This is a genomic window from Paenibacillus sp. SJS-P3, assembly GCF_056711585.1.
Genome location: NZ_CM160043.1, coordinates 2469587 through 2527257 on the forward strand (window position 1 = coordinate 2469587; position 57671 = coordinate 2527257).

The window sequence follows — 57671 nt, forward strand, 5'->3', positions numbered from 1 at the left end:
CCGCCATACGATTTCGTTTCTCTCCATCGATGACCGCAGCCGGGTCCTGTCGACGGATGAGACGGGTACGATCATCAAAACATGGAGGCACACGATGACCGTGCAAGCCGGTTCGTCGGGTACAACAGCCGTTTTTCAAGATGAGCTTCATTTCAGAAATGGCCTTCTGACTTGGCCTACCTATATCGGCGTGTATTTGTTTTTCGTCTTCAGACATGCGCGCATGCGGCAGCTGATCCGCAGCGGGAGGCTGAATGAACTCTCCTCTTCCCGCGGTTAGAAATGGCGTTGCTTCCACCCGCTCAGCTTGGCGAGAGCCTCCACGAAGAAATAATCGCCGTAGATCAGGCCGACCCGGATGTTCTCGCCATTCGGCTTATGTCCGGTCCCATCCCGTAAAATCGCTTCGTTCGTCGAATCGAACGAAGCGTAGTTCCGTGCCAAGGAATCCAGGATGCGGATGGAAGCCTGCTTGTACAAGCCGGCATTCGCGGCAGGAACGAGCGCGGCGATCTCGAGCAGGCCGGATGCCGCGCAAGCCGCTGCCGAAGTGTCTCTAGGCTGCTCTTCATCTTGGCCGGTGCGGAAATCCCATAACGGAACGTCATCCTCCTCCAGCGAGGCGATGAAATAATGAGCCACGCGCTGTGCGGCATGCAAATACCGTTCGCAGCCGGTATGCCGGTACACATTGGCCAAGCCGTACAGCGTCCATGCCTGACCGCGGCTCCATGCGGACTCGGAGGAATGCCCTTGTCCGCCGAGCGCCTCGAGGAAAGCTCCCGACTCCGGATCAAAGGACACGATATGCCTGACGGAGCCGTCCTCGCGTATGAAATGCTCCAGCACCGTGTCCGCATGAGCGGCAGCGACATGACGGAAGCGCGGATCACCAAGCTCCTCCGACGCCCAGAGCAGCAGCGACAAGTTCATGCAGGAGTCGATGATGGCCCATCCCGTCTTGTCTTGATTCCAGGCCCGCAGAAACCGGCCGGCCGGGTTGAACCGTCCCGCCAGGAAATTCGCGGCGGCCAGTCCCCTGCGGCGCCCGTCGGGATCGCCCGTCAGCTTATACTTGGCAACGGCGGTAGGAAGGAACTGAAAGCCGACATCATGATGCAGATTCGACTCCTGGACCATGCACCGTTCGATTTTCTCATCCCAATTCCAGGCCTGATCCCGAAACTTCCCGTCCCCGGTCATCCCGTACATGATCCAGAGAATGCCCGGCCAAAAGCCGGATGTCCACCAGTCAAGCCGCTTGTCGTCGTACATTCCGTCAACGGCGGCATGAGGCGACCTCTCCCCGATCCTCTCCAGCATGAGATGAGCTTTCGCCTCGACATCACGCCAGATGTTGACTAGATCCAATGCAACCAATGGAACCGACCTCTCTTCTGCCGGGGAGGATTCAGCCTTTGACAGATCCGTTCGTAAGCCCCGAAATAAACGATTTGTTGGTAAAGAAATAGACGATCAGGATCGGCAGCATCGACAGCATCGAGCCGGCCAGCATCAAGTTCCATTCCGCGGCCGCGTTGGCGGAATACTTGAGCGCCACGACGCCGACCGTGAGCGGCTGCTTGTCCGGCTGCGTCATCGTGAAGATAAGCGGCAGCACATACTGGTTCCATGACTCCCGGAACGAAAACAGCCCGACGACTCCCAAGCCCGGACCGAGCAGCGGCAAAATGATCCGCCAGTAGATGCCGAAGAAACCGGCTCCGTCGATCGTAGCCGCTTCGTCCAGATCTTTCGGAATGGAATGGACGAACCGCTCCAGCAGGAAGATATTGAACGATAAATGAGTGCCTACGAATATAAGCACGACGCTCCATAGCGACTTGTGCATATGGATGTCCTTCATCAGGTCGTAGAGCGGACGGAATGTGATCGCCCCGATCGTGATGAACATCGTGGCGGCCAGCAGAAATAGAATCGCTTTGCGGCCGGGGAAATGCCTGCGTGCAAGCGCATAGGCGCCCATGGAGCATACGAGCAGATTGAGAGCCGTCGAGGTGACGGACAGGAAGACGCTGTTCCACGTATAGCGGGAAAAATTCGCCCTCTGCCAGGCTTCCGCGTAATTGCCCCATCTCCAGTCCGCCGGAAGTATGCTCGCGCTTCCCAGCAGCTCGTTGTTCGTCTTGAAGGAACCGAACCCGGTGAACAGGACCGGATACAACACACAGACAAGGACGGCGATCAAGAACAGCCAGACAACGGCCCACCCGGTCAACGAGCCGAGCTTCAGAGGCCGCCTAGCTTCTTGTCGCGTCGCAGTGGCGCTATTCATGCGTCAGCCTCCTCAATGGACCTTGCTTGATTGGCGGGACCCGTACAGATAGAGTCCCGTAATGATTCCTACAATGACTGCGGATACGAATCCCGCCGCTGCGCCATAGCCATACTGCTGGACGACCGCCTCCCCCTCCGATACCGGGAAGAACAGCCGGAACAAATACAGATACATGACCTCGGTCTTGCCTGCAGGCCCGCCGGCTGTCAGCACCATGATGCTTTCGTAGCTTTTGAGCGTGTTCACAATCGCCAGCATGACGATGATTTGCATGACCGGCCCGAGCAGCGGGATCGTGATGTGGACGAATTGCTGCCTTTTGTTCGCGCCGTCGATGGACGCGCTCTCGTACAGGTCGTTCGGTATGCCTTGCAGTCCGGCCAGGAACAACACCATATAATTGCCGACGGCTCCCCATATCGCGACCATGATGACGGTAACCATCGAGTATTTGACGCCCAGCCACTCGATCGGCGACTGGATGAGGCCGAGCTGCAGCAGCATGTTGTTCACGATTCCGTTATAGGAGTTGAACATCAAGTAGAAGACGAGGGAGATGACCGCGGTGCTGATGATCGTCGGCATGAAGATGACAGCCCGGAACATATTGCGGCCGATGATGCGATGATTCAAGATGAATGCGAGCAGCAGCGCGAGCGGGAGGGTAACGACGAGCTTGCCCACGGTGAAGATCAAGGTGTTGACGACGGAATCCCAGTACTGGGTATCCCGGGTAAATAAACGGACAAAGTTCTCCAGCCCGATATATCGCGCAGGCGTAAATCCGTCGTAATCGTAGAACATATACTTGAACGCCCAGCCAAGCGGATAGATGGCGAAGACAGCCAGCATCGCGACGCATGGGAAGACCATCAGATAAGGGCCGGCATAATAGCTCCATTTCTTTTTACCAGGCACGCAGCCCAACTCCTTTCCCGGCGGACGAACGAGAGGACAGGCTGCTCCCGGATTGACGGGATGCCGCCTGCCGTCTTCGGCCGCCTATTCCTCCAGATCGTCACTTCTTCAGCTGGCTGGCTGGATCCCAATCCGGAATGACGATTCGTTTCGTTCCTCCTGCCTGGTCTTCCTTGTCGAGGCTGTCATTGTAGCGCTTGTTCAAGTCCGCGATGGCCTTGTCGATGGGCTGGAACCCGAGGATCGATTCCGCGATCACGTTCTGCCAGGCTTTTCCTTCCACATTCAGGGCGAGATACGGCGGCCACATGACATCCTCTTTAGGCGCGAATTCCTGGAAGTTTTTCAGCTCCGGAGCTTTGGCCTTGCTGATGACGCTCGGCACGACGCTTACCCCTTTGCCCTGCTCGTAATAAGGAACGAGAACCTCGTCGCTGTACAGGAATTTCATCACTTCCCAGGTTTCTTTCTTGTGCTTGCTTTGGGAAGACATATAGAGCCAGGATGCGCCGCCGTTGATATAGTTGGCTCCCTTCGGCGCTCCGCCGTCCATGGTCGGCACCTGGGCCACTCCCCAATTGATCTGGGTCGGGAACTGCGACTTATAGACGCCAGGCTCGGCCGACAGGGAGAAATACATGCCGATTTTGCCCGCCGCGAACTGGTTGCGGAGAGGATCGATATCGAGGGATTCGAAGCCGGGCATCATGCTCTTGCTGTCGACGATCTTTTTGAGAGCTTCCACATAGGGCTTCAACGATTCGAACGTATACTTTCCCGTGCGCCAATCGTAAATATCCTTGCCGTCGAGACGAACCATAGGCAGCAAGCCGCGCTCGAAGGCGGACGACGGCGTTTTCATATTGATCGCGAATCCATAAGCTCCGTCCGCTTTTCCAGCCTCCGTTATTTTGCGGGCGTCATCGACCAGCTCGTCGAGCGATCGGGGAGCTTCCTTGATTCCCGCTTTGTCGAACAAGTCCTTGTTGTAGATGAGGCGCCATGTCGTCCCGTAGTTCGGCAAGCTGTACGTCTTGCCGTCGAGGAAGTTTTGCCGATCCATCTTCAACAGATCGCCGAAGCGCGCTTTCTCGTCGTCGCCGATGTAGCTGTCCAGCGGTTCGATCGCTTTCATCTTGATCAGATCCTCGAATTTAAGCTTCATCTTGGCATTCATGATGTCCGGCGCTTCTTCGGCCTGAATGGCCGTCTGCACCGCTTGTTCATAATTGTCCGTCATGATCTGGTATTCCACTTCGATATTGCTTTTGTTGATCTCGTTGAACTGCTTGATCTTTTCCTGCATCAGATCCGCATCATGCCGGGCATTGGTCCAGAAGGTGACTTTCACCTTCTCCTTCGGCGTGCTGGCAGCGCTTCCATTTGAAGCCGAGGAAGACGGAGCCGTCTCCTCTCCGTTGTTGCTGCTGCATCCGGCCATGACGGCGGACGATAAGGCTCCGAACAGAAGCAGCGACATGTAGCCCTTTCGTTTGGTCAATGGAATGATCCCTCCAGGGTAGAAGTGAGTGGCGATGTTGATACAAGAAAAGTGTATCAAGCTCCGATGGAAGGATTAAGGGTGGCAAATCTCTTAAAGAGGAGGGAAAATTCTACACTTGGCCCCCATTCGGCGCTGCTAGCCGGTCGCGGTATTCGGAGGGCGTCATGCCTGTCTTTCGTTTGAACATTTCGCGGAAATACTTTTTGTCGAAGTACCCGAGCCGCTCGGCGATTTCACTGACCGGCTGATTGGGGTTGTCGAGCCACTCCTTGGCCTTCGATATTTTGCGATCCGTCACATACTCCACGAAGGAGACGCCTGTGTCCTTCTTGAATACGCTGCTCAAGTAGTTCGGACTGACATCCGCCTCCTCCGCGACTTCCCGCAGAGAAAGAGGCATCAGCAGCCGTTCTTCGATGATCGCCTTCGCCAGATCGGCGATGGATCGGGATCCTGCCCGCATGGATGCTCCATTCTGCTCCGTCAGCTGCTGGATCCATTTTTGAATATGGAGCTGCAGGTCATCCAGAACCATGTTCTGGCAGGCATCGAACCAGCTGGACGCGATCCGCTCCATTCCTTGCTCGGCCCAATCGATGGCGGTCAGGCTGCTTTGTAGGTCGACGAGCAGCTGGATGCAGGAGATCCGGATCGCCTGGGGCGTCCACCCTTCTTGCCGGAAGGAGGCGAAAAAAACGTCCGCCGCTTCGCCGACGGCTTCCGGCTGTCCCTTTTTCACGAGAGAAAGCAGGCGGCCGGCGGCTTCCGCGGGATAGGAGATCCAAGTTTTGCTGGCGGGAAACACATCCTCGCAATGCACGATCCGGTTGGGACCGAAAAAGGAGGTATGCTCGATCGCTTCGCTTGCTTGCCGGTAAGCTTCCGGCAGATTGCCAAGCTCCGGGCATGCCGAGCTTACTCCGATCGACACGGTCAGCTTCGAGTGGAGATGGACAGCCTCCCGGCAGCGTTCGGCCAGCACTAACAGCTCGTTCTTGATTTCCTTTTCCGGCTTGGCTGGATCGCAGTTCACCAACACCGCCAGCTTGCCCCACTCCGTATAAAAAGGAAGTCCGTCGATGCCCTCGGAAAGGCAATCTCCGATGATATTTTCGACGATGAACCGTGCCAATTCGATTTCCGCAACGGGCAGCTTGGAAATATCGGAGAACCGGTCGATGGTCAAGACAAGCAGGCCGAATCCGGATGCGCGCAGGGGAAGCTCCGCAAACTGCCATTTCTCCTTCAGCCGATGCTCGTCATGGCTGCCGAACAGCATCATCTCGGTCAAATATTGCTGTCTTAGAGCAGGAAGACTACGCTTGACCGTCTGCTGAAACTTCAGCTTCTGCTCCTCTTCCCGCTGCTCTTGGCGCAGATCCTCAAGGACGTCCGCGATGAGCTCGGACAATTGCCGGATATCTACGGGCTTCAGCACGTAGCTCGATGCTCCAAGCGCAACCGCTTTCCGAGCGTACTCGAACTCCTCGTATCCGCTCAGGACGATGAAGCGGATCGGACGCTCCTCTCCCCGAAGACGCTCCATCAGTTCGATTCCGCTCATATTCGGCATTCTGATATCGGTGATGACCAGATCGGCAGGAGCGGCCGCATGCTTCCCGATCGCTTCCTTGCCGTCCAGCGCCGTATCCACGTTCAGGACGCCAAGCTGCGCCCATGCGATATGCCTGCGCATGCCTTGCACGACGCTCTCCTTGTCATCCACGAGCAGCACTCTCAAGTCCACTCCTCCTTCCCATCGATGGGGTTGATCGGGATGATGATTTCAATGACGGTTCCTGCAGCATTCGCGCTCTTCATCCTGAATTCTGCCCGGTCGCCGTAGCAGGTCTTCAAGCGCTCCTTGATATTCCGGATCGCGTATCCTCCGTCGGAGACCGGCTCGCCCGATCCGGAATCGTCTAGCCGGTTGATCCGCTCCAGAAGGTCTGCGCTCATCCCGCTCCCATTATCTTCTACGCGCAAGACAGCCGTATCGGGATGCCGCCATTCGCCCGCGACCTTGATGAAGCTGTCCTTGTATTCATTTCGTTGGAAGGCATGCAGGATGCTGTTCTCCACTAGGGGCTGAATAATGATCTTCGGGACCGTGCATTCCGTCAGCCGGGGATCCAGCGCCACTTCGTAGGAGAACTGCTTTTGATATTGGTAGTGGACAAGCTTCAGGTACTGCTCGGCATGCTCGAATTCCTTCGCCAGCGTCGTCATCTCTTCCCCTTTGTTGAGACTCAGCCGGAAAAATCGCGACAAGGACAAAATCATTTCGCTGGCGGACTTGTCCTCGACCTCGAGCAGCTTCCAGTACAGCTCATCAAGGGTGTTGTAGAGAAAATGGGGGTTGATCTGCGCCTGCAAGGCGCGCATCTCCGCTCTCTGCTTCGCCTCCGTCTCCTCCACGACCTGATGCAGCAGCTGCTGGATCTGGTGGAGCATGTCGTCGAACCTGCTGCCGAGAACCCCGATCTCATCCTGGCTGCTGGATGAAAAGCGGACGTTCAGGTCCCCTTGCTTGACGCGGTTCATCAGCTTCATGAGCTTGCGCAGCGGCCTGGTGATCAGACGCACGAACCATCGGTTGAGGAGAAACGACGTGACGAGCAGGATGGCGGTCAAAATGACGGTGAAGTATTTGATATAACTGATCTTCTCGAACAAGCGGTCCTTCGGCTGCACCACCACGGCTTCCCAGCCTGTGAACGGAATGCTGCGGTGGTTGACCAGCAGCGAGGCGTTGTCGACCTTCGCGTCGAAGCGGGATGGCTGCTCTCTTATCCGATCCAGAGGAACGGCGTTCAGGAACGACTGCATGACCGGCGTCGACGACGAAGCCAGGACAGGCTGTCCGGAACGGTCGACGATCATGGAGAAGCCGCTCGGAACGAGCTTGATGCTCTGGAGGTTCTTCACATATTTCTCGGCGGTAAGCGTAATGGCTAAGTAGGCATTCTCGTCCTGCCCGCTGAAATCGCCGACAGGGCGCGTCACCAGCGTGATGACGTCGCCTGTGCCCTCGAACATCGGATCTTCGCGGCTATACACCCATTTGTTCGTAGGAGAGCTCCGGATCGCCTCGTAATAGGGGGTCTCGAGGAAGGAGACGTTCTTCTTCTCGTAGGGGATGCCTTCGTAGAACTCTCCCTTGGGCGTATACATATAGATCGTCCGAATGCTGCTGGAATTGACGCGCATGCGGGAGAACAGCGAGAACATCTCGTTGAACAGGACCGCATACGAGACATCGGACTTGTTCTGGCTCCAGTCCATCACCCTTTTCATCGACTCGCTCGCATTCATGACGTACAGCTTGTCGCTTACGTTCTTCAGTTCGTTGTTCATATACCCGCTCAATTGCGTGACGGTCTGATCCGCCGCGTTGTACGCATAATCCTCCAATATTCTTGAAGCCTGGTAATAGGAGAACGTGCCCGTAATCGGCACGGCCAGGAAGATGACGATCGAAGTCAAGAGATAGAGCTTGCGCTCGAGCGTAAAAGGGCGAAATCCGGCGGGCAGCCCGAAAAATCCGTTCATCCGGGTATTCTTCCGTCCGCCACAGGTCAGGCTTTGCCGAGAAAGCGCCAGAAATTCTGATGGAACAGGTCGTTCAGATCCCTTTCGATCTCCTGCTCGCTGAGAGTCCAGCCGCTGTCTTGCAGCCGTTCGTATTTATCGGCCATAACGTTCCCGATGATCGTTCTGGAATATCCCCATTTGTAGATCAGCTGCTCAAGCACCCGGCAATCCGAATGCTGGGGGATGACAGAAGTGCCCAGCAGCTCGATCCGCATCCGGGTCATCTCCTCCACCATGGAGTCGATATGGAGGAACCACCAGCATCCGAATATCATCAGGTTTCTGAATTTGCGGGCCAGCACGGCAAGCTCATGCTGATTTTCCCGTGCGAGCATCGTGACGAGAAACTTCTGGCGGGGATATTTCCGGCATAACGCCTCCACAGCTCCGCTGTCGGAACGCATGCTCATGTCGCCGGCCGACTGCAGCTGCGGATTCACCCGTCTGCGGACACCGATCATGAGCGCGAACGGAATGCCCTTGTCCGTGCAGACCGGGATCATCGCTTCATCGATCATCCGGCTGCGATGATCCTCGGCAGGATAAGCGAAATCGCCCGGCATGGATACAGCCAGATACAGCGCGCTCATCCGGTCCACCCATTCCGACAGGAAACGTCTGGTCTCCTCTTTGGTCCGCTCCGTCCATTTCTCCTGCACGTCATAATCGAGACTGCGCAGCTGGATCACCGCATTCGGCCAATCATTGAGCAGAGTGTCTACCCGAAGGGCGGCCAGGAAGCGGTCATCCTCGGCGCCCTTTCCGGCAAGCCACACCTCCCGTTCGACCGGGTCGAACGGATCGTTGGTCATGACGATCTTGCTGATGCCGGCAATCCGCATGACGATGTCCGTCTGCTCACTCGCCGTCCGGTCCGCGAAGGCTTGCCTATACTCGTCCAGATTGCGGGAAGCGACCGGGAGGCCAAGCTCATGCAGGACAGAAACGACTCCGCTGGCGGCTTCGCTTACGGGCGAATGATCGACGAACAGATGCTGCCATATAAAGTCGGCCTGCTCTTTCTTGGACTTGGACCAGAATGCGTCGTAGTCTTCATCCGACCAGCGGAACGATTCCGAGATCAGGTAATGATAGATCAACAGCTCGTCGATACCCCATAACAGCAGTTCCCCGAATTGAGGTGCGTATAGATGCGTGTGCATGTCCGTTACCGGCATCGTTCGGGCCAGCCGCATGACGGTGGCGCGCACGGAGGAAGCTTGCTGCTGAGATGCAGTCGTCATCGTGGTCGCTCTCCTTTAAATTAGAAATCTCTCGCATTATGGCCAGTGTATCATTGCAAGCGCTTGCCCGGCATGTTCTTCATTGGCTTGCTCGGCTCATCATTTATACCTGATTGGTGTCATGAGACGGAAACTATGCTACGTTAATAGGAAACTCTCCACATAAGGAGCCGTCCAAAAATGACGCTGAGCGAGCAATTCCAGCTTCCTATTGAAGCGCTTCATAATACTTCGAGAATACCTGCAACCTTCCATTCCCATCTGGATTACGAAATCTATTATTTCCACAGCGGCAAATGCACCTATCTGATCGGAGACAAAATCATTGATCTGGAGCCCGGGGATCTGATTCTTCTCAACGGCACGACGCTGCATTATCCGAAAGTGGATCCGCAGGTCGACTACGTCCGGACGATCATCCACTTCAATCCTTCGTTTGCCGGCCAGCTGCTGCGGCCTCCATTCATACAGAGCGACATTCTGAAGACGTTCGAAGAGAGCGACAACATCCGTCTCTCGCTGGAGCGATCCGATCAGGAAAGGCTGGAGCCGCTGCTGCAGCGGCTCTGCCTGCTCTATGCCGCCAGCGATAAGCTCTCGCATGACCGGTTTCTCGTTTCCTTCACCGAGCTGCTGCTGCTCATCCATGAAATTTCCTTGAAGCCGCAAGCAGAAGGCTCCTTTTCTTCCTCGGCCAAGCAAGCCAATGCGCAGCGGGTCATCTCGTATATCGAGGCGAACTTCGCGGAAGACATCACGCTGGACGGCATGGCCGCGGAGCTGCATGTGAACAAGCACTATTTGGCGAAGCTGTTCAAGGAAGTGACGGGCATCACCCCGTTCCACTATTTGTACCAACGACGTGTAAATGAAGCCAAGGTGCTGTTCGCCTTGGACGGGGAGCGGCCGGTCACCGATATCGCCTACCGGGTCGGCTTCAAGCATGGATCCCACTTCAGCAAGACGTTCAAGAAATACACGGGCATGTCTCCCGATCTGTACCGGAAGGGGATCCGCCCCGATTATTGATGGCAATCTACTTCATAGGGAAGAGAGCCGCGTCTCTATGGACTGATTCTATATTTCTTCGTTCCATCTAGTTATATGGTCCAGGTCAACCTTTTCTATCGCGAATATAGTTGAGTTGAAGACAATCTGCAACGGAGGGATCCTGTGCCTTATTGGAACAACAAGTATGGCAAGCATCGGATTATGATGAAGAAGGAAGAGCTTGCCAAGCATTTGCCGCCTACGGCAATTGCCACGAAAGAATCCGTCCGGCGAATGGCAAAACGGCATGGTTCGGTTTATTTGAAGCCCATCCTCGGTACAGGAGGCTTCGGCATCTTCAAGCTGTCCACGGAAAACGGCAAGTTCCGGCTTCAAAACGGCACGCGAAGCCGCCTATTCGGACAGTACGAAAAAGCTTATGCCGCATTCGCTTCCGCGTCGCAAAAAAAACGGTATCTGGCCCAAAAAAGCATTCCGCTTCTGCGCATTGAAGGTAGGCCTTTCGATCTTCGAATCATGGTGCAGCGCAATCCCCGGCATGAATGGGAAGTAACGGGAACGGTCGCACGGCTTGCCCTTCCCCGCAAAATCGTGACCAATTATCATAGCGGAGGCAAGCCGATGCCGCTGTGGAATCTGCTCGGTACCCAGGTGCCAAAGGCGGACCGCCCCGCATATGAGAAGCGGCTGAAGCAGCTCGCTCTGAAAGCAAGCAGCCATATTGGGACATACTTTCCGCGCTTCCGTGCCTATGGGGTCGATGTCGGCATCGACAAGGAGCTGCGGCCTTGGATCATAGAAGTAAACTCCAAGCCGGACAAATCCATCTTCAATGCGCTGTCGGACAAACGGATGTACCGCAAAATACTGCGGTACGGCCGCCTCGCAGGAACGTCCCGAAAACAACGGTTCACAGTGAAAAAATAACGAAACAGATTGATGGTGTTTCCGTTTCCATTTCTGCTGACGTCTCCGGACAAGGTCCCATACACAAAGCCCCTGTGCAAAGTACGGTTGTACCTTGCACAGGGGCTTCGTGTTGGGCGGATCAATTGTAGAACTGCTTGTCCACATTGTATTTCGACTTGAACTTATTGACGATGTAGGTTTCGTAGATGTCTCGGTCGACCGCGTCTTCCACGACGCAGACCGAGATTTTGGCCACTTCTTCGCGATGCTTCTTCATGGGCGAGACGGAATCCTCGAAATGCTTCTTGATTCTAGGCCGCAGCTTCCTCGCCTTGCCGACGAACAGCAGCTCGTCCTTGGCATTGTAGAACATGAAGATGCCGCCTTTTTCTCTCGTGATCAGGTGGAAATCCGTAAACCCGAAAATATGGCTTTGATCGGGATTACTCTGTTTGGTAATGGTCACTTCCGGTGTCGGAATGGTGATGCTTATCAAGGCTGTTCACGTCCTTTTTCCTATCTATCAGAAGGATTATACCATGGATCATGAAGGAATTCCTTATCGGTCAGCTGCCGACGGCAATGGCTTCGATCTCTGAGACGTAAACGGTTCTGCGGGGAGTCGTCTCCTCCGTTTAAAGAGGAATCCACTCTCTGAATGCGTCATTATAGATATCCGCCCAAGCCCCGGCATCGGTCAGCAGCGGTGATTGCAACGTGCAGACTGTAGATGGATGCACTGGGAGCGGCTTGATGCATGGCTTCCGCAGAATCAAATATTCATGTTCGGGAATCATGCCGTGCTGTTCTCATTGCAGATTGAAACGATCTCGATTGATGATAACTGCAATGGCATCGGCGTCGGAAGGCTCGTACAACCGTATAGTCAGGCTATTCATAGGTCTGTTTCCCCTTTTTAAGGCTAGGCGTGAACTCTGTTCTTTGGGCTCGTCCAAAAGCAATATATTCTCCTTCGGCCGCCATTCTCCCTTCCTGCCTGGCCTATCTTTCTCCGGCCAGGGGCTCATCGACACCTGGGTTCATAGATTAAGATGATTATAGACAATGAAGATGCTATGATAGATCCATATCTGTCCTAAGATCATTAACTTGCATCCGCATAGAGAGAATTGAGGATCCGTCTTGAAGAAATTCAAAAAGTTCTATATTGAAATTACGAGCGTATGCAACCTCGCATGCACGTTCTGCCCTCCGACCAAGAGGGAGGCCAGCTTCATCAAGGTCGACGACTTCGTCAAGAGACTGGATGAAATCAAGCCCCATACCGACTACATCTATCTTCATGTGAAGGGCGAGCCGCTGCTTCATCCCAAAATCGATCAGCTGCTTGATCTCAGCCATGAGCGCGGCTTCAAGGTGAATATTACGACCAACGGAACGTTGATCATAAAAAATAAAGCCAAGCTGCTGAACAAGCCGGCGCTTCGCCAGATGAACTTTTCCCTGCACAGCTTCGATGGCCATATCGGTTCCACGAACAAAGAAGCGTATGTAACGACGATCCTGTCGTTCATCAAGGAGGCTCTGGAGTCGACGGACATTCTGTTCTCGCTCCGGCTCTGGAATCTGCGTACGGACAACGCGACCAACCAAGAGATCAAGCGCAACCGCCAGGTGCTTGAGATCATCGAGCGGGAGTTCGGTCTGGACTATCAGATCGAAGAGCAGTTCAAGCGCGGGTCGGGACTCAAAATCGCCGATCGGCTCTATCTGAACCAGGATCACGAATTCGAATGGCCGGATCTGGACGCCGAAGAAGACGACGGCAAAGGATTTTGCCATGGCCTCCGCAACCAAGCCGCGATTCTTGCCAATGGAACGGTCGTTCCATGCTGCCTGGATGGCGAAGGAGTCATCAACCTCGGCAACATCAACCAGAAGCCGTTCGCCGAGATTATCGAGGGCGACCGCGCGAACAGGCTGTACGACGGGTTTTCCCGCCGGGAAGCCGTCGAGGAATTATGCCGCAAATGCGGCTACCGCAAGCGGTTCGGAACGTAGGGATACTAATAACGTTACGTCCAGCTCCAATACGTTCAAACGGCAGCCAAAAAAGCTCATCCCCATGCAGCCGCCTCAAGCGGGCACATGGGGATGAGCTTTTGATGTTCATGTGATTTGTTTCGCCTTGGAGGAGCGGGTCGGTTCGTAATGGACATGAACCTCGAACACATCCTCGGTGCGGATCAATTCCTCTTCCACTTTCGTCGCGATATCGTGCGCCGCCTGGAAATCCGAATCCGCAGCTACGAGAATGACGATGTCGACGACCGCGTTGCTTCCGTAGTTTCTGGCCCGGATGCTCTTGACTCCGCGAACGCCTGCGACGTCAATCACGATGGCCTTGAACGATTGGATCCGGGTTTCGTCGAAGCCGTCGGATAGATGATGCGAAGCTTCGCGGAATATATCCCAGGCCGTCTTGCAGATGATGAATCCGACCAGAACGGCTGTCACCGGGTCGAGCCATGGAAGATGGAACTGGGAGCCGATAATGCCGATGACTGCGCCGATGCTGACGAAAGCATCGGACATATTGTCTTTCGCTGCCGCCATGACGGCTTGGCTGTTGATCTTCGTCGCCAATTTCTTGTTGTACCGGTACACGAAGTACATGACGGCGGCGCTGGCAAGACCTGCCCATGCAGCAGCCAGATCCGGAGATTGCTCCTTGCCTTGGAAGATCGACATGACCGCTTCGTAGAGCACCTGCAAGCCTACGGCCATCATGATGAACGATGCGACCAAGGAAGCGATCGTCTCCGATTTCCAGTGGCCGTACGGATGATCCTCGTCGGCCGGCCTTTGAGCGAGCCTCAGTCCGATCAGAACCGCGATCGAGGCGACGATGTCTGTCGCATTGTTCAATCCGTCCGCGCGCAGCGCATCCGAATTCGATGCATACCCTATGATCAGCTTGAGCGCCGAAAGGCACATATAGGCGAGGATGCTGACGATGGCCCCGCGTTCGCCCAATTTTAGATTATCGTATCTCTTATGCAGCTCTTCCATCCGTATTTATGACTCCCCTCGACTCCTCTTCCAACCAATCTGGTTATGGTAACAAGAAAAGAGCAAGTGAGTCTAGAGAAACGTTTTTTCTTAGCGCTCAATTAATTTAGGAATGTAAATAATGTTTCTTCCACGCCACTCTTTAGGACAGGTTCAAATATGCCTCTGAAAAGCATGGAAATAAAAAGAGCCGCTTCGCAAGCGGCAAAATAATGGTACCCGTAATAGGCGGCCACCTGGATCAGCAATCGGCCGATCTCTCTCGTCTCCGCTTAATTGACAGCCCAGATCGTCGCGGTCACTCTGGCTTCGCCGGTGCTGGTAAGCGCATCCGACCAGGTGACGACTTGGCCTGGCTGAGGCGAAGCCGTCAGCGAGCCCATCGCATCGTCGCCGCTCGTTCCGTCGGAATCGTTGATCTCGATGGAAATGGCGCTGCCGGCAGGAACATTGACGTAGCGGTCGTTATAGGCCGAGCTGTATTGGTTCGGGAAGGCAGCGTCCAGCGTTCCCCATGCCACGGAGAAGGATTGGCCTATCGGCGCATCGTTCTTCTTCCATAACCGGTCGTCGGAAACCCCGCTTCCGTTGGCGCGGATTTTGACATAGATGTCGCTGCTTCCTCCGAATGGATCCCGATTCGCCAAGCTGGTCATTTTTTGGACTTGAATTCGATGGGAATAATACGGATGGCGCACATAGACATGCGAGAAGGTGCCGAGCCCGTTCAAATGCGTGTCCACCATATGGGCCGGGTCGCTGAGAAAATCGCCTGCGAACGTCGGGCCGTCATCCAGATCGTCCCACACCCAAGGCATCGCGGCCGAGTCGGCCTGATAATTGTCGCCGTCTAGCTTGCCCCAGCTGCCGAAGGTGTGTCCGTCTCCGATGTCATAACGGCGGTTCCAGAAGTCGTCGAAGGAAAGCAAGTCATAGCTGTAGCGTTTGGCATAGCTTCCCGAAGCGTCCGTGACGACATCGGCTCGGGCTCCGTAATAATAGACGATGCCGTCTCCGCCAGGAGCGCCTGTGCCGTCGTAAGCGTGGTTGCCGTGTCCCCCGACCGGACTTTGGCCGTTGGATTGAATGAACACTTTGGGATGGGAGCCGTTGAACAGGACGCCTCCGTCCAGGTTGTCGGATCCGTTCGTCAAAGGAAGATTGCTGTACTGATACATTTGGTTGTGCGCCACCGTCTCCATGAGCTGGAAGGAACCATACACGCTTCCATCCTTGCGCACGACAACCATCAAGCCCTCAAGGTCGTTTTCGTGCTTGTCCAGGCTCAAGGGGCCGTCATCGCGGGCATGGTAGTCGTAATACCCGATGAAGTAATGGGTCTCCGTCTCCACAAGTGAATAATAGATGTACGATTTCAAAGGAAAACGGTCGATGTTCTCCCAATTGTTGTTCCCTACCCAATCTCCGTCATAATTGAAATTGGTCACATAATCGGCCCGGTACCCATACGTGTCATTGACGTCCTGGTAGAACTCCGGCGCCCAATAAGCGGCAAGCTCCCGCTCCGAGGCCGCATGAGCCTTGCCCGGATTTCCCAATCCAGCCGCCGTCAAGCAAATGATGCCAGCCAATACCAGTCCTAGCCATTTGCGAAGCTGCTTCATCCCTACTACCTCCCAAATATTCTATTGCTGTCTGACATCTTGGTATCAGACAGCTTACTCATCATAAAGGGCTTTTGTAAGGTTCGCGTTATCGGCTTCTCAAGCTTGTGTAAACAGAAGCGAGAGCAGGCTGGGCTGCAGGCTCGGGTTGGAAGCGATCAGCGTCTTGTCATGCAAGGCAAAGGGCTCGCCGCTCGCATTCGTCACGACTCCCCCTGACTCCTGTACGATCAGCAATCCCGCAGCCACGTCCCAAGGGTACAGTCCGTCATGCCAAAATCCTGTCAGGCGGCCGCTCGCAACGAGGCATAAATCCAGGCTGGCAGCGCCCAATACCCTCACGCTGCGAGAAACGCCCGCTACCCGAGCGACCTGGGAAGCGGCTACGGAATCCTTCCTCCAATCCGAGGCTTGGAATCCGGTAGCAAGCAGCGAGCAGGCCATGTCCCCTTCAGGGTCGGCTTGAAGCTGATTTCCGTTGAGATAAGCCCCTCCGCCTCTGGAAGCTTGGTACAGCTCGTCCGTCGCCGGATTGTACACAACTCCGTGAAGGGGGCTTCCGTCCTTGACGATGCCGATGGATACGGCGAAATGCGGAATTCCGTGGACGAAATTGACGGTTCCGTCGATCGGATCGACGATCCATCCGTACCCCGGCGGCGGATCGGCCATGAAGCGGAAGCAATCCCGGGATCCATCCAGCTCCTCCGAGAGGATCCAATGGTCCGGATAGCGGCAGCCGATCCTTCTCCTGATCAGATTCTCGCTCAGCAGATCGACTTCCGTCACCAGATCGCTCCGGTTGACCTTGTCTCCGAGCGTATAGGGTTCTTTCATCCGGCGCAGGATCTGCTCTCCGGCTTCTCTCGCATAAGCGATCGCGGCTGTCAGCAGCTCCTCCTCGATCTCCGGCTCGTATAGTCCGCTCATTCTCATCCTCCAATCCACGCTTCGATCGATCCGGAAGTCAGCCGCTTCTTCTCCATAGGCGCAGTTGCGCCTGTCAGGTGAACGGCGACTCCGAACGGGGAGCATAACCCGTTCCAGCGCTCCTCCAGAGGTTTCGAGCGGTCGGTCGAGATGGGGATGACGGCATGCGCCGGAAGCGCAGCCGACAGCAGCAGCTCGTCAAAGGCATCCTCCAAGCCATGATGAGGGACTTTCAGCACGCTGCATTTCAGCTCCATCCGTTCGGAGAGGCGCTCCCATCCGGCTGCCAGCAAGTCTCCTCCGAATAGGATGCCTTGCCCCTCGGTCCCGGCTTCCTCAAGGCGATAGACGGAGCTGTCGTCGTTGGAGCGGTCAAAAAACAGCTCCAGCTTCGCCAGTGTATCTTCCGCAGAAAGATATCCTTCCCTTGAGGCTTCTGTTAGAACTTCCAAGCCCGGAAGCGGGTCTCCCATCCACGGATACAAGTGGACCAGCCGGCAAGGGCCTTCCTCCCATACGGTCGAGCTGCCGGCGGAACTGTAATCGGATCTCCACCGGATTCTGGTTCCCTGCTCCCGGAGCAGCCTGACCAGCTCCCGGTAGCCGGCCAGTATTCCGATGACCCTCAACGCTTGCGGCCTCTCCGCGATGCGGCCGCTTTCGGCCGCCTCGGAGTAAAATTCGGGGATTTCATAAGGCAGCACGGCATGGACGACCGGAAGGCTGCGGGCAACATCCAGCAGCCCGTTCAAATGGTCTTCATGAAGATGCGTCAGGATCATCCAATCCAGGCGCCCGATGCGCTGTCTCTTCATCCAGGACAGCGGGTGATCCCTGCGGGGAGCTTGGAGGCTGTCTCCGCCGTCAATCAACGTGACGCTTCCTGAAGACGTTCGGATCAAGTGGGCATCTCCCCATCCGACGTTGAGGAAGTGAACGGCAGTAGGCAATGGCAACGTAATTCCTCCTCTTTAATTATTCGTTCCGCGTCAAGGAAGAATATGAATGCGATCCGGATTCAGACGCAATCGGACACTGCCCTGCAGAAAGCCGTGCAGACTCGGGTTGGCATCATCCACAATAAAGGCCGTCGAACCGCAGCGGACCTCATACCGGATCATCCGGCCGAGAAAGCTGCTGCTCTGGATTTCGCCGCTCCAGCAAGGATCGGGTTCGGCCCCTTCTTCTCCTTGGACGTCGATCGAGATGCATTCCGGACGCACCACCATCACAATCTCTTCGCCAACCGCATAGTGCCGGCCAAGGGCATGAATTCGGATAACGAAGAGCTCGCAGCGGACGATCAGCTCATCCCCTTTCAACTCTGCTACCTGCCCTCGGATGAAATTGGCGGTTCCGACAAACGAAGCGACGAAGGCATCATTAGGCTTGAAATAGATTTCCCATGGAGTGCCGGCTTGGCGAATGCTTCCTTGCTCGAACACGGCGATCCGGTCCGACATCGACAGAGCTTCATCCTGGTCATGGGTGACGAACACAGCGGTGATGCCGGTTCGGCGCTGAAGCTCCCGCAGCTCTTGCCTGACCTCGACCCGCATCTTGGCGTCGAGATTGCTGAGAGGCTCGTCCATCATCAGAATCTTCTGTCCGGTTACGAGCGCGCGCGCGAAGGCGACACGCTGCTGCTGTCCGCCGCTCAGCTCTTTGGGCAAGCGGCTCCCGAGTCCGTCAAGCCCGAACATGCCGAGCATTTCGTCCACTCTTTTCCTGCTTTCGCTCCGGGATATTTTTTGGAGCTTCAGGCCGTAGCCGATATTCTCTTCGACCGTCATATGGGGAAAGAGAGCGTAATCCTGAAAGACGAGCGGGGTTTGGCGTTTGAACGCCGGAATTCCGTTGACCTGGCGGCCATCGATCCGGATGCTTCCGCTGTCCGGCTCATCGAAGCCGGCGATCAGCCTCATCAGAGTCGTTTTGCCGCAGCCGCTCGGTCCGAGCAGCGTCGTGAAGCTGCCGGCCGGAATATCAAGGCTCACGTTGCGGATGGCGGCGAAGGAGCCGAACGACTTGGATATGTTGTCGATCTGAATATGGACTTGAGATGAATTCATCGTTTCCTCCGATCCTGGGTGTACGGGATAAGCCGCGACAAGGCCAGCACGGCGAAGGCAATCGAAATGAGGACGACAGTGAAGGCCGAGGCTCCTCCCCATGCCCCGCTCTGGACGAGACCGAGAATGGATACCGTGCCGACGGAAGTATGGGCGGAGTAAAGGAAGATGATCACACTCAGGCAGGTTACGGACCGGAGAAACGATACCGAGATTCCGGACAGAAACGGCCCCTTCAGCAGCGGAAGCAGAACGCCGAGCAGCGTGCGGAAGCTGCCCGCTCCGAGGTTATGCGAAGCGTCCTCCAGCGAACGGCCGATCTGCTGGAACCCGGCCGAGCATGCGCTGTAGCATGTCGGCAAGTTCCAGAACATCAAGGCCAGAATCATGATCGCGGATGTGCCGCTGAGCTGGAGCGGCGGCTGGTTGAAGGTCAAGGCGAAGCCCAAGCCGAGGAACACGCCGGGTACGGCTCCCGGCAGGATGGCCAGGAAATCGAGAAGCCGGTTGATGCCGATTCGCTTGCGATGGACGATATAGGCGAGAATGATGCCCAGCACGGCAGCTCCTATCGAAGACAGCAGAGCATAAGAGATGCTGTTGTACAGCTCCTGCTGTTTCGCCGTGACGTATTTCAGATTGTCCAACGTAAAGCTCCAGTCGTAACCCCAGGTTTTCGTGAAGGCGCCATAAACCAGAACCCCGTAGACCGCAAGGATGAACAAGGCGATCAACAGGCAGCACGCAAATAGAATCCACTTGACCAGCGGCGAGGCCGGATAAGCCTTGAGGCTGGATTCTCTTCCGGTGACGGTGATATAGGAGCTCCTTCCGACCCATACACGGTTGGCGAGGAACAGGCCGAGAGCGGGCAGCAGCAAAGCCGTCGACAGCACGGCAGCCGAGGATAGATCGAACCAGCCGGACATCTGCATGTAAGCCTCGGTTGGAAGCAGCGTGAAGTTGCCCCCGATGATCATCGGGTTTCCGAAGTCCGCCAAAACGTTCATCGCCGTGATCAAAGCCCCTCCGGCGATTCCGGGCCTGCACAGCGGCAGAAAGACATGCCTGAACGCCTGCCATCTCGTCGCGCCCAGATTATGCGCGGCATACTCCAGATGGACGGCGGACGATTGCAGCACGCCATAGATGACGGCATAGGCGTAGGGAAAAAAAGTAATCGTCTGGACGAGCCAAAGCCCATGCCACCCGTAAATATCCACATTGAAGTGAAGCAGCTGCTTGGTGACCAATCCTTGCCTGCCGAAAAGCAGAATATAGGACAAAGCCACGATAAAGGGCGGAGAAACGATGGGAAGCAGCGTCACGAATCGAAATAGTCCCTTGAGCGGCACATCCAGCCTGGCAACCGTAAAAGCGAACAGAAAGGCGATCGCCGTGCAGGAGAACGTGGACAGCACGGTCATCATCAGACTGTTGCGGGCCGCCTACAGCCATCTGGAGTTCGTGAACAGCTGCATATAGTCCGCTGGATGCGGGTAACTGACCACCTTGGCGATCGGCCAAAGGACAAAAAAGGCGGTGATCAGCAAGACAGCGGTGATCACCGTCGCCAGAACGGGCTCTTGCTTCACTTTTTTCATTTGTTTCCATGCGTCTGTCAACGCTGATGCAGCCATTAAGATTCACTCCGTTCCAGAACATGGCGGAAAAAGAGACGGGAACGCTCCGCTCGCCATAAGGCAGGAAGGGTTCCCGCTAGCCTTGCCGATGCGCAGTCCTTACTTCGTTCCGGCCATATCGGTGAACTGCTTCACGACATCGGCCTTCATGGCGGCCGCTTGGGCCCGATCGTAATCGACGAGATCCACTTCCGATACCGGAATCATTCCTTCCGGAGGCGCTACGTCGCTGCGCACGGAGTAGCGGTTCGACATCTTGGTGTTCAGCTCTCCCGTTTCCTTCGTCAGCAGCCAATCCATGAATTTCCGGGCGTTGTCCGTATTGGCTCCGCCATGGATGATGCCGGATCCGCCGATCTCATAGGCAGTCTGCTCCGGTACGATGACCTTGATCGGATAGCCCTGCTTGGCCGACTTCACGATATCATGGGCCCAGGACATTCCGGCGATGAACTCGCCCGTAGCGGTCAGTTGGATGCCGTCGCCTGCTTTGGGAGTATAATGGTGGACGTTGGCGTTCAGTTTCTTCAGGTAGTCCCAGCCTTGCTGCTCGCCAAGACGGAACAGCTGGTCCGCTACAAAGATATAGCCGCCGCCCGCCGTGGCCGGGTTGGATGTGATGAATTGGCCCTTGTAGGCCGGGTCGAGCAAGTCATCCCAGATTTTGGGCTCTTGAACGCCCTTTGGCTCCAGTTCCTTCTTGTATCTCTCGGTGTTCAGCACGATGCCGAGAACGCCCATGTACCAGCCCTGCCAATATCCGTTCGGATCGTTGAACTTGGCATCGATATCGGCCGCATTCGGAGACGTGTACTTCTCCAGAATGCCCTGCTCGGCCAGCGGCTGGTAAAATTCCACGGAACCGCCTACGAGCACATCCGCTTTCGGCGAGCTTTTCTCGGCCTGCACCCGCGTGCTCGCTTCGCCCGCGCTGCCCAGGTTCAAATACTCCATCTCGATGCCCGTATCATCCTTGAACTTCTGCTTCAGCTGGATCATGTCGTCTTCGTTCAAAGCGGAATAAACGACGAGTTTGTCCGACTTCGGCGTGCCTGACTCCGCCCCGGCCTGGTTCGCCGCCGCAGCGCCTTTCAGAGGACTCGGCTCCGCGCCTCCCGCGTTGTTCTGGCCGCAGGCGCTCAGAACGGTTGCCGCGGCAAGCACGACCAGCCCCAAAGAATGCCTCTTTCTTTTCCCCCAACTGTTTAGCATGATCCATCCTCCTCATTCATCTGACAAGCTGTCTGACATCTATAACTTTAAAAAACAAATGTTTGCGGAACATAATCAAGCCGTTAAGATTTTATGAATGAAAACAAAAAAACCGCAGCGCCCGATGGCAGGCGATGCGGTCTCAAAACTATCCGTTCAATCCCGTTTGACGTACAGCTTGAACGCGCTGCTCTTCAAATAATCGAGCGAGTAGAAGACAGGACGGTCATCCTCTCCAAAATGAAGCTGCTTCAGCAGAATGAGGTCCCCTCCGAGCATCTCGGCAGCCTTAAGGTCCCTTTCCTCGATGGTACCGACAGGACAGATCTCGGTCAAGGCGTAGGAGATCCGGATTCCAAGCCTTTCCTGCAGGAAGTCGAAAATCGCGCCGGAGAAGCCATCCTCGAAATGACGGGCAGCGATAGCCTTCGGGAAAATGTTGTAATAGAAAGCCACCTTCTGATTGTCCGCCGTTCTCAGCCGCTCCAGCACGACGACCGGCTCCTCGCTTTGCAGCTTTTCGGACCAGTCCGGCTCCGGCTGCTGCGAATAGATCTTCACATAGGCTTCGCTGTCCTTGTAGCCGACCCGCTTGATCATCTCTCCGAGGCTGCTCAGCTTGTTGAGCGGGTTCATGATGAGGGAGCTCTGCTCGTTCACATAGGTGCCCACGCCATTTTTGCTTAGAAGCACGCCTTCTCTCTGGAGCATCTTCAGCGACTCCCTGAGTGTCGGGCGGCTTACTTCGAATTCCTTGGCCAAGGCGGGCTCGGAAGGAAGCTTGTCCCCGGGCATCAGTTCTCCGCTCTTGATTCTCCGTTCAATTTCTTCTTTGACACGAATATATAGAAGCTTTTTCTCCATGAAGAGTCGATCCTCTCGCCATAAGGAAATACCGGGCTATTTTGAATTAGGTTATCAAAATTCTGCGGAAACTGCCAGTATGGCGATTTTCTCCTGCTGTCCTCCTGGACGCCGTTCGCCAAAAGGCGGACAGCAGGAGCTCATTTCAGCCAGCGCCGGCTGCCAGGACGATCCACGCCAGATGATAAGCGGCAAGCAGGGCGTATACGACCGCAGCGAAAAGAATCAAACGGGACAGCAGGATAGAGCTCGTCCTTCCTCCCATGAGCAGAAGGAGCGAGGGCAGAACAATCTTGTACCCATAGAACAGCGCAGGATGCGTCTCGTACAATAAAGCCGCGAACGGATTGGCTTCCTGTATGGCATGCAGCCGGATGCCTGAATCGGTCGCGATGGCGTCGAAGACGGATAGAACGAGAAGAAGCCACTTCGCGATGGCGTTCCGTGATTTGAAGCCCGTTACGGACATCGATGTTCTTGCCTGCATAGAGAAACCCCCAATCGTGATACATATTGTATCACGATTGGGGGTTTCTCTTCCAGCTGCGTCCTCTTGCTTCAAGGATTGAAAGCGCGAAGCATCGTATGAATTTCGGGTTATTTCTAGGCTGGCATCTCGACCTCTCCGGCCATTACTTGCCGTACCCATTCGTAGCACCTGAGCAGATCGCTGTCGCTGACCAGATCGGAGCGATGCTCAAACATGATGGCGACATCTGGATTCTGCTCGCGGATGATGGACAAGTAAGCGAGGATCGGAGCCCATCCTTCCGCAGCATCCTGCTCCGGGAGCACGGGCATCCGGTAGCATTCGATTTTGTCCGTGAATCTGAATGTCCATAGATGGATCAGCGCCGCATACTTCGCGTATTTTTTTACAACCTTAAGCGAATTGAACCGGGGATCGATCCGATCTTGCCGATAAAGACGCCCGGTATCGAGGCAGAGACGGATAGATGGATAACGCTGAAGGAGCTCTTCCAGCAGGCCGCCTTCGACCAAGTACCGATTCATCGCGTCCAATTCGAGAATCGGCATGAAGCCGTGCCGCTCCCCCATGCCGGAGATCCGCTGAAAGAAAATCTCGCTATGCCGTCGCAGCTCGTCAGCCGAAAAATCGTCCTCGTGAATATATTCACTGGAGTCAGAAAATTTCCACTTGGTCCAGTCCGCCCCTGCAGCCAAGATGACCGGCTTGGGATAATGATATAGGATATAGGCAGGCTTCACTCGAGCCGCATAATCGCGACACTCCTGCTCGATAAGCTGAAAGGACTGTTCTCGAATGAACGTATCCTTGGAAAGGATCAGAGCGTCCCTCATCTCCGATGTGCCGGAGCGCAGCGGAAAATGGATGCCGATGCGGAACCGATGCTCGCGGGAATCGCTGATCAGCCTCTCGATATCCTTATCGCTGTCCAGGAGGCAGGCTTCGACGCCGTAAAATCCAGGCGCGAAATCGGTTGCCTGTTTGATTGGATCATAGCTTCCGTATTGACCGATCAGGAAACGCGTCATCTTAGCCTCCTTGTCTTTTTATAGAATGCCCTGTCCTTGGCCGGCCTCCGCCTTGCATGCTTCGAGCAGCAAGGTTTCCCTGTCCTCCTAGATTACAAGGAGGGAACGATGTCCTCTTCCTCTACCGGGAAGCCAGGCCAAGCAATGGTCCTCCTCAAGCTTTTTCAGGATGAGCTTCACGTTTCTCGTCGTGCAGCGCAGCGCTTCGGCCAGCTCTTCAAGGGCAACCTCGACCGGGGTACCAAGCGCGCTTCCTGTTGAAAACCTATCGTAGAGAATGAGGTAGCGCTCGGTTTCAATCATCGTTTACCGCTTCTTTCCCCGCTTCGCGTGCCGAATTCGGGTTTGGGTTACAATAGGGTAAAGAATTCATGAGGAGGTTTGCATCCTTGAATCAGACAGATCCAACGATACCTGCCCGCGACGGACAGCGCGTTTTTGTCGCCGTTCCTCTGCCGGGTCCCCTGAAAGATCGGATCGGAGCTTGGTCCGATGAGCTGCGTACTCTCTATCCCTTCCGAAAATGGACGGATGCGGCGGATCTGCATATTACGCTCCAATTCATCGGCGATACGCCGCCGGAGCGTGTGTCGGAGCTCCGTTCCGCACTGGCCACGGCGATGCAGTCCGGCCGGATCAGGCCGTTCGTCTTGACTTTGGGCGGCATGGGCACATTCGGCATTCCCGAGTCGCCGAGAGTGTTCTGGGCAGGAATCGGCGGCGACAAGGAAGGCTTGCATCAAGCAAGGAACATCGTCGCGGAAGCGACTTCGGCTCTTGGATACAAAACCGAAGAGCGGGCTTACAGCCCACATCTTACGATCGCCAGAAACTACCGGGGAACGGAGCCGTTTCGGATGCCGCAGCTGCATCTGCATCCGGGAGCTTCGGTTGCCGGGAGCTCCAGGGAAACGGTAGTCCGGATAAGAGACGACTCCGAAGCCGAACTGTCCTGGACCGTCGACGAAGTCGTCTTGTACCGGACGCATATGCATCGGCTTCCCATGTACGAAACCGTCGCCTGCTTTCCATTTGGATAGAATGAGAGTGCGGCGGTTCTCGCTTGGGTTCAGATGCGGAACAGCCCGTAGCCGGCCAGAGGCACGATCGGATCGGGATCCGATTTCAAGCCGTCGGACCGGCCGTTCAGGGCGACGTCGACAAGCCAGCGCGTGAACGGGGCTACATGCATGGACTCCATTTCCTCCAGGCTGAAAAAGCCGGCCGCATCGACCTCGAGACCGTCCGGAACCGGCTCTCCGCCTATATAATCCATTGAAAAGGCTACATACACATTATGAATCTGCCGCGGCTGATCGCGCAGGGCCGCTACTCCGGTGACGACGGCCTGAATGCCGGTCTCTTCAAGCACTTCCCGCTGCACGGTCTCATGCAGCTGCTCCAGCTGCTCGGCGTAACCGCCGGGATTGGTCCAGTATCCCCTTCCCGGTTCCTGGGCACGCCGCACGAGCAGCAGCTTGCCGCCGCGCTCCACCAAGGCGCCGACTCCGATGCTGTAATGGCCCCAATGAACGAAGCTGCACGAAACGCAAGCCCTTCTCGGCGTTCCGTCGATATCCCTCGTCTCCATGGCATCTCCGCACGCGGAGCAAAAATTGACTTCCATATGTCCACTCCCCTGAGATCCTTCGCGCGGCTGTTCTTCCGTCGCCTCTTTTGATGTTTGACACCGAGCCTTCCATCCTTGAAATAACGGGCCGAAGACGTTTAATCCTTATACTATCGAACTATCGCTTCATCCGCCATCGGTATTTTCGGCCGGAGAAACGAATTCGGCGGCAGAGGCTGGAATAGTTCTTACCTGCAAATGCAGGCAAAATAAAAAGACATGCGGAAAGGAATTCCGCATGTCTGCCAAACCTGCCGATGCTTACTCCTGCGTCTCGAACTTCCAGTTGGGAACGCCTTGATCCTCGATGATGCCGATGGCGACATCCGCGATATCGGGATCGCTGAGCAGGCTGTCCCTGACCTTGAAGATGATGTCGTCCGCATTCGCCAGCGTAAGGCCCGGCTCCAGCTCGATCGTGCCGTCGACATGATAATAACGGCCTTCCTGAAGGATCCTCATCTGGAAGATGTCCAGAACTTGTGGATGCGCCAGGATGATGCGGGCGACCTTGTCCTCGACATCCCGAGGCGCGGCTGCGCCGATCAGGCCGACCATGTTGTCGTAGCCGACCCGGAAGGCGACGCCGATCATGAGAAGGCCGATGAGGATGGTCGAGATGCCGTCCAGCAGCTCGAAGCTCGTCAACGACGTCACGATGACCGCGATCAGCGCGAGCAATGCGCCTGTCGTGGCGACGAGATCCTCGTAGAAGACCAGCCGGGTCGGAGGGGCGGCCCTGCCTACGTTGCGGAAGGCTGCGGCGACGATTCCCGTTCCATTGGCTTCTACCCGGGCTTCGTGCACGATCTCCTTCATCGCCTTCACGAGTACGAATCCGTCTACGGCCAGAGACAGGAGCAGCACGATCAGATTGAGCCAGAAGCCGCTCGAATGCACCGGATGCGCAAGGAGATGAAAGCCTTCGCGGATCGTTTCGTACGCCATGACGGTGACGACAAGAACAGCGATCATGCAGAACAGATTGATGACACGTCCGAATCCGGTCGGGAACCGCTTGGTCGGTTTCTTCTCGGCCAGGACGCTGCCTGCGAACACGAACCCCTGATTGATCGCGTCGGCGATGGAATGCATCGTAGATGCGAACATGGCGCCGCTTCCCGTCGTGGCTGCGGCGATGCCCTTGACGATGGCAAGGCCTGTATTGCCGATCGCCGCTGTCGCTGACGAAGTATTTCCTTTCTTCACTAATTGCCAGAAGCCGGTTTTCGTCGAATCTGTGCTCATCGTATGCGTTTCCTCCTGTAAATTCCAAACTGAAGCGGTTATACGCAGATGCTGCCCGTTATGTTTCGGAATTTCGACTCTGTCATGCAGCCGGAATCAGGTTCCGCAGAATGTCCGGTAGGAGCCTGCGGACAGTCCGGATGAAGCAGCGAATTCGTCTTGCTCGGGACGATGGTCGTAGGGGTTTTCGAGTGCCGCCAACAGCTTTTCCGTGACGCTCAGATCTCCTTGTTCCGCAGCCGCCAATGCTTCTTCCACCCGATGGTTGCGCGGAATCACCGCCGGATTGCTGGCGCGCATCAGAGCGGCCGACTGCTCGTCCGACTGCGGCTGCCTCTCCAGTCTCCTCTGCCGCTTCGCCATCCAAGCCGAGAATGCCTGCGAATCGCACAGAACATCGCCCTGCATCCGCTTGCCGGTCGTCAGGTAGCGGAAAGTGTTCGTATAGTCGGCCTTATGCTCCTTCATCAGCCGCAGCAGCTCGTCCGCGAGCTCCTGATCCTCAGGCTCTTCATGGAATAGACCCAGCTTGGCGCGCATTCCGTCCAGCCAGTGTCTGCCATAGGCCTCAGCGAATCTTCCAAGCTCATGCTCGGCCAGCCGGACCGCCTCTTCCTCGTCGTCATGCAGCAGCGGCAGCAGCGACTCGGCCAAGCGGGCGAGGTTCCATGCCGCGATTTGCGGCTGGCTGCCATAGGCGTACCGTCCTTGCGAATCGATGGAGCTGAACACGGTGGCTGGATCGAAGGCATCCATGAAGGCGCAAGGCCCGTAATCGATTGTTTCCCCGCTGATCGCCATGTTGTCGGTATTCATCACTCCATGGATGAAGCCGGCGAGCATCCACTTCGCGATCAGCGAAGCTTGGCGGTTGGCGACCTCCCGGAGAAGGACGAGATGGCGACCGGCGTCGTCCGCCTTGCTGAGGCCGGCGTAATGCCTCTGCAAGGCATAGTCGGACAGACGCTCGAGATCTTCCATCGTTCCCCACTGAGCCGCGAACTGGAACGTTCCGACGCGCAGATGGCTGGCAGCCGTCCTCGTCAGGACAGCTCCCGGCAGCAGGGATTCTCGATAAACGGCATCTCCCGTTGACGTCACGGCGAGGCTGCGCGTCGTCGGAATGCCGAGTCCGTGCATCGCTTCGCTGATGATATGCTCCCTCAGCATCGGTCCCAGAGCCGCCCTGCCGTCGCCGCGGCGGGAATATGGCGTCGGTCCGGAGCCCTTGAGCTGGATATCGATCCGATGGCCTTCAGGAGTGATCTGTTCTCCGAGCAGGATCGCCCTGCCGTCGCCGAGCCTGTTGAAATGCCCGAACTGATGGCCGGCATAGGCTTGGGCCAGCGGCTCCGCTCCGTCCGGAACGGCATTGCCGGAGAGGAAATCAGCACCCTGCCCGTTGCGGAGCGCCTGGGGATCCAGTCCCATGGCAGCCGCCAGCCGCTCGTTGAGCACGATCAAGCTCGGGGAAGATACAGGCTGGGGATCGAGCCGGGTAAAGAAGAGCTCCGGCAGGCGGGCGTAGCTGTTGTCGAAGTTCCAGCCATAGCTGGTCTTGCTATCGGTTTCTTTCATAACATCTCCATTGGAATTAGAATTTTGGCATCATTTCTTATTATACCCTGAGACGGCCCGCTTGCATCGCTTCATCGGGATTTAGGCGGAGTTTCAAATCCAGGCATCTCCGAGAACCAGCCATGCGGATAGAAGCAAAACAGCCGCGCATGCCGCGCGGCTGAAGAGGCTGCTCCCTTCAAGAAAAAATCAGATCCTGAACTTGCTCACGATTCCGGTCAGATTTTCCGCCATCTGCTGCAGCTGCTCCGAGGAGCCGGCTACTTCGCCCATGGCCGCGGATTGCTGCTCCGCCGCCGTGGCGATGCTGCCCGACAGCTTGGCTGCGGTAACCGCGATCCTTTCCAGCTCGTCGAGCGAGGCGGCGATCTCCTCGGTTCCGGCCGACATCTGCTCTGAGGAGGCGGATACCTCCTGCACCTGGCTGTTCACTTCCTGAATCGATTTTACGATGGAGCTGAACGTCAGACCGGTCTGCTGGGCGATTTCCGTTCCATACCTCGCTTCATGGGCCGAACGCTCCAGCGATTCCGCCGCCCCGCTCGTGCCGTTGCCGATTGCCGACAGAATCTCCGTGATCTGCTTGGAAGAGGTGACCGAACGTTCGGCCAGCTTGCGGATTTCCTGGGCGACGACCGAGAAGCCCTTGCCATGCTCGCCCGCGCGAGCCGATTCGATCGAAGCGTTCAGCGCGAGCAGATTGGTCTGGCTCGCGATATCCGAGATCATCGCCATGATCTCTCCGATTCTGCTGCCGTGCTCCTTCAGCTCCCGAATGATCGCTGCCGTTTCGTTCAAATCGATTTCGATCTTTCTCATCTGCCCGACGACGCGCTCCATATCGCCTTCTCCATCTGCCGCTTTTTCCGACGTTTCGGCGGCGAGCTCCGACACGATGGAGGTGGATGCGGCGATGCGCTGAATGCCGATCGCCATTTCCGTCATCGCTGTCTGGCATTCTCTCGTGCTCTGGAATTGCTGCTCGGAGCCCGCTGCCGCCTGGCCTGTCGAAGCGGCGATCTCATTTGTCGCCTCCACCGCTTGCCTCGAGTTGTCCTGCAGCCTGTTGGCGGAGCTGGATACGCTCTTCGCTGCCAGCTGGATGTTGCCGGTCAGCTCCCGCAGGCTGGCGATCATTCGGTTGAAGGCTGCTGCTGCCTGTCCGATTTCATTTTCGCTTTTGACCGGAATTTCTTGGGTCAGATCGCCTTCTGCCGCCAGCTTCGACACTTCGGCCAGCGTACGAAGCGGCTTGAGCGTGCGGTTCACGAAATAGATGATGAGCAGGAGCGCAGCTATAGTGAATCCGCCTCCGGCCAAAATATCCTTCCATAACATCCGGGACAGGCTCGTCTTGACGTCATCGTAATGGAAATCGACGCCGAATAAGGCGAGCGTCTTGCCTTGACCGTCCTTGATCGGGGACAAATACGATACCCACTCGCCCTCGGAATCGGAATAAGGAACCGTCAACGCGAAGCCGTCCTTCATCGCCTTGTTGAAGGCATCTTCAAAAACATCGGGCATCTCGTAGACGGAGCCCGGCTGAATCGCTTCGTCATCACTATTCTCCTGCAGACTGACAAGGGTGCGCTTGCCGCCGGCTTCCAGAACTTCGGGCAGCATCAGATAGGCGTTGCTGATGAAGAGATCTTCGGCGGACATGGCGACTAACTGTGACTTGAGCAGCATGAAGGCTTCTGTCGTGGCGGCTTCCTTGCGGTTCAGCACAGCCGATGCTTCCGCGATCTTGCCGGCATTGAGCTGTACTTGACCTTGCATGGCCTTGCCCAATTCGCGCAGCTGCTTGTGGAACTCATTTTTCTGGCTCTGATAGGCAAAGGCCGCGGTCAGGCTCATGACCCCGGTGAATAGGACAGCCAGCAGCAGCACGCTCGTTCGGATCAGACTTCGTTTGGGCAAGGACAGGTATTTTTTCATGCAGTAGGCAACCTCTCATGTTGGGATAGTATTATATCGACATTCATGAGGCTATCCTTTAGAACATTCCCTGCGGCGGACAACTCAGCCTCCGTCTCGGATACGCTCTTACCTCCTCCCCGTTAGCCCGCTTGCGAGGTGTTGTTGCGCCTCTTGCCGCATACGATCCGATCCTGGACGCGCATGGAAAAATAATGGACCTTTCTTACCGTTCCTTCTCCACTTCCCTTTCAGCGATGATCCGGTAATGCCTATCCGTCGGATAGTCGAGCCTGATGACCTTGAAGCCGTATCGGATCAGCAGTTCCTCCAACTCCTGCGGCTCGACCCGGCTCGGAGGCGGAATCCGGGCTTCATCCCGCTTCTTCATCCATTCGAGGATGAACAGCAGGGCGCCGGGCTTCATCACACGGGCTAATTCCTGAACGGGCTGCTCGACCGTGTCAGTCACGTGAAGCACCAGCGAGGCGATAGCCCGGTCGACGGATCGGTCCGGCAGCGGCAGCCGTTCCGCGGATGCCAGCACCGGCTGAAGATTATGAGCCTGTTCTGCGGCCGCCTTAGCCTGCATGTAGCCAATCATCTCTGCTTGCGGGTCAGCCGCGACAACTTGCCCGCTAGTCAGAGATGCCGCCGGAAAGGAGAAGTAACCCGTTCCTGCCCCGATATCCAGCACCGTCATGCCGTTCTCGATCTTCAGAGCTTGGAGCAGCATGCCGGGAGGCAGCTGCTCCCTCCGTTCCTCGCTCTCCATTCTTCCGATCAGAGAAGGACTGAACTTCTCTTTCATAGACAATTCTCTCCTTCGCACATCGATTGCGGATGACGACCGCTCCTCGAAGCCATTATCCCTCAACCCGCTGCGAACATGCAAAAAAAGGAAGCTCCGAAGAGCCCCCTTTTTCCTGCAGCTTATTTGATCGTCAGGTTGAACCCGCTCTGGATGTAGTTGCCGCCTGCATAGGCGATGTTCCGGGTCACCAGATTGTTGAACGTCGCCGAGCCGTTGCCCGTGTACGTATAGATGGCTGCGCCAAGGTGAGGTCCCGAGAAGCGGGATGTCGATATCCCGTCGCGGCCGGTGCCGTCGATCGTGATGTTGTTGAACACGATGTTCTCGAAGCCGCCGCCGTAACCGATCTGAACGCCGTCGCGCTGGGCATTGATGATGTCGATGTTGGTGAAGGTGACGTTTTTGATGGCGTCGTTGGAAGCTTCCAGATCAATCGCCCCGCGCTCGCCGTTGTACAGATCCTGGCTTGTGCCGCTGTTGATGATCGTCGTGTCCGAGAAGGTGATGCCGGTGTTGTTTTGGAAGTGATAGCCCGGGAACACCGTATTCATCCGGATGCCGGAGCCTCCGACACAGTCGATGATGTAGTTGTGGTCTGCTTTGTGGCCGCTGCCGCCGAAGAAGGCGATGGCTGCCGCGCGCCAGTTGTTCTCGATCGTGTTGTAGGAGAACGTGTTGTTTACGCCGGCGGGAGCGCCGTTCGTGTTGCTCGTCCAGACGGCCAGTCCGTCATCGCCGTTGTTGCGGATGCTGCTGTTGCGGACGGTTGAATTGCTCGTTCCCTGCGCGAAGTTGATGCCGTCGGCTAGGTTGTTGCGGATGCGGCTGTTCTCGACGACAAGGCCGCTCGCATAGATCGCAGGAGTATGGGCATAGTCGCCGACCCACATGCCGCATTCGAAATGCTCGACCCAAACGTCATGGATCGTCGAATTGGCTCCGAAATTGTCCATGAAGCCTTTGTAGACGGCATTCTGACCGTAGCGGGAACGCAGGTTGGAGTTCATGTAGATGTTGCTGAAATCAAGCTTTCCTTTGATTCTCAGGGAGATGCCGCCTCCCGATGCATTGGGATTCGTGAACTGGATGTTCGTATACCAGATGCCTGCGCCGGTAACCGTGAAGTTGTCGATCATGTTCGCGGCCGAGCCGATCTCCCACATGCTGCTCAGATGGAAGGTGCCTTCCGGAATATAGAGGGATTTTCCGGCCGCTGCCGCTGCGGTCACGGCTGCCTTGAAGGCGGCGAGATCATCCTTGCCGTCATTCGCGATGGCTCCGTATTCGGTGACGGACACCGAATTGGCAGGACGGGCAACGGCTGCCGGAATCGGCTCGATCTCGATGAAGTCGACGCCGTACTCCAGGCTGTCTCCGCCCTTCTGGACGCGGATCGTGTCTCCCGGCTTCAGTGCGGCATCCAGCTTGAAGTGGACTTCGTCGAAGCGGAAGAGCGGCCTGCCTCCGCCCGGAGCGTCAGCCGGCATGTCGCCGGAAAAATACTGCCAGCTGTAATAGGAGGTCAGCGACACTGTTTTGGCTTTGGTTCCGTTGACATAGACGTCGAGCGAGCCGTTCTGGCCCATGCCGTCGCTGGTGTCAGGCATCGTGAAGCGCATCGTGACGCCCGCTCCGCCTTGTCCTTGACGGACTGTCCACTGCAGGCTGGAGCCATTGGACGGAAGTGCGGCGTATTTCTGTCCCGATGCTTCGGAAGCGATGAGCGATTGATCGAACGTTGGCGCCGTTCTCAGGACAGCTCCGCCGCCGAGCGCCGCATCCTCCGTGTCGTATCGGCTGTACGGCATGCTGGCGCCGCGCGCCGAGTAGACCGTGAGGCTCGCATTGCTCGTATTGTTGCTTTGCTTGGCCGGAATTTCGTTGCCGTCAGCGGCTACAGTCGTCGAGACGGTATAAGTACCGCTCGCTGCGGTCCAGCTGCCCACGCTGATGTTCGTAGACGCGCCTGCTGCAAGGGAACCTGTGTAGGAGCCCGTAAAGGTTTGGAGCGTCGCTCCGGCGGAGTTTTTCAGCACCACGGTTACGGGATGGGCTCCGCCGGCTGAAGCAAGCGTACCCTGGTTTTTGAGGGCGACGGTAAAGGACACCGCCGCTCCCTGCGACGGCGTGCCCGGCGACCATGACGTCGTGGCGACGAGGTCGGAGCTGGACACCGGCGCTACGACGAGATTAGTCGGGTTCGCGTAGCTGTTGTTGCCTTCATTCTGCTCGATGACGGCGTTGCTCTCGTCGACCTTGGCGCTTACCGTATACGTTGCGGCAGCTTTGGCGCCTGCATTGATCGATACATTCGCAGAAGCTCCTGCCGCAAGCGCGCCTACCGGAGCGGTGCCGGCGAGCTCGTTGTTCAGGTAGAAATTGACCGTCGTGGCGCCTGCGGCTGCAGTCCCGACGTTCTTGACGACGGCGTTCAGCGTAATGGCGCCGCTCTCGACCGGAGAAGCCGGAGTCCAGGACATGCCTGCAATGGTCAAGTCCGGATTAGGCGCAGGCGTGCCGAACACTTGGAACTCGGCGATCTGGCCGGCCGGCGCGCCGGAGTTCGCCGTAATGTTCAGCTGGAGGCGCTTGACCGTCGCGGTGACCGGAATCGTCACACTGTTGCCGGTTGCGGGATTGAACGTATAGGACTGGGACGAGACGAGATTGCTGAAGGAGCTGGCGTTCTGATCCGCTCCAAGCACTTGGATCGTCTGCGTGCGAGTCCCCCATTCCGAAGCCGGATTCAGCTTCAGCACGACGGAGGTGATGCTCTGGTTGGAACCGAAATCGAGAGTCAGCGTGCTTGGGTTGCCGCCTCCCTCCCAATAGGTGGCCGTATTGTTGTCATTCGCATTCGCGGCTGCGTAGGTCTGCGTGCTGGAAGAGGCTGTAATCGATTTCCCTAAGGCGATGTTGCTGCCCGCCGGAGTCGGCGTCGGCGTCGCCGAAGGAGTAGGGGTTACCGTAGGCGTCGGTGTTGGTGTTGGGGTAGGCGTTGGAGTTGGCGTTGGAGTTGGCGCTGTCGCCCCGTAAATTTCAAGCTCCGACAGCTGGCCTGCAGGCCAGCCCGTATTGGCCGTAAAATTCAGGCGTACGTAACGGGTGCTGGCGGCGCTGAAGTTGATCGTGACGCTGTTGCCGGCTATGGATGGATTGAATGTATACCCCGCCGATCCGACGATGTTCGTGAACGTCGAGCCGTTCGCGCTGCCCTGGATCGAGAGCGTCTGCGTACGGGTCTCCCATCCGGACGGAAGCTTGAGGACGATCTGGTCGATGCCCGTGCTGGCGCCAAGGTCGACTTGGATCCACTGCGGGAAGGCGTTGTTCGTGCTTTCCCAATAAGTGCCCTGATTGCTGTCCTTGACATTGTCGGGGCTGTACGTCTGAGACTGGCCGCTGGCGGTGACGGTTTTGCCGAGCGTCAGATTCGCGCCTCCTGCTGCGGTGGCGGGAGCGATGGGACCGGCAGCCTGGAAGAAGCCGGCGGCGATCAGGACGAGCGCCAACAGCCAATTCATATATTTAGTGCGGATACGCATTATAGTCCTCCTCGGGTTCGATTGGTTCGCGGCATAATCGCTTGAATACGACTGAATCAATAGGTCGGCCAAAGATCCCTAATTCGAAGCGCTTTCAATTGTTGGGCTGCCACCACCTTCTTTGCTGGGATGATTGCTTGGCGATCCTCCTTTCGCGGACATGCATCCTCATTATAAAGGTTGATTTGCCAAATGATGGAGTGGCGATCTTACGGAAAAGAGGTGCGATTCTATGTTTTTTCCCGACGATGGCGCTGGAAGAAAACAAAAGGCCTCGATGCCTATGGCATCGGGCCTCTCGAAATCGTTTTTTTGAATCCACGACTCTAGAAACAAGACGAAATCAGATCATGAAGCTGTGGCCGGATGCGCAGAATAGCGTCCGTGCGGCCGAAGTGGACCCGGTTGGTCAGCAGGACGATCTGCAGCTCCCGCTCCGGATCGAACCAAATGCTCGTTCCCGTAAAGCCGGTGTGGCCAAAGGATGTCTGCGACAGCAGGCTTCCGGCCGAATTCGGACTGTCCGGATTGACGAGCTGCCAGCCCAAGCCGCGGAAATCCCCGGCGAAGGGAGTATGGTTCCGCCGAGCTTCAGCCAGCCATGATTCCTCCAAGATCGCCCTTCCTTCATGCCTTCCTCCGGCATGGATCATGGATGCGAACTTCAACACATCCTCCGCGGTGGAGAACAATCCCGCATGCCCGCTTATTCCTCCCATTCGCTCCGCTTTTTCGTCATGGACGATGCCGCGCTTGTAAGCTCCTGCTTCCTCGGAGTATTCCGTGGAGGCATATCTGGAAGGATCGAAGGCCGGAAGGAACCCCGTATCCTTCATCCCCAATGGAGCGTAGATCTCCCTCTCCAGAAACGACGTGAACGGCTCGCCAGCCGCCTGCTCCGCGATAAGGTACAACAGAATGAAGCCGAGATCGCTGTAGACGACCTCCTTGCCCGGCGTGCTCAAGGGGCGTTCGCTCCGAACGAACTCCAGCAGCTCCTCCCTGCCCATCGCCATGACTTCCTTCATAGGCAGCCCGGCTCGAAGGCCGGATGTATGGGTCAGCAGATGGCGGATCGTGATGGGATTCTCGGCGTTGTCTGCATAACCTCGGATATGGCTGGCTATCGTGTCGTCCAAGGAAAGCCTGGCCTCTCCGGCCAGCTTGAGGATGGCCGGCAGCGTGGCCAGCACCTTCGTCAAGGAGGCCATATCGAATACGGTGTCCCATTCCATGGCTTCCCTTTGCGGATAGACGGCTCGGCAGCCATAGGCTTTCCTCAGGACAAGCTGTCCCTGGACGGCTACAGCAAGCACGGCTCCCGGCAAATGCCCGTCCCTGATCTCCTGCTCCATGAATGCGTCTATGCGGGATTCGTCTCTCTCTCCCATGAACCTGCCTCCTCCTTTGGCCATTCGGCCGCCGCGAGCTGCGGCGAATGATGCTCCTCCTTTTATCTTCCACAATACGCGGCAGATGGCAATGCCGACTCTGTTATAGGCGAATGTTCCCTGTCTGGCACGACTGAAATCTGCTAGTGTGAAGACAAATGAATGAAATAGGCGGTGAATTGGAATGAAGCGGAATGAACTCGAAAAATGGATTTCTCTTCGCGAGGAAGGCCGCGCCAATCAGGATCAAAAGCTGCTGGCGGAGGTCAGGCAAGGACTGAAAGCCCTTCTCCAAAACCATCCTGATGAAGCTGCGGTCCATTATCAATGCGGCATCGCCCACGACAATTCCGGGTTGGGCCGGGAGGCCGTTCCCTATTATGAAAAGGCTCTGGAGCTTGGACTCTCGGGGCCGGACCGGGAACGATGCTTGCTGGGACTGGGAAGCACATACCGGTATTGGGGGCGTTATTCCGAGGCTGTGCATGTCCTGCGCCAGGGAGTCGCGGAATTTCCCGGCAACCGGGCCTTGAAGGCGTACCTCTCCATGGCTCTCTACAATACCCGGGAATACAAGGAGAGCGTCGAGCTTCTCATCGCCAATCTGATGGAGTCGACCGACGATGGCATCTTGCAGTACTTCAAACGCGGAATTCTAGCTTATGCGGAAGACTTGGATGAAACAGCGGCGGAAGACCTGGATGAAACAGCCGCGAAAGACAGCCGCAAGTAATCGCCCGAAACGGCATCATCCTCCATGAAGCTCATAGGTACGGACAAAAAAAGAACGCCGCAGTCCGCGGCGTTCTTTTCAGCATTCCTTATCCTGCTTATACCTTCACAAAGCGCCACTTCTGCGCTCCCGTGCCGTTGTCGGTCCAGATCTGCACGTTGGTTCCGTCAGCGGTTCCCGACGAGGAGACGTCAAGCGCCTTGTTGCTGCCGACGCCGATGACCTTGAAGCTGCCGTCCCCGTTGTCGATGATTCTCCAGTTCTGAGCGTTGTTGCCGTTCTGAGTCGCGATTTGCACATTCGTGCCGTCGGCTGTCCCCGCCCCAGCGACATCAAGCGCCTTGTTGCTCGCCGGATTGATCAGCTTGAACGTTCCATCCGCATTGGCGACCGCCTGCCAGCGCTGAGCTCCGGTTCCATTGTCCGTGTAGATCTGGACATTGGTGCCGTCCGCGGTTCCTGCGGCGTAGATGTCAAGCGCCTTATTGCTGTTGACGTTGATCAGCTTGTATACAGCTCCGGCTTCGATCGGCGAAGAGGTCGACGTTCCTTGCGTATAGACACGGACATAATCGACGGTCATCGTCTGAGGGAATACCGTCGAAGCGTTCGGGTTGCCCGGCCAGTTGCCGCCGACAGCGAGGTTCATGATCATGAAGAACGGATGGTCGAACACCCATGTCTGGCCCGCTCCGAGCTGGCTTTTGTTGAACGTATGATACAGATTGCCGTCTACGTACCAGCGGATCTGCGTCGGCTCCCATTCGACTCCGAATACGTGGAACGCGTCCGCGAACGAGCCGCTAGGAAGCTTGTAGGATTTGCTTATGCCTCCGGCGCCGGAGTATCCGGGACCGTGCACCGTTCCGTACACGGTGCTGGTGTCATGGCCCAGGTATTCCATGATGTCGAGCTCGCCGCTTCCCGGCCAGCCGGCCGTATCGAGGTTGTTGCCGAGCATCCAGAAGGCCGGCCAGATGCCTTGGCCGTAAGGAAGCTTGATGCGGGCTTCGAATTTGCCGTAAGCCTGGTTGAATTTGCCTTTCGTCAGCAGCCGGGCGGAAGTATAGGACATGCCGCCGACATTTTCCTTGATCGCTTTGATGACGAGATTGCCGCCGCCGTCCAGGTAGGAGTTGTTGCGGCTGTTCGTGTAATATTCCAGCTCGTTGTTGCCCCATCCGCCGCCGCCGATGTCATAGCCCCATTTGCTGCCATCCGGCGCGGAGCCGGACGCTCCGTTGAATTCATCGCTCCAGGACAGGTTCCAGGTCGGAGCCGCTTGGGCTGAAGGCATGCGGACACCTCCCAGGCTGATCAGAAGAACCGCGGCCATCGCAAGCATCGCAATCGTTCTCATTTTCATTTTTACTTTCATGTCATTTCCTCCTCTTCCGTTCAATTATGAAGCGCTTTCAAAAAGGTTCAGTTGTTCGCCCTTCAGGCCCTATGCACCTCCCTCTCGAAAAATGGAAACTAATAACGGGTGCTATTTTATTATGAACCTATCTCCCTAAAAGTAAATTCCCATTATTTCGGACACTGGATTTCGGGTGCGGGATCGACACGGCATCGGATCCGTTGCCGGGCGGACGAGCCTCTTTCGGACCATGCCGGAATGGCGGTCGTCCTGCATTCCCCTGACAGCCAGGACGACGATGGCCTACGAGGCTGCCGCACGCGCCAGGCTTGCCGGGAAACCGCAGCAGGATGCCCAGTTCTTTGGCTGGCGTAGTTGCGGCCAATTACTCCAGAAGCTCCTATTACCAGAGCGACCTTGCGTTTGCTTTCAAGGCTTTCCTTCAATTTCGTTCAGCTCCTTGACTTGTCATAAGCTGATTATGGAGCTTTTCGAACGATGCCGAAAGTCCGCACTTCAAGGTCACTCAAGCACCTTCAGGTACCTGTCCCTTGCTTCAGCCTTCAGGTACCTGTCCCTGTTTTCAGCCTTCAAGCGCCTCTCCCTGTCCTCGGGATTCAGCCCGCGCTGCCTTCCGGATCGGCCAGCGCCGATTTTCCGGCAGGCCGCTTTCGTTCCGGCGAAGCAATAGCCGCCCAAACCGCGTACCCGAGCAGGCCTCCAATTCCGTTCAGGATGATATCGTCCACATCGAAGGTTCCCATCATGAACAGAGCCTGGGAGCTTTCCAGCAGCAAGCTTGCCACGGCCGCTGCCGCCGCAGCCCCCAAGGCATTCAGCCTCGTTCCCTGACGGACGAACCAGCCGAGCGGCATGAAGATCGCGATGTTTCCAGCGAAATTCACGAATTGATGGCTGCTTTGAAGATGATGCAGATTTTGACGGATGGATTCGAAAGGCTTCAGATTCGCCGTCAGCATGAATCGGTTCCGAATCGATTCGGCCCGCTCCGGGATATGCATCAGCTGCTCCCCCAATAACCGGAGATCGACCGGACCGTATTTGAACAAGATGATTTTGACCAGAACGTACGCATACAAAGCAAGCAGCAAGAGCATCGGCGCTCTTTTCCGTGTTTTCATGGGCATGGGCTTCTCCTTCGTTTTCGGTTGTCCGATAAGCATAAGAGAGAAAGCTTAAGCCATGCTCGGCAAAAGATAAGGTTTTTCTTAAATCCGATGCCCAGGATGGACCCGCTATAAAAAAGTATAGTACGTATACCGCAGATACTTAACGTAAAACTTCTTCACTACTACCGGAATTCCCCTCCAATGCCTATAATGAAGACAAGCTTTTGCAAGCGTTTCAACCTATATTCCAGTGCTATCAATCCAGGAGGTATCATCATGCCGAAAGTGGTCATTACCGGTGGCAGCGGAATGCTTGGTCAGCATGTGCTGCGGCATTTTGTCGATCAAGGCTACGAGGTGCTCAACGTCGATGCGGTCCGTCCCAAGGAACATATCTGCCCTACCCTGATCGCGGATCTCACCAACCTTGGCGAGGTTTACAGCGTTCTGGCCGGGGCCGATGCCGTCGTGCATCTGGCCGCGATCCCGGCCGCCCATATCCGGACGGCCGAAGTCACCTTCGAGAACAACGTCGTATCGACCTACAACGTTCTGGAAGCGGCTGCGGGCCTTGGCATCACCAAGGCGGTCATCGCCTCCAGCGAGTCCTCCTACGGCATCGTATTTGCCGTCAACAGGCTCGAACCGGCCTATGTGCCGATCGACGAGGATCATCCGCAGCTGCCGCAGGACAGCTACGGCCTCTCCAAGGTCGTCAACGAACAGACGGCGGACATGTTCCACCGGCGCACCGGGATGCAAGTCGTATCCATGCGCATCGGCAACGTCATCATTCCGGAGCGCTACGCCGATTTCCCTTCCTTCATCCATGATCCGGAGCAGCGCGAGACGATCATGTGGAGCTATATCGATGCCCGGGACATCGCCGAAGCCTGCCGCCTCGCCATCGAGACGGACGGATTGGGATCGGTCGCGCTCAATCTGGCGGCTGACGATACGAGCAGCGCCATTCCGAGCCGGGAGCTGCTTGCCGCCCGGTACCCGGCTGTGAAGGATATCCGACACCCGCTCGACGGCCATGAGACGCTGTTCAGCAATGCCAAAGCGAAGAAGCTCCTCGGCTGGCAGCCGAAGCATGCATGGAGAACTTACGTCAAGGAATCCTGATATGAACCGGTCCGTCGCGCTGTTCTTCTCGTTTTACTTCATTCTTTTCATGGGGAACGCCCTCTACAGCACCTTCATTCCGGTCTATTTCCAGGACAAGGGCTTCTCGGCCTCCCAGATCGGCACCCTGCTCAGCATCGGGCCGTTCATCGCCGTTCTGGCGCAGCCGATGTGGGGGTCGGTCAGCGACAAGTCCCGCACCAAGAACCGGGTGCTGCAGATTCTGCTGATCGGCAGCGGCGTCTCGATGCTGCTGTACCCGCTGTCGGATTCCTTCGTCTACCTGATGATCCTGATCGGCGTCTTCACCTTGTTCCAGACGTCGACCGGTGCCATCGGCGACGCCATTACGCTCGAAGCGCTCGGCAGCCAGGCTTCCAGCTACGGCATTATCCGGCTCGGAGGAACGCTTGGCTTCGCGCTGATGTCGATCGTCTTCGGATCTTACGCCAAGTCGCATGTCGACAGCATGTTTCCGGTCTATGCGGCCGTCATGCTGATCTCCTTGCTTCTGCTGCTCCGCTATCCGACGATCGGAGGCCACCAGTTCGCCGGCCGGCGGATGCGAATCTGGGAGCTGTTCAAAAACCGCAAGCTCGTGCTTTATCTCGGCATCTGCTTCGCCGTCAACGTCACGCTGGGCTACTATTATGCGTTCTTCCCCTTGTACTACAAGGAGCTGGGAGCAGACAACGGCTTGCTGGGCTGGTCGATGGTCATTTCGGCGCTCAGCGAGGTGCCGTTCCTGCTTTTGTCGTCCCGGCTGTTCAGCCGGTTCAGCATTTCATCCATTCTGCTTGTCGCATCGGGAGCCGCAGCCGTCCGCTGGCTGCTGTTCTGGATGATCGATAATCCCTATGCCATCCTGCCCGTGCAGATTCTGCACGGCATGATCTTCATCGTCGTCTCGGTGACGATGTCCGTCTTCATCAACAAGGAAGTGCCGCAGGAGCTGCGCGCGAGCGGGCAGACGCTGAACGCCCTGCTCAATCTCGGCGCGGCCCGGATCATCGGCAGCTACGCAGGCGGCTTCGTCAGCGAAGCCGAGGGGATGAAGTCCGTGTTCCTCTATTGCGCGATCGTTACGTTTGTCAGCCTCGCATTCTTTGCCGGCATGGAGATGAAGAAGAACCGCGGCTCCATCGAAGTCCAGCCGTAAGAGAGGCATGCATTCAAAAACAAAGGGGCTGCCCGTAGTCATGTTCATGACTTCTGGGACAGCCCCTTTTCGGTTTCAAGCCTGCTTCCTTCCCGCTTCTTGCGATCTTTGCGAAAGGAAGGACATTACGGCTCCATCGGCCTCAAATCCTTTATGTACCAAGCGTCGCAGGCATAGTGCTCCGAGCCTTCGAGAGGCGCTTTCAATCCGGCGAAGCCATGCTTTTCATAAAAGCGCGCGGCCGCCTTCATCGAGGTCAGCGTCTCGAGATAACAGCGTTCATAATGGACGCTTGCGAAGTCCAGCGCGGCCTCCATGAGCTTCGCCGCCATGCCGGAGCCTCTTGCGCCGGGCAGCAGATACATCTTCTGCAGCTCGCACACCTCGCTGGAATCCGCGAATGGAGCGATTCCGCATCCCCCTTCGATGATTCCATCCTTCTCGATGACCCAATACTTGCGCCCCGGGGCATCGTAATAACCGCTCAGATTGTCCAAGCTTTTGTCCGCCCAGGCCAGTCCTTCCCTGTTCCCTCCGAATTCGATCAGGCATTGGCGGATGATCGACGCTATGGCGACATTGTCGCGTTCTTCAAGCTCGCGGATAAACATGAGTCCACTTCCTTCTGATCGGCTGCAAGTAGAAAACCCGCAAGGACCTGCCCTGCGGGCGGCAGCGGATTATTTGGTCAGCACATCCCGGAAAAATTGGTCCAGCACAGCCGGATCCGTCAGCCGGGCATTGCAGCTGTCGCTGCTCAGGCACATATAATTGCCGATCGCCTTGTAATAATCGGGCGAGGCATGAAGCGGCCGATGCTTGGTCAGCGCTGTGAACAGTGCGACCTCGCCGTGGCCCCGGCATAGGAAGCAGGTATTCTTTTTCGTGCCTGCCGGCGAGAACCTGCCTTCGATTCCCGCCGGCTTGCCGTCCAGCTCATGCACGAGGAACATTTTGCCGCTGCCGATATCGGTCCATCCGAGATAAGTGACTTTCCGGAGATCGATCTTGTCCAGATCGGGCACTTTCAGCTTTTTCGCTTTTGGGAACAGCTTTTTCAGCTGTCCTTCCGTAACGGCGGGGAATCTCATGCGGTAAGGCTCAAGCGCCTCCACACCTTGCGCGAATTGCTGCGGAGAGCTAAGTTCCGCCAGTCCCAGCACCAGCAAGCGCTGATCGGAATCGGCTGCCTGGAAAGCTTCATCCAATAAAGTATGCACGCTCATCCGCACCGACTCCACCACCTTCGGATCGGATACGGTCGTACAAGTATTCTGCAGAAGCTTGACTTGTTTTAGAATAAGATTGAATTCATGGTTTCGAATAAATGGTTGGCCCATCGCTTTTCAGCCCCTTATTTTTTGGATTCAAGCAAATAAGGTGCAAAGCCCATTTATGGAAACGATCGATCGGGCGATTGGTATTCGTTCCATCCTCAATAGCCCCATGCAAAGAATCGCCCCTTAAACAGGCTCTGCATGGGTGAAGCTATTCCCGGCAAAGTGATTTGCCATCCCTACCAGCCTCCCTTTAAAACCAGTATAGGCGATAGCAGGCGGCCGGGGCAATGCCGCAATCGGTTAAAAAACGGCTGCAGGAATGCCGCAATCGGTTAAAAACGGCTGCAGCAATTCAGAACGGCTTGTCCACTCCGAGCAGCACATACAGCTCATTTAGCTCGCGAATGTCGTAAGTCGGTACGATGCCGGAGCCTGCCGGCTTGCCTTCCGGATTGAACCAGCAAGTATCCAGGCCGGCGTTCTGCCCTCCCTTGATGTCCGCGCTGAGCGAATCTCCGATGATCAAGGCCTCGTCCGGAACGAAGCCGGGAATGCGCTCGAACACATAATCGAAAAAAGCCTTCATCGGCTTCTGGAACCCGGTGTCTTCGGAGACGAAGACGTTGCGGAACATCGGGAACAGCCCCGAGGCCTGCAGCCGCTTGTGCTGGGTCGCAGAAACTCCGTTCGTGACGATGAACAGGTCGTACCGGGGCTCAAGGGCGGTGATCAAGGCAAGAGCGCCCTTTACCTCGTCATGGCCTTGCTCCAGAAGCTTGCGGTACTGGGCTTCCACAGCGACACCGTCCACTTCCCGGCCATATTCCTTGAACAGCAGCGAATAGCGCGTGTTCACGACTTCATCCCGGGAGAGCTTCCCTTCTTCGAATGCCCTCCACAAGCCGCCGTTGATTTCCTTGTAGCGGAAATGAAGCTCCTCATCCAGCGCAAGGCCGTGCTCGGAGCATAAGAGGCCCAGAGCCATCCTTTCGGCGGCGCCGAAATCGAGCAAGGTGTCGTCCACATCGAAAAGCAGCGTTTTATATGCTTTCAATTTCAGCCCTCCATTTCGGCGGGTTCACGAACTGCGCCGCGAACGTTCCGTTTGTTGCCCGACAGCTTGAATACGGCAGCGCCTCCGATGACGACAAGCACTCCGATGAGCTGCTTCATCGTGAAATCCACCTTTTCCAGGCCGAGCCAGCCGAGCGAATCCAGCATGAGCGCCAGAATCAGCTGGGAGCTGAGAGCGACGAGCACGCCGTAGGTCGGGCCCAAAAGCTTGATTCCCTGAACCATGCAGACGACGACGCCGACTCCGAGCAGACCGCTGAAGGCGAACCAGGTTTCCATATTCCCGAGATGGAACATCTTCGTTCCCTGAGACAGCAGGCCCAGCGTCAAGGAAGCCGCGAAGCCGAGGCCGAGAACAAGCGCCGTCGTCACCCGGGTGCCTGTTTTTTCGCTGACTTTGCTGTTGAATATATTTTGCAGGCTGAGCAGGCAGCCGGCCAAAATCGACAAAGCGATTCCCGTCATCATCTTGAGTCAGCTCCTTTCATACAAGTTGCGGCTGGCGAGAGCCTCGAGCTTCCCTCGATCCAGGATCGAGATCAGACCCTTGGAGCGCTGGATGCATCCATCCGCGGCAAACTGCTTCAATACTCGGTTCACATGCCGGTAGCTCGTTCCGATCAGATTGGCGGCATCCCTCAGCATCGAAGCCCGAAGCTCCCCCTGGAACAACGGATCGGTTTCGTCGTACGATACCGAGAGCAGATAGCTGGCAAGCCTGATTTCCACCGGATACATCAGATTGAAGCTCAAGGAATTCGACTTGGCATAAAACTTTTTGGTGATGATATCGAGGAGGAACCGCAGAAACGGCGGATGATCGTCTCCATGCAGGACAAGCCAGCGGTGATGGATGCCGATCATGGCGACGGGCGATACCGCTTCGACCGTATTGAGGAAATCCGCCTTCTGCACATACTCGAGATCTCCGATCACCTCCAGCGGCGTTTTGAAGGAAAGAATGAGCGACTTCCCTTCTTCGGACGTCGTGAAGATTTTCACCTTCCCCTTGACCAGCACATATACGGTGTCGGCGGCATCTCCCTGGCTGCAGATCAATTGACCTTGATCGAACCGGCGCAAGGTGAGATGCGGCAGCAGCGGCTTGCCGAAGACGGCTTCGAGGCCGTGAAGCTTCAAGTATTCATCCAGCAGCTGCCGGTCGGGTTGTTCATGTTTCATTCCGTTGTCGTTCCTGCCTTCCATCGTCATGCTTTGTCCTTTCATTATACCCTCAAGATGAGGACGCCGGCGAGCATCATGGCGATGCCGAGAAACTGGGGCAGGCTCATCGTCTGCTTCACGACGCCGAACCATCCTCTGCCGTCGATAAGGAAGGTCAAGCTGAGCTGCGCGATGAGCAGCACGGCTACGGTAATCGTAATGCCGATGGCATGGATCGCCTGCACATTGCTGAATACGATGACCGCTCCCATCGCTCCTCCGGTCAAGTAGAGCGGTTTCACTCCGCGAAGTCCAGTGCCTGCCGAGCGGCGGAAAAGGCCGAGCAGCAGCAGCGCCGCGATGAAGCCCGTCAGCTGCGTCAGCGCAGCCGCCTGCCAGGTGCCGATCGCGGCGCCGATTCTCGAGTTGGCTACTCCTTGCAGCGTAATGAACATGCCTGCGCCTGCGGCGAACAGAATTCCCTTCATCTGTATCTTCCCCTCGTGTACTCATGGCTTTCTTCCCCATTACACGATATCAGGGATGCATTTGAAAAGGACATATGTCCTTTTTAACGCGCTTCTTCGCTTTTCGGAGTCCGGAACATCGAGCAGGACGAAAAAAGCTTTTATCGGAGTGCTTCCAGGTCCGTCAATCGAACAAACGAAAACCAATCTTCTCGCGCATCTTTGATCATGACAAAAAAGAGGACGGCTTCGCCAGCCTGTCCTCTTTCGTTTTGCCTCATGCTTTGGGCAAAGCTGTCAAGCTCGGAAGCCGCTGCGCTGCTGCAGCCGATCGAGGACCCTCTCGACGGGAAACGCATGGACCTCTCTTCCTGATCTTCCGCTCGTATCCGTCCCTGCGAACAAGGAGTTGTAGACCGCTTCCTCCGTCGCATCCGCTGCGGCCCGGAAGCACTCGGAGATGAGCGGACCGTCTTCGCGGACGGCTTGGACGGCAAGCAGATCCTGCTCCGGATCATGGGGCGTCAGCATGCCGGTGCTGAAGGCGATGACGATATCGCCGCTGCCGTGGTGGGCGATCGAGCCGGTTCGTCCAAGCCCGAAGGCGGCACGCTTCGCCACCCGCTTCAGCTGCCGCGAATCAAGCGGCAGATCGGTCGCAACCACGATGATGACGGATCCGTCTTCCTTGCGGTTGTCAGCCTCGGTCTCAGCCAGCAGCTGTCCGATCGGCTCGCCCAGAATGGAAAGGTCGCTGCCGCTGCCGTAGTTGGTCAAGACGAGAACGCCGATATGGTACTCGCGCCCCGCCGCAACGACCGCCCGCGAAGAGGTCCCGATTCCTCCCTTCCAGCCGAAGCACACCATGCCGGTGCCGGCGCCGACGGCGCCTTCTCCGACCGGACTCCTCTCCTCCCAGGCTTCCTTGGCCAGACGGATCGCTTCCACCGCATGCTCCGGCCGGACATGCAGGCCGCGCATGTCGTTCAAGTAGCTGTCGTTGCATTCGCCCGTTACGATATTGATGGAGCCGGCATCGGCGCCGATTCCATCGTCATGCTCCATCATGTGGCGCAGCGCGCCTTCGGCCGCGGCGGGCACGCCGAACGTATTGGTCAGCATGATCGGTCCCTCCAGTTTGCCGAGCTCGTCGACCTGGACGAGTCCGGCCGTTTTGCCGAAGCCGTTGATGACATAGGATGCCGCAGCGGCCTTCTCCCGGAACAGATTCCCCTGATGCGGCAAAATAGCGGTGACGCCCGTCCGCACGACAGGCTGCCCGCCGCCGTCCGAGCGCAGCGTCACATGGGCCGCACTCACTCCCGGGACGTCCTCGATGCTGTTGAGAGGTCCCGTTCTCATCCGGCCGACCTTCAAGCCATAATCCTGAAATCTCCGCCGGTTCATTCCCGTCCCTCCTTCGTCCTTGCCGGAAACAGCTTGGCGAGCAGGCTCGACATCTCCGCCGGCGATTTTCTTCTCAGCACCTCGGAGTCGTACCACTCGACCTTCCCGCACTCCTCGCAGCTTGCATACATCAGGTGGATGTAATCGAGATCGAACAGCCTGCTCAGCCCGGTCCCGTTCATCGCCGCTTCCTTGACGGAGCAATCGCGGCTGCCGCAGCGGCCGCATCGGAAGCTCGCAGCCAGCAGCTCCTCAAGCGTCATGCTTTCAATCTCTTCTATGGACAGCATGCCTGCATGGATGGCCCCTTTGTCTCGCACCATCTTTCCCGAATCTTCTGCGGACAACAAGCCCGCATCAGCCGAGTGGAATTCCGGCTCCGGCACTCCGTCTTCTACAATGCCTTCCAAATGCCGAGGCAGCACCTCGTGGAGGCAGGAGGGGCATACGCGCTGTTCAAGCAGCATGTCGGTTCCGCACCAAGGACAGCTTATGTTGGATTCCATTCCGCTCATTCCTTTCCGGATCCGCTGGAGGAGAGCAAAAGAAAAACCCCAGCTTTTTTCGAAATGCTTCCGAAATGCTGAGGCTGCGCTTAGCTGCTGCCGGGATTGTTTGCTTCGGCTTTGGCGGCGAGCCGAGCCGTCTTGGCCTCTTCCGCTTTTTTCTGCAAGCCTTTGCTCACATACGGCTTCGGTTTGCTTGCGGCCCGCTTGGCGCCGGCCTGCCAGCGGTTCCAGCCCTTCTTGCCCGTACCCCGGCCGGTGCCTCCGCCTTTGGATTTGCTCATGCTTCCTTCACTCCAATCGTGCTTCTATCATACTCTGTCAATCTGTTTACGGCAAATCAGCTCCTTACCAATATTTAAGCATGGGGCTGCTCTCTCTTTTTGTTTACGATGGGTGATAGACCGCCCGAAAGAGAGTTGAAGACCGATGATGAGCCTACATATACGACGATTAGCCCGAAAAGGAGCCTTCCTCCTGCTGGGAGCGGCCATAACGGCGCCGCTCTTCCCTTCCGCGGAAGCCGCTGCCGCATCTCCGGCCTTCAAGGACATCTCCGGCAGCTATGCGGAGAGCGCCATCATGCGCCTGGCCAAGCTCGGAATCGTGTCCGGCACTTCTGCCGACCGCTATTCTCCAGCGCGAAGCGTCACGAGAGCCGAGCTTGCGACCCTGATCGCAAGAACGCTCGATCTCGAGCCGGTTCAGGCCGCCATCCCTGCATTTCGCGACTTGCCCCGCTCCTCCGCCTTCTATCCCATGATCCAGGCCTCGGTCAATCTGGGCTTGATCGGCGGACGTTCCGCCGACCGGTTCGAGCCTTCGGCAAGCGTCACCCGCGAGGAAGCCGCCGTCATGCTGCTGCGCGCCTTGAAGCGGGGCGCTCCCGTCAGCGGCCAAACCGTCTACCGGGATCAAGAGCGGATCTCCCTTTGGGCGGAAGCATCCGTACTGGAGATGAACCGGCTGTCGCTGATGGCCGGAGATCAGGGCTACTTCCGCCCCAAGGCTGCGATCAACCGGGCGGAAGCCGCTGTGCTGCTGGACCGCATCCGAAGCCATGCGGTATGGTCGCAGCAGTTCGAGGCCGAGCCCGCAGCACCCGTCCAGATGGGCTGGCAGTACGGCTCCACGACGGAACAGTTCAAGCAGCAGGCATTGTCCAGCGGGATCAACACGCTGTCGCCACGATGGCTGTTCGTCGGTCCGCAGGGCTTATCCTCCGATGCCTCCGATGCCAAGCTCGTCCAATGGGCCCATTCCAAAGGCAAGAAAGTATGGGTCATGGTCGGCAACAGATCCAGGCAGGAGGATACGCATACCCTGCTGAGCCAGCCGGCAAGCCGCTCGGCCGCCGTCAAGCAGCTCGCCGCCAGCATCCGCGCGAGCGGAGCGGACGGCATCAACCTGGACTTCGAGAATGTCGCTTCCGAAGACCGGCAGAGCTTGACGCTGTTCGTCTCCGAGCTGGCGAAGGCTCTTCATGCCGTCGGCGACGTGCTGTCCGTAAGCGTATCTCCGGATACAAGCAGCGATTGGACCGCAGCGTTCGATTATGCCGCCTTGGGTTCAAGCGCAGATTACATCGTGCTGATGGGATATGACGAGCATTGGAGCGGAGGCCAGAATGCAGGAGCCATCGCCTCCCTGCCCTGGGTGGCCAGAGGGCTTGGCAAGCTGCAGGGCGATGTGCCGGCCGCCAAGACGATTCTCGGCCTGCCGTTTTATACGAGGGATTGGAGTACAGCCGCGAGCGGCATCGTGGCATCGGCCGATCTCAGCCTGCCCCAGCAGAACGGCATCGTCCAATCGCTCGGCCTGCGTCCGGCTTGGAGCTCCAGCTTAGCGACATACAGCATGAGCTATTATATCGGCGTCGTGCGCCATCAGATCTGGCTTGAAGACAGCCGGTCCTTGTCGGCCAAAATGAGTCTCGCCCTGCAGAGCGGCGCTGCCGGATTCGCCTACTGGTACATGGGCGGAGAAAGCTCGGATGTATGGGCTGCCCAGCGCAATGCCATCCGTTATGCCGGGTATATATTCCCTTGAATTACAGACAACTATGCACTCTACCAGATAAAAAGGCCGTTCCAGGCGATTGACGCCGGAACGGCCTTCTTTTGGTCTTGCTGAGTTGCTGATCTCATCCTCCGAATGAATGAACGCCTCTTGAAATCCTGTCGACAGTTCCTTTAAGGGCATGATGGATAATTCGCTTTAATTAATGTCCATACATATTAATGCCATAAATAGTTCATTTCATGTATTCATTGCGGTCCGATCTGCTGATGAACCGGCATGACCCACGCGTTTCGAAAATCGACCCATCCTCTATGGCTGAGCCGGACATCCCGAAGCGAGGGATGCGTCATGGCGCTCACCGCTTTGGCGTTCAGAAAAACGATATCCCCTTCGCTTTTCAGCAGGCGTTCGATTTCATCCAGGCAATTCCAGCGCGCTTCTTCCGAGTCCGCGAGCTTGAATCGGCCGAGAATTTCTTCCGTCCGCATCCTCGTTCCCGGCGACATATGGCTCGATATGAAGCCTATCGAGGATTGCAGGTATTCCAGCAGGCGGATCGGGCCTTCGCTGAGAACCGCTTCGAACAGGATCAGATCTGCCTCGTCGACGGATCGCTGCAGCAGCATGTCGGCCCATGTGTGAAGAACGACCTCCACCCGGACTCCATATTGGAGCAGGCGGCCGGAGATCCATTCCGCATCGGGCTGATGCCTGGGGAATGTCGCCAGAAGGATGGTTTCACCGGCATAACTTGATTTTGACAGCAGCTCCATGCCGGCATCAGGATCGAATTCATCGACTCCCTTATCGTCGTTGAACCATACAAAGCCCGATGAGGGCGATATGCGCGGAAATCCGAGCTCTCCGGCCATAGCCCCCCTGTCGATCAGGACGTTCAGCGCTCTCCGCAGAAAAGGATCCTCGAGAAGTCCCGGCTTGCTGCGGTTGATCGTAAGCAGGCTCGTTCCGCTCATCATCCCGGTGTGCTTCCAGCCGATTTTCTCAGCGAGTGTCTGCTCGCCGGTCATGACATGAACGAAGCCGGCATCGTCGTTCTTTTCCAGGCTATCCGCATTCGGAAGCACGATCAGCTCAAGCTCGTCCAGATGCGGCCTATACCCGAAGTAGGAATCGAACGCTTGGAGCAGCAGGCTCCCTCTTGTTCGGCGTACCGCCTTGAACGGCCCTGTTCCGACCGGCAGCTCCGGGTTGCCGCTGCCATCGGCGCTATATAGATCCCTCGGAACGATCGAGCATGTCGAATAGCTCAGCATGCGCAGGAAATATCCGTTCCGCTCCTTCAGCGTTATCCGGATGGAATGCGACGACAAGGCATCCATGCTGCCGATGCTGCGCACGGCCCAGGCGTGTCCGGTATGCTGGAGACGCTCGTAGCTGAACTTGACGTCCTCGGCATCGAGCTCCCGGCCATGGTGGAAGCGAATGCCTTTGCGCAGATAGAAGGTCCAGGACATGCCTGCCTCATCGAACTCCCAATGATGGGCGATTCCTTGGCTGATCGTTTCGCTCTCGTCATCGTCGCAAGCAACGAGCGTCCCGAAGATCAGCTCCACCAAATATCCGTCCAAAGCATAAAAAGCCTCTCCCGGGTCCAAAGCTACGATTGGCCTATAGATGGGCAGCCGCAGCTTCTCCACGATCCGGTTCGGACCGTTGTCGCTTTGATAGCCCAAGTACCGGTAAAACCAATCCATGAACTCCCGCTTGACGGAGTCCGTCTCCCCATACTCTCCGATCAGCCTGAAAGCAGCCTCGGCATCTCCGCCGCGGACTTTGTCTTCGGCCTCCTGAAGAAGCAGCGGAGCGGGATCCGTGTCCAGATACAGCCTGGATTTGTTTCCCCTGCCTCTGCCCGGCTCGAAGCGGATCCAGCCCATGGCGGCCAGCTTGCCGATGATGAGCTTGGCGTTCCGTTCGCTGCAGAACAGCGCTTCGGCCAGCTCCGCCTTCGACACGAGAACCGGAGGCAGCTTCCTTCCCCCCGGAAATGCGCGCGTCAAAAGCAGGTAATCCTCCGTTATTTTCATGCTTCTCTCCAAAAGATGAAAAAGTAGGCCTGATAAATGACCTTTTTGGCTCATTACGATGCCCCTATACTCCATTCATAAAGGATTGAGGGAGAGATGGCAAGTGAAAGGATCTGCAACCGATCGATCGAGGGATGTGCCGCTAGGCCGGAACGGGGGATTTCGGATCGTTCTGGCAGCGACCTTGCTCATGACCGCGGGGAACAAGCTGTACGAGCTGATTTTGCCGCTGATGATGTACGAGCTGACCCACTCATCCGTCGCTATGGCCACGATGAGAACCGCCGAGCTGCTTCCGAATTTGTTTTTCGCCGCCATTATCGGGGTTCTCGTGGACCGCAGCGACAAGAAAGCCTGGACGATCGGCATGATCGCCATCCAAGGGCTGCTGCTGCTCATTCTGGTCTGGCTATACCGTACCGGCACCGTTTATTTGCCCGTCTATTATGGCATCGGTTTTTTGCTGATGACGTTCGGGTACGGATATTTCAATGTCCAAGGCAGCTTGACTAAGCTTGCCGTTCCGGGCCCCCAGCTCGGCCAAGCCAACGCCAGGCTTTCGGCCGTGGAGACGACCGTCGCCCTTGCCGGACCCGCCTTGTCGGCCGCCCTGCTGCTGCTGCCGGATCTCTCCGGCGGAATTCTGGCCACGGCTGTCCTGTATCTTCTCTGCCTCCTCCCCATTTCGCGGCTGCGGCTAAGCGAGGCCGGCGGCAGCAATTCCGGCGCAGGCTTCAAAGCGGAGCTCGCCGAAAGCTGGCGCTTTTTCTGGGAGCACAAGCCGCTCCGGACGTTTACGCTGTTCATCCTTTTCGCCAATTGCAGCATGACGGTAGCGGGAACCGCAATGATCTACTTCGCCAAGGATGAGCTTCAGCTTTCTTCTTCCTTGCTGGCTCTGATCCTTTCCTTGACAGGCGCCGGAGGATTGGCGGGAAGTTATGCGGCTCCCCGGCTGCGCCGGCTTTTGGGAACGGGCAAATGCTACGGCATCGTCATGCTGCTGTTCATGGCTTCCTATCTGCTCTTCGGCAGCGCCCAAGGCCCGATCTTGTTCGGAATGGCCGCATTCCTTTACGGCGTGGCTGCGGCGCTGAGCACTGTGACCGTCTACACTTACCGCCTGGAGCAGACTCCCGCGGCCTTCATGGGAAGAGTGCTTGGAATTACCGGAACGTTTTTCCGGCTCGGCATGCCGGCCGCCATGCTGCTGAGCGGCTTCGTCATGGACCGTTCCGGCTCGAGAATCATCTTCTGGGGCTGCATGGCCTGGAATTTGCTTCTGTTTCTGGGATGGTCGACGACTTCGTTATGGAAGGACCGGCCGCAACGGCTTGTTCCCGCAACAGTTTCCGTGGATTAGCCGCACCGTTGCCGCTTCCTCGGCCTGGGCTCGGCACGGAGGTGATTCGGAAAGGATGGCTCCGGGACAATTGAAAGAGAGCTGATCGACGATCAGCTCTCTTTGCATTCCATCCCGTCCATGTCAAGCTTCTTCGTTGATCAGCACTTTCCGTCCCTTCAGCTTCAGCACGAGCGGAATGGTCACCCACAGCAGCCCGATGAACAGGAACAGGAGCGATACTGGCTTTTCCAGGAAGATCATGAAATCCCCGTTGGAGATCGTCAGCGCCCGGCGCATGTTGTTCTCCATCATCGGCCCGAGAATCAGGCCGAGCACGAGCGGAGCCAGCGGATAATCGTTCTTGGCGAGGAAATATCCGACCAGGCCGCAGCCCATGACGAGCAGCAGGTCGAAGGTGGAGTATTGCACCGCGTAGACGCCGAATACGGAGAAGACGATGATCAGGGGAATCAGATACTTCGCCGGCGTCTGGATGACCTTGGCGAAGATGCGGACGAGCGGCAGATTGAGGATGAGCAGCATCAGATTGCCGACGAACATGCTCGCGATGACGCCCCAGGCGAGCTGCGGGTGATCCTGGAACAGCAAGGGACCCGGCTGGACATTGTACATGATGAAGGCGCCCATGAGAATCGCCGTCGTGCCGGAGGACGGGATGCCGAGGCTGAGCAGCGGGATCATCGCCCCGCCGGATGCGGCGTTGTTGGCCGATTCCGGCGCCGCGACGCCGGCGATCGCCCCTTTGCCGAACTGCTCGGGATTTTTGCTGATTTTCTTTTCCATGATATAGGCGAAGAAGGAAGCCAGAATCGCTCCCGCTCCCGGAAGCAGCCCGATGAAGAAGCCGAGCACGGAGCCGCGGGCGATCGGAGCGGCGCTGTCCTTCATGTCCTGCTTTGTCGGCAGGATGCGGTTGATCTTCGCCATTTCGCCTTCATTGCTGTCCTTCTCCAGTATCGTCTTGAACACCTCGCCGACAGCGAACAAGCCGACGGCAACGGTCAGGAATTCAAGGCCTTGATACAGCTCCGGCACGCCGAAGGTGAACCGCTCCACTCCCGACACGCTGTCGATGCCGATCGTCGCCAGAAGCAGGCCGAATGCGGTCATGATCAAGGATTTGAGCATCGACTTGCCGGCAAGGCCGCTGATGGCCAGCAAGCCGAGAATCATCAGCGAGAAGTATTCCGCCGGACCGAACTTGATCGCGACGGCAGACAGCGGGCGCGCCAGAAAAATGAGGCCGATCAAAGAGATGATTCCCGCCGCGAAGGATCCGATGGCCGCGATCGCGAGCGCCGCGCCCGCCCTGCCCTGCTTCGCCATCTGATAGCCGTCGAGCGTCGTGACGACCGACGACGATTCTCCCGGCGTGTTCAGCAGGATGGAAGTCGTCGAGCCTCCGTACATCGCGCCGTAGTAGACGCCCGCCAGCAGAATGATGGAGCTCGTCGCCGCCTCTTCGGGAGACAAACCCGATGTCATCGTCGCCGTGATCGGAATGAGCAGCGCCACGCCGCTCATCGGACCGATGCCGGGCAGCACTCCGACGACAGTGCCGATCAGCACGCCGAAGAAGACGAAGAGAAGATTATGCCACTGCATGGCCGTTGCAAGCCCGTGAAGCAAATAATCGATCGTGCTCATGTTGTTGCCGCCCCCTTAGGATAAGCCCAGCCATGCCGGGAAACCCGGAAGGGATCCGTCGAGCACATGGACATAGAGATAGTAGATGCCGAATGAAAAGCAGGCTGCAATCAGGATGGAAGCTGCCAGGCGACCCTTCTGCATCGTCTGGAACCCGGTCAGCAGGAACAGGAAGGTCGTGATGACGAATCCGACGCTTTCCAGCAGCAGGGCGTACAGGACCGCCGCGATGAAAATGATGCCGAACCGCTTGTAATCCAGCGGAGCTTTTGCCGATGAGGCACTCTCCTTGCGGAACGTGTCATAGATCAGCTTGGCGCTGAGCAGGAGGAGGCATCCTCCCAGGAAAAGCGGAAAGATGTTGGCTCCGATGCTGCTGCCGTAAGCGCTGGAAGAGATGGTGCTGCTGCCTGCCATGAAGAAAATGCCGATGGCGCCGAACACGATGCCTGCATATCGGTCAAAGCTGTGGTTCACCGTGATTCCTCCTTTCTCCGGGCGGATAGCCGCGGTTCAAAAAACCTTATTTTTGCATGCCGAGAGCCGCCAGCATATCGTGCAGCTGCTTGTTCTGGTCTTCGAGGAACGTCTTGAAGTCATCCGAGTTCCGGTAGTCCGTCTGCCAGTTGTTCGCCTTCACTTCGGCCGCCCACTCCGGCGAATCCTTCATTTTGGCAAGCGTTTGATCCCAGAAGGCCTTCGCCCCCTCGCTCATTTCCTTCGGCCCGAATATGCCGCGCCAGATCAGGAATTCGGCATCGATGCCCTGCTCCTTCATCGTCGGCACATCCTTCAGATTGTCCAGCCGCTCCGGCGCCGCGACCGCCAGCACTTTGATCTTGCCGGACTTCACATACTGGTCGAGGGAAGAGGCGTCGGTGCCGAGCACGTCCGCATTGCCGCCCAGCAAGGCGGTGAGCGCTTCCCCTCCTCCGTCGTAGGAGACATATTTGATCGTTTTGGGGTCGATTCCATATTTGTAGGCCGGAAGGATTGAGACCAGATGATCCATCGAGCCTGGCGCCGAGCCGCCCGCCACCGTGAATGCGGAAGGATCCTTCTTGATGTCGTCCAGCAGGGTTTTCAGATCGTCGTATTTGGAATCGGCCGCGACGGCGATGGCCCCGTAGTCTTTGGTCAGCTGCGCCAGCGGCGTCGTATCCGCGTATCCATAAGGTGAATTGCCTTCCTTCTTCAAGTTGTTGATCAGAATCGGAGGCGAGTTGACGAACAGCTTGTAATCGTCCTTCTTGTCTTTCGTCGCATATTCAGCCATGAACACGGCTCCGCCGCCGCCGGGCTTGTTCTCGACCGTTATCGCTTTCGTGACGGCCTTGCTCTCGGTCAGCACCTTGGAAATGGCGCGGGCGGTCATGTCCCAGCCTCCGCCGGCTCCCGACGGGGCGACCAGCGTAAGCGACCTGGATGGATAACTGGCGGAGCTTCCGCTCCCTCCATCGCCGCAAGCTGCAAGCCCTAAGCTCAGGACGAGCAGCGGAGTCAGGACAGCCGCTGTCTTCAGCAGTCTTTTATTCATTTCAAAAACCCCTTTGCATGTAGTATAGTTTAGCTGATCGATCCCATTTTCCAATCATATAAAGCGCTTTCATAATACCATCCGCCTGCATGCCCAACCATGTTAAGGACATAAAACGAATTGAATTCGTTTCGGGCGTTTTGTTCATTTTGTTCACGCCGCTCTCTCTTCCGCGGGAATGCCGGCCTGAGCCAACGGAGGCTCCTTCATCATGCGCTTGCAAACCAAATTGATCCTTATCATCTGCTCTCTCCTGACCCTGCTCATTCTGGCGCTTGGGGGAACGTTCTATTATGTCGTGACCCGCGTCGTGGAGCAGCAGATCGGCGTGCGGGCACTGACCGTCGCAGAGTCGCTCGCAGTCATGCCCGAAATACGGCAGGCGCTGCTGACACCCGATCCGAGCCGCGTCATCCAGCCGATCGCGGAAAGCGTCCGCCTGAAAACAAAAGCCGAATACGTCGTCATCGGCGACCGCAACGGAATCCGCCTCTCCCATCCTATCGCGGACCGGATCGGCAAGCCGATGGTCGGAGGCGACAACGGACCGGTTCTGGAGGGAAAAGCGATCATTTCCAAAGCGACCGGCTCCATGGGGCTGTCGCTCCGCGGCAAGGCCCCTATCCTCGATAAGGACGGACAAGTCACCGGAATCGTCAGCGTCGGATTCCTCGCCTCGGAGATCGACCGGATCGACGATCCCTACCAGCATAAGGTTTATGCCGTATGCGCCATCGTGCTTATGCTCGGGGCATCTGGCGCCGTCTTCATCGCGCGCAGCGTGCGCCGCTCCATCCATGGACTGGAGCCCAAGGAAATCGCCGCGCTTTACATGGAGAAAAAGGCGATTCTGGAATCGATCCGGGAAGGCGTCATCGCCGTCAACCGGGAAGGCCGGATTACGATGGCCAACCGCATCGCCATGGATATTCTTCAGGTGCCCGAGAACGAGGATCTGACCGGAAGGGCGATAGAGGAGGTTCTTCCGAATACGGGCCTGCTTGAAGTCGTGCGCAGCGGAGAAATCCAGCTGGACCGGGAAATGCAGATGCGCGGCAAGGATGTCGTCGCCAACCGCGTGCCGCTGCTGGACGGCAAGGGAGAAGTAGCCGGAGCTGTATCCAGCTTCAGGGACAAGTCG

The 57671-nt window shown here is 57.0% G+C and carries 53 protein-coding genes (2 of these 53 running past the window's edge); 11 read left to right on the forward strand and 42 right to left on the reverse strand.

The genetic code is table 11. The features are described from left to right. On the forward strand, positions 1–280 hold the 3' portion of the coding sequence (locus tag AC06G8_RS11330) for a hypothetical protein (RefSeq protein ID WP_480285344.1). Its footprint begins 197 nt before the window's first position; the window shows 280 of its 477 coding nt (coding positions 198–477); the start codon falls outside the window, past its left edge; it ends in the stop codon at positions 278–280. On the opposite strand, the gene AC06G8_RS11335 is transcribed toward AC06G8_RS11330, so the two are convergent. The 7 genes from AC06G8_RS11335 to AC06G8_RS11365 all read right to left on the reverse strand — a co-directional run bounded on the left by AC06G8_RS11335 (position 277) and on the right by AC06G8_RS11365 (position 9559). Continuing rightward, a complete protein-coding gene (locus AC06G8_RS11335) occupies positions 277–1323 on the reverse strand; it encodes a glycoside hydrolase family 88 protein (protein ID WP_480285423.1) in 1047 nt (348 codons plus the stop codon). The genes AC06G8_RS11330 and AC06G8_RS11335 overlap by 4 nt on opposite strands. Before the next feature lie 88 nt (positions 1324–1411). Then, entirely contained in the window at positions 1412–2296 is an 885-nt protein-coding gene (locus AC06G8_RS11340; protein ID WP_480285345.1) for a carbohydrate ABC transporter permease, read from the reverse strand. Positions 2297–2308: 12 nt separating this feature from the next. Continuing rightward, a complete protein-coding gene (locus tag AC06G8_RS11345; protein ID WP_480285424.1) occupies positions 2309–3172 on the reverse strand; it encodes a carbohydrate ABC transporter permease in 864 nt (287 codons plus the stop codon). Positions 3173–3317: 145 nt separating this feature from the next. Then, complete coding sequence (locus tag AC06G8_RS11350; protein ID WP_480285346.1) at positions 3318–4718, reverse strand: ABC transporter substrate-binding protein; 1401 nt, start codon at positions 4716–4718, stop codon at positions 3318–3320. Positions 4719–4830: 112 nt separating this feature from the next. After that, positions 4831–6468, reverse strand: a complete 1638-nt coding sequence (locus tag AC06G8_RS11355; protein WP_480285347.1) for a response regulator — start codon at positions 6466–6468, stop codon at positions 4831–4833. Next, complete coding sequence (locus tag AC06G8_RS11360; protein ID WP_480285348.1) at positions 6459–8273, reverse strand: cache domain-containing sensor histidine kinase; 1815 nt, start codon at positions 8271–8273, stop codon at positions 6459–6461. The genes AC06G8_RS11355 and AC06G8_RS11360 overlap by 10 nt, the downstream gene beginning before the upstream one ends. Positions 8274–8299: 26 nt before the next feature. Continuing rightward, entirely contained in the window at positions 8300–9559 is a 1260-nt protein-coding gene (locus AC06G8_RS11365) for a glucuronate isomerase (protein WP_480285349.1), read from the reverse strand. 180 nt (positions 9560–9739) lie between these two features. Here AC06G8_RS11365 and AC06G8_RS11370 point away from each other — a divergent pair, with 180 nt between their 5' ends. Beyond that, entirely contained in the window at positions 9740–10588 is an 849-nt protein-coding gene (locus AC06G8_RS11370) for an AraC family transcriptional regulator (RefSeq protein WP_480285350.1), read from the forward strand. A 144-nt stretch (positions 10589–10732) separates the two neighbouring features. Continuing rightward, positions 10733–11497: a YheC/YheD family protein gene (locus AC06G8_RS11375; protein WP_480285351.1), complete on the forward strand. Its 765-nt coding sequence runs from the start codon at positions 10733–10735 to the stop codon at positions 11495–11497. Positions 11498–11618: 121 nt separating this feature from the next. Here AC06G8_RS11375 and AC06G8_RS11380 read toward each other — a convergent pair whose 3' ends face one another. Then, a complete protein-coding gene (locus tag AC06G8_RS11380) occupies positions 11619–11975 on the reverse strand; it encodes a nucleotide excision repair endonuclease (protein WP_480285352.1) in 357 nt (118 codons plus the stop codon). Positions 11976–12622: 647 nt separating this feature from the next. Between AC06G8_RS11380 and AC06G8_RS11385 the strand changes: the two genes are divergently transcribed. Next, complete coding sequence (locus tag AC06G8_RS11385; RefSeq protein ID WP_480285353.1) at positions 12623–13501, forward strand: radical SAM/SPASM domain-containing protein; 879 nt, start codon at positions 12623–12625, stop codon at positions 13499–13501. A 108-nt stretch (positions 13502–13609) separates the two neighbouring features. Here AC06G8_RS11385 and AC06G8_RS11390 read toward each other — a convergent pair whose 3' ends face one another. From AC06G8_RS11390 to AC06G8_RS11445, 12 genes are all read right to left on the reverse strand, one after another. Then, positions 13610–14512: a cation diffusion facilitator family transporter gene (locus AC06G8_RS11390; RefSeq protein ID WP_447664063.1), complete on the reverse strand. Its 903-nt coding sequence runs from the start codon at positions 14510–14512 to the stop codon at positions 13610–13612. Positions 14513–14784: 272 nt separating this feature from the next. Further along, complete coding sequence (locus tag AC06G8_RS11395; RefSeq protein WP_480285354.1) at positions 14785–16137, reverse strand: hypothetical protein; 1353 nt, start codon at positions 16135–16137, stop codon at positions 14785–14787. A gap of 99 nt (positions 16138–16236) precedes the next feature. After that, the gene (locus AC06G8_RS11400) at positions 16237–17067 is read right to left on the reverse strand and encodes an inositol monophosphatase family protein (protein ID WP_480285355.1); all 831 of its coding nucleotides are present in this window, start codon (positions 17065–17067) and stop codon (positions 16237–16239) included. A gap of 2 nt (positions 17068–17069) precedes the next feature. Next, positions 17070–18023, reverse strand: coding sequence for a ComEC/Rec2 family competence protein (locus AC06G8_RS11405; protein ID WP_480285356.1), 954 nt, complete (start codon positions 18021–18023; stop codon positions 17070–17072). A gap of 33 nt (positions 18024–18056) precedes the next feature. After that, positions 18057–19139: an ABC transporter ATP-binding protein gene (locus tag AC06G8_RS11410; protein ID WP_447664068.1), complete on the reverse strand. Its 1083-nt coding sequence runs from the start codon at positions 19137–19139 to the stop codon at positions 18057–18059. Further along, positions 19136–20569, reverse strand: a complete 1434-nt coding sequence (locus AC06G8_RS11415) for an ABC transporter permease (RefSeq protein ID WP_480282892.1) — start codon at positions 20567–20569, stop codon at positions 19136–19138. Before AC06G8_RS11415 ends, AC06G8_RS11410 begins: the two co-directional genes overlap by 4 nt. An 18-nt stretch (positions 20570–20587) precedes the next feature. Continuing rightward, on the reverse strand, positions 20588–20779 hold the full coding sequence (locus AC06G8_RS11420; protein ID WP_480282893.1) for a hypothetical protein: 192 nt from the start codon (positions 20777–20779) through the stop codon (positions 20588–20590). Positions 20780–20881: 102 nt separating this feature from the next. Further along, on the reverse strand, positions 20882–21994 hold the full coding sequence (locus AC06G8_RS11425) for an ABC transporter substrate-binding protein (protein WP_480282894.1): 1113 nt from the start codon (positions 21992–21994) through the stop codon (positions 20882–20884). Positions 21995–22150: 156 nt separating this feature from the next. Further along, positions 22151–22858, reverse strand: a complete 708-nt coding sequence (locus AC06G8_RS11430; protein WP_447664071.1) for a GntR family transcriptional regulator — start codon at positions 22856–22858, stop codon at positions 22151–22153. A 145-nt stretch (positions 22859–23003) separates the two neighbouring features. Next, a complete protein-coding gene (locus tag AC06G8_RS11435) occupies positions 23004–23345 on the reverse strand; it encodes a DUF5658 family protein (RefSeq protein WP_480282895.1) in 342 nt (113 codons plus the stop codon). A gap of 116 nt (positions 23346–23461) precedes the next feature. Further along, complete coding sequence (locus AC06G8_RS11440) at positions 23462–24376, reverse strand: sugar phosphate isomerase/epimerase (protein WP_480282896.1); 915 nt, start codon at positions 24374–24376, stop codon at positions 23462–23464. Positions 24377–24463: 87 nt separating this feature from the next. Next, positions 24464–24679: an SgrR family transcriptional regulator gene (locus AC06G8_RS11445; protein ID WP_480282897.1), complete on the reverse strand. Its 216-nt coding sequence runs from the start codon at positions 24677–24679 to the stop codon at positions 24464–24466. An 86-nt stretch (positions 24680–24765) separates the two neighbouring features. Here AC06G8_RS11445 and thpR point away from each other — a divergent pair, with 86 nt between their 5' ends. Beyond that, the gene (thpR, locus tag AC06G8_RS11450; protein ID WP_480282898.1) at positions 24766–25416 is read left to right on the forward strand and encodes an RNA 2',3'-cyclic phosphodiesterase; all 651 of its coding nucleotides are present in this window, start codon (positions 24766–24768) and stop codon (positions 25414–25416) included. Positions 25417–25445: 29 nt separating this feature from the next. On the opposite strand, the gene AC06G8_RS11455 is transcribed toward thpR, so the two are convergent. The 7 genes from AC06G8_RS11455 to AC06G8_RS11485 form a co-directional block, all read right to left on the reverse strand. Further along, entirely contained in the window at positions 25446–26003 is a 558-nt protein-coding gene (locus AC06G8_RS11455; RefSeq protein ID WP_480282899.1) for an NUDIX domain-containing protein, read from the reverse strand. A gap of 264 nt (positions 26004–26267) precedes the next feature. Next, entirely contained in the window at positions 26268–27254 is a 987-nt protein-coding gene (locus AC06G8_RS11460) for a cation diffusion facilitator family transporter (RefSeq protein WP_480282900.1), read from the reverse strand. A gap of 96 nt (positions 27255–27350) precedes the next feature. Further along, a complete protein-coding gene (locus AC06G8_RS11465) occupies positions 27351–28832 on the reverse strand; it encodes a protein adenylyltransferase SelO (RefSeq protein ID WP_480282901.1) in 1482 nt (493 codons plus the stop codon). A gap of 189 nt (positions 28833–29021) precedes the next feature. After that, positions 29022–30773, reverse strand: a complete 1752-nt coding sequence (locus AC06G8_RS11470; RefSeq protein ID WP_447664079.1) for a methyl-accepting chemotaxis protein — start codon at positions 30771–30773, stop codon at positions 29022–29024. A gap of 205 nt (positions 30774–30978) precedes the next feature. Next, the gene (locus AC06G8_RS11475) at positions 30979–31563 is read right to left on the reverse strand and encodes a class I SAM-dependent methyltransferase (protein ID WP_480282902.1); all 585 of its coding nucleotides are present in this window, start codon (positions 31561–31563) and stop codon (positions 30979–30981) included. Positions 31564–31685: 122 nt separating this feature from the next. Then, complete coding sequence (locus AC06G8_RS11480; RefSeq protein WP_480285425.1) at positions 31686–35090, reverse strand: discoidin domain-containing protein; 3405 nt, start codon at positions 35088–35090, stop codon at positions 31686–31688. Positions 35091–35437: 347 nt separating this feature from the next. Then, complete coding sequence (locus AC06G8_RS11485; protein ID WP_480282903.1) at positions 35438–36502, reverse strand: serine hydrolase domain-containing protein; 1065 nt, start codon at positions 36500–36502, stop codon at positions 35438–35440. 184 nt (positions 36503–36686) lie between these two features. Between AC06G8_RS11485 and AC06G8_RS11490 the strand changes: the two genes are divergently transcribed. Then, positions 36687–37235, forward strand: a complete 549-nt coding sequence (locus AC06G8_RS11490; protein ID WP_480282904.1) for a tetratricopeptide repeat protein — start codon at positions 36687–36689, stop codon at positions 37233–37235. Positions 37236–37332: 97 nt separating this feature from the next. Here AC06G8_RS11490 and AC06G8_RS11495 read toward each other — a convergent pair whose 3' ends face one another. Both AC06G8_RS11495 and AC06G8_RS11500 read right to left on the reverse strand, forming a co-directional pair. Next, positions 37333–38613 (reverse strand): family 16 glycosylhydrolase, encoded by a 1281-nt coding sequence (locus AC06G8_RS11495; protein WP_480282905.1) that lies wholly within the window; start codon positions 38611–38613, stop codon positions 37333–37335. 599 nt (positions 38614–39212) lie between these two features. Beyond that, the gene (locus AC06G8_RS11500) at positions 39213–39737 is read right to left on the reverse strand and encodes a VanZ family protein (RefSeq protein ID WP_480282906.1); all 525 of its coding nucleotides are present in this window, start codon (positions 39735–39737) and stop codon (positions 39213–39215) included. Positions 39738–40001: 264 nt separating this feature from the next. Here AC06G8_RS11500 and AC06G8_RS11505 point away from each other — a divergent pair, with 264 nt between their 5' ends. After that, a complete protein-coding gene (locus AC06G8_RS11505) occupies positions 40002–40853 on the forward strand; it encodes an NAD-dependent epimerase/dehydratase family protein (RefSeq protein ID WP_480282907.1) in 852 nt (283 codons plus the stop codon). 1 nt (position 40854) lies between these two features. After that, positions 40855–42012, forward strand: a complete 1158-nt coding sequence (locus AC06G8_RS11510) for an MFS transporter (RefSeq protein WP_480282908.1) — start codon at positions 40855–40857, stop codon at positions 42010–42012. 125 nt (positions 42013–42137) lie between these two features. On the opposite strand, the gene AC06G8_RS11515 is transcribed toward AC06G8_RS11510, so the two are convergent. From AC06G8_RS11515 to AC06G8_RS11555, 9 genes are all read right to left on the reverse strand, one after another. Further along, positions 42138–42623 (reverse strand): GNAT family N-acetyltransferase, encoded by a 486-nt coding sequence (locus AC06G8_RS11515; protein ID WP_480282909.1) that lies wholly within the window; start codon positions 42621–42623, stop codon positions 42138–42140. A 69-nt stretch (positions 42624–42692) separates the two neighbouring features. Next, positions 42693–43352 carry a FusB/FusC family EF-G-binding protein gene (locus tag AC06G8_RS11520; protein WP_480282910.1) on the reverse strand — a complete coding sequence of 220 codons (660 nt, stop codon included), beginning with the start codon at positions 43350–43352 and terminating at the stop codon, positions 42693–42695. 292 nt (positions 43353–43644) lie between these two features. Further along, a complete protein-coding gene (locus tag AC06G8_RS11525) occupies positions 43645–44346 on the reverse strand; it encodes a YjjG family noncanonical pyrimidine nucleotidase (protein WP_480282911.1) in 702 nt (233 codons plus the stop codon). 2 nt (positions 44347–44348) lie between these two features. Then, positions 44349–44834 (reverse strand): DMT family transporter, encoded by a 486-nt coding sequence (locus AC06G8_RS11530; protein ID WP_480282912.1) that lies wholly within the window; start codon positions 44832–44834, stop codon positions 44349–44351. A gap of 6 nt (positions 44835–44840) precedes the next feature. Beyond that, positions 44841–45548, reverse strand: coding sequence for a Crp/Fnr family transcriptional regulator (locus AC06G8_RS11535; protein WP_447664091.1), 708 nt, complete (start codon positions 45546–45548; stop codon positions 44841–44843). 44 nt (positions 45549–45592) lie between these two features. Continuing rightward, the gene (locus tag AC06G8_RS11540) at positions 45593–46018 is read right to left on the reverse strand and encodes a DMT family transporter (RefSeq protein ID WP_480282913.1); all 426 of its coding nucleotides are present in this window, start codon (positions 46016–46018) and stop codon (positions 45593–45595) included. Positions 46019–46294: 276 nt separating this feature from the next. Next, positions 46295–47404 carry a DmpA family aminopeptidase gene (locus tag AC06G8_RS11545; protein WP_480282914.1) on the reverse strand — a complete coding sequence of 370 codons (1110 nt, stop codon included), beginning with the start codon at positions 47402–47404 and terminating at the stop codon, positions 46295–46297. Continuing rightward, positions 47401–47910 (reverse strand): zinc ribbon domain-containing protein, encoded by a 510-nt coding sequence (locus tag AC06G8_RS11550; protein WP_480282915.1) that lies wholly within the window; start codon positions 47908–47910, stop codon positions 47401–47403. Before AC06G8_RS11550 ends, AC06G8_RS11545 begins: the two co-directional genes overlap by 4 nt. A gap of 89 nt (positions 47911–47999) precedes the next feature. After that, positions 48000–48194, reverse strand: coding sequence for a DUF3934 family protein (locus tag AC06G8_RS11555; RefSeq protein ID WP_021881569.1), 195 nt, complete (start codon positions 48192–48194; stop codon positions 48000–48002). Between the two features lie 145 nt (positions 48195–48339). Here AC06G8_RS11555 and AC06G8_RS11560 point away from each other — a divergent pair, with 145 nt between their 5' ends. Further along, the gene (locus AC06G8_RS11560; protein ID WP_480282916.1) at positions 48340–49959 is read left to right on the forward strand and encodes an S-layer homology domain-containing protein; all 1620 of its coding nucleotides are present in this window, start codon (positions 48340–48342) and stop codon (positions 49957–49959) included. A 218-nt stretch (positions 49960–50177) separates the two neighbouring features. On the opposite strand, the gene AC06G8_RS11565 is transcribed toward AC06G8_RS11560, so the two are convergent. After that, on the reverse strand, positions 50178–51980 hold the full coding sequence (locus AC06G8_RS11565) for an ABC transporter substrate-binding protein (protein WP_480282917.1): 1803 nt from the start codon (positions 51978–51980) through the stop codon (positions 50178–50180). A 103-nt stretch (positions 51981–52083) separates the two neighbouring features. Between AC06G8_RS11565 and AC06G8_RS11570 the strand changes: the two genes are divergently transcribed. Then, positions 52084–53343: an MFS transporter gene (locus AC06G8_RS11570; RefSeq protein ID WP_480282918.1), complete on the forward strand. Its 1260-nt coding sequence runs from the start codon at positions 52084–52086 to the stop codon at positions 53341–53343. Between the two features lie 123 nt (positions 53344–53466). Here the strand turns inward: AC06G8_RS11570 and AC06G8_RS11575 are convergent, their stop codons facing one another. The 3 genes from AC06G8_RS11575 to AC06G8_RS11585 are packed head-to-tail and all read right to left on the reverse strand — an operon-like array spanning position 53467 to position 56530. After that, entirely contained in the window at positions 53467–54993 is a 1527-nt protein-coding gene (locus AC06G8_RS11575) for a tripartite tricarboxylate transporter permease (protein ID WP_447664098.1), read from the reverse strand. Positions 54994–55008: 15 nt separating this feature from the next. Further along, positions 55009–55470, reverse strand: coding sequence for a tripartite tricarboxylate transporter TctB family protein (locus tag AC06G8_RS11580; protein WP_447664099.1), 462 nt, complete (start codon positions 55468–55470; stop codon positions 55009–55011). A 46-nt stretch (positions 55471–55516) separates the two neighbouring features. Next, positions 55517–56530, reverse strand: coding sequence for a Bug family tripartite tricarboxylate transporter substrate binding protein (locus tag AC06G8_RS11585; protein ID WP_480282919.1), 1014 nt, complete (start codon positions 56528–56530; stop codon positions 55517–55519). A gap of 211 nt (positions 56531–56741) precedes the next feature. On the opposite strand from AC06G8_RS11585, the gene AC06G8_RS11590 reads away from it, so the two are divergent. Further along, a protein-coding gene (locus tag AC06G8_RS11590) for an ATP-binding protein (RefSeq protein WP_480282920.1) crosses the window boundary here: on the forward strand, positions 56742–57671 show its 5' portion. Its footprint extends 663 nt past the window's final position; 930 of the gene's 1593 nt are visible here — the first part of the coding sequence; its start codon is at positions 56742–56744; its stop codon lies beyond the right edge, outside the window.

What these genes read in the sequence shown, in the direction of transcription:
- AC06G8_RS11465 (WP_480282901.1), bottom strand. Translation starts at nt 28,832, where the DNA reads ATGAAAGAAACCGATAGCAAGACCAGCTATGGCTGGAACTTCGACAAC.
- AC06G8_RS11340 (WP_480285345.1), bottom strand. Translation starts at nt 2,296, where the DNA reads ATGAATAGCGCCACTGCGACGCGACAAGAAGCTAGGCGGCCTCTGAAG.
- AC06G8_RS11520 (WP_480282910.1), bottom strand. Translation starts at nt 43,352, where the DNA reads ATGGGCCAACCATTTATTCGAAACCATGAATTCAATCTTATTCTAAAA.
- AC06G8_RS11400 (WP_480285355.1), bottom strand. Translation starts at nt 17,067, where the DNA reads ATGAGCGGACTATACGAGCCGGAGATCGAGGAGGAGCTGCTGACAGCC.
- AC06G8_RS11415 (WP_480282892.1), bottom strand. Translation starts at nt 20,569, where the DNA reads ATGATGACCGTGCTGTCCACGTTCTCCTGCACGGCGATCGCCTTTCTG.
- AC06G8_RS11510 (WP_480282908.1), top strand. Translation starts at nt 40,855, where the DNA reads ATGAACCGGTCCGTCGCGCTGTTCTTCTCGTTTTACTTCATTCTTTTC.
- AC06G8_RS11430 (WP_447664071.1), bottom strand. Translation starts at nt 22,858, where the DNA reads ATGGAGAAAAAGCTTCTATATATTCGTGTCAAAGAAGAAATTGAACGG.
- AC06G8_RS11495 (WP_480282905.1), bottom strand. Translation starts at nt 38,613, where the DNA reads ATGAAAGTAAAAATGAAAATGAGAACGATTGCGATGCTTGCGATGGCC.
- AC06G8_RS11410 (WP_447664068.1), bottom strand. Translation starts at nt 19,139, where the DNA reads ATGAATTCATCTCAAGTCCATATTCAGATCGACAACATATCCAAGTCG.
- AC06G8_RS11505 (WP_480282907.1), top strand. Translation starts at nt 40,002, where the DNA reads ATGCCGAAAGTGGTCATTACCGGTGGCAGCGGAATGCTTGGTCAGCAT.
- AC06G8_RS11560 (WP_480282916.1), top strand. Translation starts at nt 48,340, where the DNA reads ATGATGAGCCTACATATACGACGATTAGCCCGAAAAGGAGCCTTCCTC.
- AC06G8_RS11550 (WP_480282915.1), bottom strand. Translation starts at nt 47,910, where the DNA reads ATGGAATCCAACATAAGCTGTCCTTGGTGCGGAACCGACATGCTGCTT.
- AC06G8_RS11480 (WP_480285425.1), bottom strand. Translation starts at nt 35,090, where the DNA reads ATGAATTGGCTGTTGGCGCTCGTCCTGATCGCCGCCGGCTTCTTCCAG.
- AC06G8_RS11345 (WP_480285424.1), bottom strand. Translation starts at nt 3,172, where the DNA reads ATGGTCTTCCCATGCGTCGCGATGCTGGCTGTCTTCGCCATCTATCCG.
- AC06G8_RS11445 (WP_480282897.1), bottom strand. Translation starts at nt 24,679, where the DNA reads ATGATTGAAACCGAGCGCTACCTCATTCTCTACGATAGGTTTTCAACA.
- AC06G8_RS11555 (WP_021881569.1), bottom strand. Translation starts at nt 48,194, where the DNA reads ATGAGCAAATCCAAAGGCGGAGGCACCGGCCGGGGTACGGGCAAGAAG.
- AC06G8_RS11545 (WP_480282914.1), bottom strand. Translation starts at nt 47,404, where the DNA reads ATGAACCGGCGGAGATTTCAGGATTATGGCTTGAAGGTCGGCCGGATG.
- AC06G8_RS11540 (WP_480282913.1), bottom strand. Translation starts at nt 46,018, where the DNA reads ATGAAGGGAATTCTGTTCGCCGCAGGCGCAGGCATGTTCATTACGCTG.
- AC06G8_RS11470 (WP_447664079.1), bottom strand. Translation starts at nt 30,773, where the DNA reads ATGAAAAAATACCTGTCCTTGCCCAAACGAAGTCTGATCCGAACGAGC.
- AC06G8_RS11500 (WP_480282906.1), bottom strand. Translation starts at nt 39,737, where the DNA reads ATGAAAACACGGAAAAGAGCGCCGATGCTCTTGCTGCTTGCTTTGTAT.
- AC06G8_RS11335 (WP_480285423.1), bottom strand. Translation starts at nt 1,323, where the DNA reads ATGCTGGAGAGGATCGGGGAGAGGTCGCCTCATGCCGCCGTTGACGGA.
- AC06G8_RS11490 (WP_480282904.1), top strand. Translation starts at nt 36,687, where the DNA reads ATGAAGCGGAATGAACTCGAAAAATGGATTTCTCTTCGCGAGGAAGGC.
- AC06G8_RS11565 (WP_480282917.1), bottom strand. Translation starts at nt 51,980, where the DNA reads ATGAAAATAACGGAGGATTACCTGCTTTTGACGCGCGCATTTCCGGGG.
- AC06G8_RS11585 (WP_480282919.1), bottom strand. Translation starts at nt 56,530, where the DNA reads ATGAATAAAAGACTGCTGAAGACAGCGGCTGTCCTGACTCCGCTGCTC.
- AC06G8_RS11395 (WP_480285354.1), bottom strand. Translation starts at nt 16,137, where the DNA reads ATGAAGCAGCTTCGCAAATGGCTAGGACTGGTATTGGCTGGCATCATT.
- AC06G8_RS11365 (WP_480285349.1), bottom strand. Translation starts at nt 9,559, where the DNA reads ATGACGACTGCATCTCAGCAGCAAGCTTCCTCCGTGCGCGCCACCGTC.
- AC06G8_RS11475 (WP_480282902.1), bottom strand. Translation starts at nt 31,563, where the DNA reads ATGAAAGAGAAGTTCAGTCCTTCTCTGATCGGAAGAATGGAGAGCGAG.
- AC06G8_RS11390 (WP_447664063.1), bottom strand. Translation starts at nt 14,512, where the DNA reads ATGGAAGAGCTGCATAAGAGATACGATAATCTAAAATTGGGCGAACGC.
- AC06G8_RS11360 (WP_480285348.1), bottom strand. Translation starts at nt 8,273, where the DNA reads ATGAACGGATTTTTCGGGCTGCCCGCCGGATTTCGCCCTTTTACGCTC.
- AC06G8_RS11460 (WP_480282900.1), bottom strand. Translation starts at nt 27,254, where the DNA reads ATGAGCACAGATTCGACGAAAACCGGCTTCTGGCAATTAGTGAAGAAA.
- AC06G8_RS11575 (WP_447664098.1), bottom strand. Translation starts at nt 54,993, where the DNA reads ATGAGCACGATCGATTATTTGCTTCACGGGCTTGCAACGGCCATGCAG.
- AC06G8_RS11515 (WP_480282909.1), bottom strand. Translation starts at nt 42,623, where the DNA reads ATGTTTATCCGCGAGCTTGAAGAACGCGACAATGTCGCCATAGCGTCG.
- AC06G8_RS11485 (WP_480282903.1), bottom strand. Translation starts at nt 36,502, where the DNA reads ATGGGAGAGAGAGACGAATCCCGCATAGACGCATTCATGGAGCAGGAG.
- AC06G8_RS11370 (WP_480285350.1), top strand. Translation starts at nt 9,740, where the DNA reads ATGACGCTGAGCGAGCAATTCCAGCTTCCTATTGAAGCGCTTCATAAT.
- AC06G8_RS11420 (WP_480282893.1), bottom strand. Translation starts at nt 20,779, where the DNA reads ATGGCTGCATCAGCGTTGACAGACGCATGGAAACAAATGAAAAAAGTG.
- AC06G8_RS11425 (WP_480282894.1), bottom strand. Translation starts at nt 21,994, where the DNA reads ATGCTAAACAGTTGGGGGAAAAGAAAGAGGCATTCTTTGGGGCTGGTC.
- AC06G8_RS11530 (WP_480282912.1), bottom strand. Translation starts at nt 44,834, where the DNA reads ATGATGACGGGAATCGCTTTGTCGATTTTGGCCGGCTGCCTGCTCAGC.
- AC06G8_RS11455 (WP_480282899.1), bottom strand. Translation starts at nt 26,003, where the DNA reads ATGGAAGTCAATTTTTGCTCCGCGTGCGGAGATGCCATGGAGACGAGG.
- AC06G8_RS11535 (WP_447664091.1), bottom strand. Translation starts at nt 45,548, where the DNA reads ATGAAACATGAACAACCCGACCGGCAGCTGCTGGATGAATACTTGAAG.
- AC06G8_RS11440 (WP_480282896.1), bottom strand. Translation starts at nt 24,376, where the DNA reads ATGACGCGTTTCCTGATCGGTCAATACGGAAGCTATGATCCAATCAAA.
- AC06G8_RS11435 (WP_480282895.1), bottom strand. Translation starts at nt 23,345, where the DNA reads ATGCAGGCAAGAACATCGATGTCCGTAACGGGCTTCAAATCACGGAAC.